The organism is Kluyvera ascorbata (assembly GCF_023195735.1).
GTDB classification, from domain to species: domain Bacteria; phylum Pseudomonadota; class Gammaproteobacteria; order Enterobacterales; family Enterobacteriaceae; genus Kluyvera; species Kluyvera ascorbata.
In genome coordinates, this window is sequence record NZ_CP096201.1 from 2,529,694 (window position 1) to 2,584,804 (window position 55,111).

Sequence of the window (55,111 nt, forward strand, 5' to 3'; positions counted from 1 at the left end):
GTGGAACTATGACCTTGACGGTAACCTGCAGGGCGTGCCGTTCCGACGGGGCGTAAAGCAGGACGGCAAAGTGAACGGCGGCATGCCGAAAGACTTTAACCCGTCTGAACATGGGCTAAAAAAACTCAACGTCGCCCGCCATAACGGCGTGGTGTTTGCCTCGTTCTCATTCGACGTTGAACAGTTGGAGCACTATCTCGGCCCGGACATTCTGGCCTATTTCGAGCGCGTATTCAGCGGCCGTCAGCTAAAGCTGCTGGGCTATAACCGCCAGCGCATTCCCGGCAACTGGAAACTGATGCAGGAAAACATTAAGGATCCGTACCACGCGGGGCTGCTGCACACCTGGTTTGTCACCTTTGGCCTGTGGCGCGCGGATAACCGCTCGCAGCTGATAATGGATGATAAATACCGTCATGCGGCGATGATAAGCCGCAAAGGAAACGGCGGGAAAAGTGCGGTAACGCAAGGGGTGAGTAGCTTTAAAGAGCAGATGCAGCTGAACGACTCCAGCTTCCTCGACGTAGTTGAGGAACCGTGGTGGAACGGCCCAACGGTGGTGATGATGACGCTGTTCCCAAGCCTGGTGATTCAGCAGAACGTGAACTCGATGTCGGTGCGTCATATCCAGCCCCGCGGGGCGAATGAATTCGATTTTGTCTGGACACATTTCGGTTTCGCCGATGACTCCGAGGAGATGACCCAGCGCCGCCTGAAGCAGGCGAATCTATTCGGCCCGGCGGGGTTTGTCTCCGCCGACGATGGCGAAGTGGTTGAATTTTCCCAGCAAGGGTTACGCCAGAACCCGTCCCAACGCACCATCGCGGAAATGGGCGGCACCGGCTATGAAAATACCGATCACATGGTCTCGGAAACCTTAATCCGAGGGATGTACCACTACTGGCGCGGCGTGCTGGAGATTTAAAACATGATGATTAACAGTGAAATCTGGCAGCAACTGGTCACGCTGCAAACGGAATATAGCGATATCGTAGACCGCGCCGAATGGGATAAATGGACCGAACTCTTCACCGATGATTGTGTGTATAAGGTGATCCCACGCGAAAACTACGACCGCAAACTGCCGCTCTCCACCATCAATCTGGAAAGCAAAGGGATGTTGAAAGATAGAGTCTACGGCGTGGCCGAGACGCTGTTCCACGACCCGTACTATCAGCGTCACGTGGTGGGGCTTCCGCATATTACGGCAATGACCGAGGAAGGGATTTTCGCCCGCACCAACTATGCCATCTTTCGAACCAAAGCGGATGGACACAGTGAAGTGTTCAACGTGGGTTACTACCTGGATAAGGTCGTACAAACGGCAGAAGGGCTGCGTTTTGCCAGCCGGCTGTGCATTTTCGACAGCGAACTGGTGCCAAACTCCTTAATCTATCCAATCTGAGGTGAGTAGATGTCTGATAACTGGATTTTAGCCGCTGAACTCGCCGACTTGCCGGAAGATGATGTCATCGGCATTGACGTGAACGGTCATGATATTGCGCTGTACCGCACTGAAGATGGGGTGTTTGCCAGCGCCAATCTTTGCTCTCACGGCAATGCACGTTTGAGCGATGGCTTTCTGGAGGACGGTGAAATTGAGTGCCCGTTGCATCAGGGGCGCTTTTGCATCAAAACCGGCAAAGCGATGTGCAGCCCGTTAACCGAAGGAATCGCCACCTATCCGGTGCAAATTGAGGGAGAACAGGTCTACCTGAAGTTTGCCTGATAGCAATGCGGCCGGGCTGAAACCAGGCCGCATGAATAGGGGCTTACGCTGTCAGTTGTTCTACCACGTCCGCCACGCTCGTCACGTGATGGATACCCCCAATGCCGGTTCCCAGGGCGATATAGCCTTCATCGGTATTACCTTCCAGCATCCCCAGACGCAGGCCGCGCAGCCCGCCCATAACATGGGCAATCTCTTCCTTGCTGGCACCGGCTTTATCCATTTCAACCAGCGTTGACGTCAGCTTGCCTGGCAGTGAACGATAGTAGTCAGGCAGGGTGCGGAACAGGTTCAGATCCAGGCCGTTTGCCTCGACAATTTTGTCCTTAATGGTTTGGGGAACGCGACTTTCTTCGGTACTGATAAAGACGGAACCCGCAAACACGCCCTCTGCGCCCAGTGCATGTGCCGCTCGCGCCGTGCGCTTATCAACAATCCCTCCGGCGGCCAGCACCGGGACATGTTCGACAGCGTCAGCAATCAGCGGCACGATAGAAAAGGTGCCGAGCGCCGTCGCCGGCAGCGTACCGCCTTCATCAAAGCCCGTTGCCACGATAATATCCGCCCCGGCACGCTCAGCTTCGCGGGTGTTTTCGGGGGTAGGATTTATATCGCGGTAGATAATCGTAATACCCGCTGCTTTTAGTTCATCGAACAGCGCGGGGATAATCGCCCCCTGGCCATAGCCGGTATACACCACCACTTTTACCGCTTCTTCTTTGATGACCTGTAGAATACCCGGCGTCCAGATATCGTTCTCCGGGCTTGGGATCAGGTTCACGCCAAAGGGTTTGTCGGTCAATCTTTTGGTTTTACGGATCTCTTCACGCATTTTCTCCGCCGTGGCTTCCGGGGTAGAGACCGCCGTTTCCGCCGTTAAACCGGCGTTTGGCCCCAACACTCCCAAACCACCGGCGTTGCTGACGGCCGCAACCAGGCGGGCATCGGTGAGCCATGACAGCGGTCCCTGAATGACAGGTTTTTCAATGCCAAGAATCTGACTGATACGGTTATTTTTCATGATGTTATCTCCTAATCGCAGCGCAAAATGGCTGGTATGCGTGCAGTGTAGGCGTCTTTATTATTAAGAAAAATAGTGAAAAAAGTGCATCACTATTATTAAATAAATAACAATAAGAACTTACTCCACAAAGGCATGCCGTATGCAGATAAATCTATTTGAAAATATTAAGATTTTTATTGAGATTATTGATTCGGGTAGCTTCAGTAAGGCGGCTGAAAATTTGCAGCTGCACCGACCGGCGGTCACCAAAGCCTTACAGCAGTTGGAAAAAGAGAGCGGGGTGAGGCTATTGCAGCGCACCACGCGGCGTATTTATCTGACGCCGGAAGGGGAAGAGTTTTACCGACGCAGCAAGCCGCTATTGGCGCAGGCTGACGATCTGCTGGCATCGTTTGCACCGGAAAAACCGTTGCATGGTCAGCTACGCGTCGATATGCCCATCGCCTTTGCGCGTCTGGTGGTGGTGCCGAAATTACCCCAGTTTTACGCCAGGCATCCGGATCTCGAGATAATCCTCAGCAGCTCAGACATGCGTCGGGATATGCTGCGCGATGGGCTGGACTGCGTGCTGCGCATGGGTGACCTGGACGATGGCGATTATGTCGCTCGACCGTTGGGGAATATTAAAATGACGACCTGCGCCAGCCCGGAGTATCTGGCCCGATACGGTACGCCGGAAACACTGGATGATCTTAAGGCGCATCACCAGGGGGTAAACTGGATCAATAGTAGCAGCCGACAGATCATGCCATGGCGTTTTGAAACGGCAACGGGGACTGCGGAAATCGCACTGCCGGGGAAACTTATCCTCGATAATTCCGAAGTGTATATTTCAGCTGGTCTCGCAGGGCTCGGCTTATTACAGGGTATGAATTTCTTTTTACAGCCCTATATCGACAGGGGTCAGTTGGTGGAAGTGCTGCCCAATCACCCTTGCCCGCGGCGTCAGCTTTCGCTGATGTATCCGCATAGACATCTATCGCATAAGGTTCGCGTGTTTGCTGAATGGATGGATAGCCTGCTGGATGATTTACGTTAACTTCGCAGCCATACTTCGTTATCCAACGAAGCATTGCCATTTCATCTCTTTATAGTGGTCTCACTTATCTGGAGGAGACCGCGATGATTGCCGTACTGTTTGAAGCCAATGCCGTTGCTGAAAAGCAGGCCCGATATCTTGAACTTGCCGCCCAACTTCGTTCTGAGCTCGACAACGTTGAAGGGTTTATTGCCATCGAGCGCTTCCAAAGTTTAACGACGGAAGGGAAAATCTTATCGCTCTCGTGGTGGGAAAATGAAGACGCCGTGTTGGCGTGGAAAAGAAATACCCAGCACCAGGCCGCACAGAGAGAAGGGCAAGAAACAATATTTGCCAACTACCGTATTCGGGTAGCCCAGGTGCTTCGTGAATATTCATCCGACTCAAGGCTGGCCGCTCATGTTTGATATCCACGTTATACTGCGTAATAGTCCCGGAGAACTGGCGCGTTTAGGTTCCACGCTAGGGGAAAATGGCGTAGGGCTTGAAGGCGGCGGCGTTTTTAGCGTCGGTGACGAATCCCATGCGCATTTTCTGGTCAATAACGGCGAGCGGGCCAGGGAAGTGCTAGAGGCCTCGGGAATACCGGTCAGCAAGGTAAGCAAACCGCTTATCCGGCGGTTAAAGCAGGAGCGCCCCGGAGAACTGGGCAATATTGCTTTTGCGCTGTCCGAGCACGGGATTAACATACTTGTACAATACAGCGATCATGACAATCGATTGATTTTACTCACCGATAATAACGAACTGGCCGCTCAAGCCACCGGACAATGGGATGAATAAACCGCTTAACATCGCCCCGGCAAACGCTGATGGCAAGACGCTTGAAAGCACCATGTCGGAAGTGGCTGCCGCCATTGCTGACCCGTCGCGGATCAGCATGCTGTGCGCTTTGATGGATGGTCGAGCATGGACGGCAACTGAGTTAAGTGCCGTCGCGGATATATCCCCATCAACCGGTAGCGCCCATCTGGCAAAATTAGTGCAGGGGCAGTTAATTAGCTGTTTATCTCAGGGGCGCCACCGTTATTACCGTCTGGCCGGAAACGAGGTGGCGACGCTGCTGGAAATGCTGATGGGCGTGTCCATGCGAGCACAGCCGACAAGGCCAATTACGACCCCAGTCCATTTGCGAAAAGCGCGAACCTGCTACGATCACCTGGCCGGTGACGTTGCCGTCCGGCTCTATACATTCATGCAGGAAAAGGGCTGGTTTACGGAGGAAGGCACAGAACTTTCAGCGGTCGGATTAGCCGGTTTTCGACAAATTGGCGCCACGCTTACCGCACAAACCCGGCGCAAAACGGTCTGCGCCTGTCTGGACTGGAGCGAACGACGGCCGCATCTTGGTGGCAACGCTGGCGCCGCGTTATTAGCTGCATTTGAACATCATGGCTGGATTGAACGAATTGCTGGCTACCGGGAAGTGCGTTTTACCGATGCGGGAAGAAGGGCGCTGGCAAAAAACTTTGCCATCACCCTTAGCTGACATCTTCCGAGCGTTATGATTTACGTTGCGCCACTATAAAGAGGCGAGGGAACGCCAGCAATATCTGGCCATCTTGCTGTACCGGATAGTGTTCCTGCAGCCGTTGGTGGTAACGAGCTAAAAATTGCTGCTTTTGCGATTCATCCAGATCCTGCAGCCACGGCCGCAGCCCGGTGGCGCTGACCCAATCGATAATCGCCTGGTGCGAATTCATTTTGTGATAATAGGTTGTACGCCAGATATCAACCTCGCTTCCCGCCTGACTCAAAATATCATAGTAGCGATGAACGCTCGGCAGCGGATCGCGACCGCGATTAGGGTAGCCTTGTTCTTTTGCCACTTCACGCATCAAAACGTGCGAGGGTTCTTCCCAGTTATACGGCATCTGAACTGCCAGAAAACCATTATGTTTCAGTAGACTGATAAGTCTGGGGAACAGTTCATCGTGATCCGAAAGCCACTGCAGCGAGGCATTGGCATAAATCAGATCTGGCGGTATTTCTGGCTGAAGAGATCGTATATCCGCTTCAATAAAATGGCATTCGGGTAATGCATTTCGGGCTTCACTAAGCATTGCGGGGGAATTGTCGATGCCGGTAATGGCGGCATTTGGCCAGCGTTGATAAAGTAATGCCGTGCTGTTGCCGGGCCCGCAGCCAAGATCGAGAGCTGAAACAACATCGTTGAGCGGAATACGCGCCAATAGTTCAGCGGCTGGTCGTGAGCGTTCTGCCCCGAACTGCATGTACAGCGTTGGGTTCCAGTCGGACATATCAATTATCCTTAGGCGTTGTTAGGCAAGTGGTTGATGGGATATGTTATTTCAATGTTAATAAGGAATATTCCATGAAAATACGCTTCCCGTCCAGATTAGTTTCTGGCGATTTAATTGCGATAACCGCGCCATCGTCAGGCGTTCCTGCGCATCGCCATGCTCGACTTGATCTTGCCATTAATGCCTTAAAATCCAAAGGGTTTAGGGTTGTTGAAGGCCAGTGTTTGCGCTCGCAACATAAGAATAAGAGTGCGGATAAAGCGCTGCGGGCAAGTGAGCTAATGCAGTTTCTGTGCGACCCGGAGGTTAAAGCCGTAATGCCTCCCTGGGGTGGCGATCTGGCCATCGAGCTATTGGAGCTCATTGATTTCGAGAAATTAAAAGCGGTTGAGCCAAAGTGGTTTTCAGGTTTTTCAGACCTGACTACGCTGCATTTCCCGCTGACCATCTTAAGCGGCTGGGCAACCGCCCATGGCCCAAACCTTATGGAACTCGGCGCCAGAGTACTGGATGAAACCACAGGTCGCATCTGGACGGTGCTGGAGAGCGAACGTGGTAGCACGGTAACTCAATATTCGTCAGCACAGTATCAGGTTGAAGAGAACCAGTGGGGAGCAGAAACTGACACCGGTTTCAATCTGACTCAAAAAACAGTGTGGAAACGCCTTGATGGCAAAAGCGAGCGGCTCACGTTTACTGGACGATTAATTGGCGGATGTCTGGACATCATCGGCAGGATAGCCGGAACCCAATTCGGCAGCATTGAACCGTTTAAACAGCAGAGCACTGGCGATGGCGTCATTCTTTATTTTGAGAATGTAGAAATGGGCCCGTGTGAATTAACGCGGGCATTATACAGTTTACGTTTACAGGGCTGGTTCAGCGGCATCAATGGCATCATGATTGGCCGAAGTGCTGGGCCGAACGCTGACAGTGACAATCAACAGAATTATCTCGACGCGCTGCAATCCGCATTGGGGGATATCAACATACCGGTTTTATACGACGTAGACATCGGACACATACCGCCGCAAATGACGTTGGTGAATGGTGCAATGGCAACGGTGACGTTTAGTGATAGTGGCGGTTCGGTCGTGCAAGAGCTGTGGTGGTAAAAAACGGCGTGATTGTGATAATGGCGATAAAACGGACGGATTATTGAGGTGCACAATCACAGCCGCAAAACGTTGGATTTGGCCTGATTCTATGTTAGTGCGCATAATGTATATTATGTTAAATTACTTCCGTGAGTCTATTACTTCATGGTTCACTCGTGCGGCTACAGAATTCAGCATGTAGTGAATTTTGAGATACCTCCCTTTTGTTGCGCTAGGCCGTGCTACGATAAGAATTGTTTGCTAAGGCATCTACTCTGATTGGGATTGAACGCAAATAAGGAAGTAACATGCTGAACCCTGGGTTCGTTACCCGTAAAGCACTTGCTCAATGGCAGGATATACCCGTTTTCTTGCCACAGTTTCAGTTCCATGAAAAACACCAGACGGTCATCAAAACGCACTCGCCTGAAAAAATTCTGTCGTTAATTGCGACATTCGATATTCAGCAGGACGCCGTCATCCGGCTATTGATGTCGGTAAGACAACTACCGCAAAAATTCCGGCGCAATAAACAACACCAGACGGTTAGCAGCTTTGGCCTGGACAGTTTTACGCTTCTGGAAAAGTCAGCATCCGAGCTCTGCTACGGGCTGCGTGGGCAATTCTGGCGCGCTGATTTTGGGCTGGAGAATGTGCCGGATACTGATGCTTATCTGGCTCCAGTGATGCCGGGCAGCGCAAAGCTCTTACTGCGCTACCGAGTAAAAAAAGTGGAAGAAGGACATTATGAGCTGCAAACTGAGACGTTCATTTACTGTCCGGATCAAGCCACTCAGCTGAAAATGGCGGCTTACTGGCTTGCGATTCGGGCAGGGAGCGGATGGATTCGAAAAAGGACGCTGATGGCTGTTAAGTCCGCAATTTGACAACAAAAATAGGCGTCCCCCCTTCTCTCTGCACCATTTCCGCACATATTTAATAATGCCGAAGGCCCGACGATATCCTCGGGCCCTCAGTTATAACGCGTCTGAACGCTAAATTTGCGCCAGACCACCGTCAACATAGATTTCAGCCGCATTAATAAAGCGTGAATCATCGGATGCAAGGAACGCGACGGTTTTACCCACTTCTTCAGGTTCACCCAAACGGCCCAACGGCACGCCAGCGGCGAGAGCATCAAACAGTCCCTGCCGGTGTTCTTCATCAACCAACCCGCCAAGACCTGGCGTACGGATTGGGCCTGGGCTCACGACGTTAATGCGGATATCTCTTTCTTTCAGATCAAGAGCCCATGAGCGAACCAGACTGCGTAGCGCGGCTTTGCTGGCGCTATAAACGCTGAAGTTCGCCGTGCCTTTCACTGCGGCCGTGGAGCCGGTCAGGATCACCGAGGCGCCTGGGGTTAACAAAGGTAGCGCCTTCTGAACCGTAAACAGAACACCACGCACGTTGGTGCCGAAAATTCGATCGAAATGCTCCTCCGTGATAGCCCCAAGTGGCATCATGTCACCACCGCCGGCGTTGGCAAACAGCACGTCGAGACGACCCACGTCACTCGCAATCGTTGAAAACACGGTATCGAGGTCACTCAACACGGAAGCATCCGCGCGAATCCCTTTCGCCGCAGGGCCGATTAACGCCACGGCAGCATCCAGCTCTTCCTGTCGGCGTCCGGTGATATACACCTTCGCCCCCTGTTCAACCAACACGTGTGCTGTTGCAAGGCCAATACCTGAAGTACCGCCGGTTACTAACGCAATTTTTTCCGAAAGTTTCTTATTCATGATGCATTTCCTTAACTAAAGTATGAATATGCTAATTGAGTCATCGACTTACAGAGATAATCAGTCGTCTCAGTACGGTTGGTACTGTAGCGTTGTTAACCTATGCAGAAAAATACAGCAAAATGAAAAACACTCTTCACCTGTGTGAATAATGGCGCTTTATCGTCGGGATAATGTGAATAATGGATCGATTTTCAGCCCTCAAAGTCTTTACGCGCGTTGTCGAAACGAACAGTTTTACCCGCGCCGCAGACTCACTGGACATGCCAAATGCCACCATCAGCAAAACGATTCAACAGCTTGAGGCGCATCTGGGGACACGCCTGCTACAGCGCACCACGCGACGCATTACCGTCACGCCGGAGGGGCTGGAATATTATGATAAAGCGCTGCGTATTCTGACGGAGTTGGATGAGATTGATGCGTCGTTTAAAACCTCCAGCGCTAAGCCCAAAGGTCACCTACGGATAGCGATTGGCGGCTCAACCGCACGTGACGTTCTGGTGCCGTTGCTAGCAGATTTCATGACCATCTACCCGGATATTCGTATCGATCTCCAGGTCGCGGATAAACCTTCGGATCTTATTAGTGGCAATATTGACTGTGCTATCCGAGGCGGCCCGATGGAGGACTCCTCGCTTATCGCACGAAAAATCGGTGAAGCGACGATCATTACCTGCGCCACGCCAGGTTACCTGAAACGCTACGGCGTCCCCGCCTACCCTGATGAGCTCAGAAATGGGCACCGTCTTATCAGCTATTTGTCCCCCGCCAGCGGAAGAGCATTTCCATTCCGCTTTGAACACAACGGGGAAAAAATGGAGATAAAAGCGGAACATCATCTCGGCATTAATGAGAGCAATGCGCATATTGCCGCGGTAGAAGCCGGGTTGGGAATAGTGCAGACCTTTACCTACTCGCTAAAAAAAGCGCTGGCTGCCGGTGCGCTAGTAGAAATACTCGGTAAATGGCGTCCTGCTCCCTATCCTTTTCACGTGGTCTACGCGCAAAATCGCCATGTGCCTCCCCGGCTTCGAGTTTTCCTGGAATGGCTTGCTGGGTCGTTTCCGGCGGCAGTTAAGGAATAGCGTTAATATCGGGGGATAGTAATGGGTGACTACCAACTATCCCTCAATATACCTATTCTGCCTACACACGCTGACCTTATACGCATGGCCCGGTGGCGCAGCCGTACATCATAAACAGCGGGAATAATGGGAGTAATGGAATTAGTGCAATACTCCCCGCAGTGGTTAGCGACTGGGTTTTATCGTTGATAGACACCACAATTGGCTGATCTAGCCGGTAAGGTGCCGCCAACTCTTCTGCGTAAGAAGAGGACCAGAACCCGTTGGCTTTAAACATCACGCCAAGGTGGTCGTTATCAAGAGTTGTTGCCTTGTACTCATTGCGCAGAATAGTTTGCTGGTTGGCATCCACATTACGCTTATCAATCACCACCATGTATTCAGCCGTGACCTCATGATCCTTAACCGCAAAATTCACCCTCACGCCGGATGCCTGCTGATGGAAGCGCTGATAAAACGTGTTATAGCGTTGATATTCCTGCGGCATCCCCTCACGGAAAAAGCGATAACTGTGTTTTTCAGAGCTGGCAATAATGCCGGAATCAATCGGTTTAATCGCCACGATCGTTTCAGTCGGCGGCAGGTTCGGGGTATTGGCGCAGCCAACCAGTAGTAACGCTACCAGCAATGACGCATATTTCAACATGTCTTCTTTTCCTGTTCGCTATCGTGTTATTCACGACATCATAGAACCTGGACGTAGGTATTCGTAACCCCCAGATACTTGTAGCATTGCCATTCTTATCATCTTTTAGAAATAACAAAAAATGTGACAACGTCACTTAAATAACTAACAGTGACAATGTAACGATATGAATTATAATGAATTTAGTGCTTTTCCGTGCGCTGTGTGAATTCTGACATTTAACCAGTGCCATTGTACGTCAGAATCCGCGTACAACCGCCTTAAAATTGAGCGCAAATTTAACCTGCGTACCTGCGCCATTGCCGGATGCTCAGCTTTCTTGTAACCTTCCCTCGCACATCATTTTGGCCTCAATTTTAACGGACCTCCCATGACAGAACATATTTCTAAAGATCCTTTGCACGGCGTAACCCTGGAAATGCAGGTCAATGCGCTGGTAGCTCGTTATGGGTGGGAGCAACTGAGCAAGCTGATTAACATCAACTGCTTTAAGAATGACCCGAGCGTTAAATCCAGCCTTAAATTTTTGCGACGTACCCCGTGGGCCCGTGCCGAAGTGGAAGCGCTTTATCTGGACTCATTGACCGGTGACGTGGAAATAACGCCGGAAGAACCGGCGTTTAATCCGTGGGGAACGGGGCGAACTAAGGGTTAACGAGAATCAACGGTTTTCCACTGAACTGACGGTGACGAAGTTGATTTAACAGCGCGGGCAGTTTGTCAAAATCAGAGACCACCGTCTCCTCTGCCACTAAACGCTTCGTCGCCAGATCCAACATAATTTTTTCTCCGGCCGCCGTTAGCTGATGCCAGGCATCATCATCTCCGAACCAGTGGAGTGCGCCGAGCGCCACTTCATGCATCGACAACGTGCGACCAAACGGCGCGCATGGCCACTCCGTCAACCGCCCCTGAATCGCGATGATGTGACCATTTGCCTTCAGCGCGGGAGTCAGACGAGCTGCATGATCCTCGTTAACGCTATCAATCACTGCAAAGAACGTTGCCGCTTTTTCCTCTGGCCACGTGGTACCGGAAGGCAATGGCCCGGCGATGCAGGTTTGCGCGCCCAAAGTCTGCAGGCGCTGCCAGTGACGGGGATTGCACATCGCGGTAACCGCAAATCCTCTCGCTGCTGCAAACTGCACAAGATAGTGACCGACGGCACCGCCGGCACCGCTAATCAACAGCGGCGCTCCGTTAATTATCGGCAGCTTTTCAATAGCCAGCCACGCCGTTAGCGCCGGACAAGGAAGGCTTGCCGCCGTTTCAAAACTCAATGAATCAGGCAAGCGCATCAGGGCACGAGCGGCAACGGGCGTATGTTCCGCATAACTACCAGGCTTCAATAGGCTTTGGTGATACGCCACACGCTGGCCCAGCCAGCTTTGATCGACACCCTCGCCCAGCGCGACCACCGTTCCCGCGCCGTCAACGCCGGGGACATGGCCCTTTTCCCAGTCAACCAACCCCGGACTGAATACCTTCCAGTCAACCGGATTAAGTCCGATAACCGCGTTGCGAACCAGAACATCGCCCGCCGCGAGCTGCGGGACGGCGATACGCGTTAATTCAAGCGCTTCAGGTTCGGCGCTGCCCTGCCATGTCCAGGCAAGATGCGTATCAACAGGTTGTGAATATTCAGGCATAGGGCTTCCCTTGCTGTTGTCAGGATGAATAAGCATCAACAATAAAAAACTGGCAGAAATAAGGCAAATGACATATCGGAATGATGCTTATCATTTTGTGTGATATCACTGTAGCTAATTGATTGACTTCACCGTGAATAGTACGAAAATATTTGCCACTCGCGATAACCCGAATAACGGCACCTATGACTCTCAGTTCTTTTAGTTTCTCCCGAATGTCAAAAACGAAAAAAGCCGCCGCGCTGATTGCCGCCGCACTATTTCTGGTCAGCTGCGACTCAAAAACCCCCGTTAAAACGCCTTCTGGCGTGAATACCGGCAAAACCCAGCAGAATAATGAGCCAATGCGCGGCGTCTGGCTCGCAACGGTGTCTCGTCTCGACTGGCCACCGATTAGCTCAATTAACGCCAGCAGCAGTATGCAGCGCGTTATCCAGCAGCAGGCCGCGATGCGCGACAAGCTTGATAAGTTGAAAAGCCTCGGCATTAATACCGTTTTCTTCCAGGTAAAACCGGATGGCACGGCACTGTGGCAGTCGAATATTTTGCCATGGTCTGAAACGCTCACGGGCACCATTGGTCAGTATCCAGGCTACGACCCGCTACAGTTTATGCTGGATGAAGCGCACAAGCGCGGCATGAAGGTTCATGCCTGGTTCAACCCGTACCGCGTCTCCACCAATATCAAGCCTTCAACGGTTACCGCGCTGAACAATACGCTGTCGATGATGCCGCCGAGCGTTTACGTCCTGCATCGCGATTGGATCCGCACCGCGGGAGACCGCTTCGTGCTAGACCCAGGTATTCCGGAAGTTCGTGACTGGATAACCAGTATCGTGGCGGAAGTTGTATCTCGTTACCCGGTTGATGGCGTGCAGTTTGACGACTATTTCTACACCGAAACCCCGGCTTCAGCGCTGAACGATAACGCGACCTATCGCCAGTACGGTCAGGGTTTTGCCTCAAAAGCCGACTGGCGACGCCACAACACCCAGCAGCTGATTTCGCAGGTTTCGCACACCATTAAGCAGCTCAACCCGAACGTTGAATTTGGCGTGAGCCCGGCCGGAGTATGGCGAAATCGTTCGCACGACCCCGCTGGTTCCGACACCCGTGGCGCTGCTGCTTATGATGAATCCTATGCCGATACGCGCCAGTGGGTGCAACAGGGTTTACTCGACTATATTGCGCCGCAGCTCTATTGGCCGTTTGCTCGTGATGCCGCGCGTTATGATGTTCTGGCGAAATGGTGGGCGGACGTCGTCAAACCAACCAATACCCGCCTGTACATCGGTATAGCGCTGTATAAAGTGGGTGAACCGTCGAAAAATGAACCAGACTGGACGGTCCAGGGCGGCGTGCCAGAGCTGAAAAAGCAAATTGATATGAATGAGTCCGCCACCAATATCAATGGCACAATATTGTTCCGTGAGGGTTACCTCGAACAGCCGCAAACGCAGCAGGCTGTGGATTATTTAAAAAGCCGCTGGGGTAATTAAATAGAGAATGGAATCGGCGAACTGTCGTCGATTCCTTTACTATAAATGACAAGAAGTTATAGCGATGTAAAAGGTGTTATTAAACCTCTTGAATTTTCCAGTAAATACCAAAAAATACTTGCGGGGCTTATCGCGCAACCAGTAGTATCGAATAGAAGCTTCCAGAATAGCCTCATACAATAAGAAATCGTTTTTCCATCCTTTTATATTTTCCGCTTAGGTTACCCCCAATAGCTCCTCCATTAACGTCCGCGTTATTCTCGGTATATATGAGTACTATGACTAAAGAAACAGCGATATCTCGTCCTCAATGGACGAAAAAAGATACCATCTGGATGATGGGTGTTTACGGCGCAACGGTGGGTGCAGGCACGCTTTTCCTACCGGTTGAAATCGGTACTCGCGGCCCGCTTATCTTTATTCTGCTACTCCTGCTGGGATTTCCACTATCGCTCGTACCACACGTGCTTATCTGCCGGGTCTTTATGCGCGACCAGCAGAAGGACGATGGGAACGACCATACGCTGCCGCTGTTTGGCTCGTTCTTTGGCCCAAAAGGCCGTCAGGCCATGAAGCTGTTTTTCTGCGTGGCGCACTACCCGGTTACGCTGGTCTATGCCGTGTCATTGGTAAATGCGCTGAGCCACTTTCTGAGCGACCGCCTGCACATTGTCGGCATTAACCGCGCCACGCTCACGTTGATCGTTCTGCTTATTCTCCACCTGGTGTTGAGCAAAGGTCGCGATAAAGTCGTGAGTACCATGAGTGCGCTGGCTCTGCCGTTTGCCACTGCTATCATCGTTATCGCCGCCTCACAGATCCCGGCCTGGAACATAGAAAACATCACCCATGCATGGCAGCAAACGCAGACCTCAACCCCTGGCAGTGCGCTGAAAGATCTGTGGCTAACGCTGCCGCTTATCGCCTTCTCTCTGTGCTCGGCGCCGCTGATTCCCGCGCTGGCCTCCTGGTATCGTGAACCGGGTAACGGTGGCGAAGAACAGTCCGTGCGGGTTATTCGCCGCGCTTATGGCTTAATTTTCTTCAGCATTATTTTCTTCGTGCTGAGCTGTATTTTGAGTACGCCGCGTGAAATCTTTGAGATGGCGAAAGACCAGAATCTGAACGTGTTGTCAGTTATTGGCGGCAATGGCGGCATGAGTGCGCTGCTCTATCTGGCACCGTTTATTGCCATTCTGGGAATGACGAAATCGTTTTTAGGGATTTCAATGCCGGTTGCCGAAACCTTTAACGTGCTGGCGACCGATCTCTTCAACATTAAACGGACCAGCCATATTAAGCGGGTTAAATTAATCACCTCGGTGCTGATGTTTATCGTCACCTCCGTGGTGGTTTATCTGAATCCCGACGTGATTAATATGATTGAAACGCTCTGCGGGCCGTTAATTGCGATCTTCCTGTTTGTGATCCCAACCTGGTTGATTTTCACGCGTCCGGCGCTGAAAGCGATGCGAGGGTTTATCTCAGTGGTGGTGATGGCGAGCGGCGTGTTGACCGTTTCGGCGCTGCTGTATGCGATGTTTTGAGTAAGTTAAGTGAGGGGGGCGATGTAGGTTCCCCTCACCTATTCCCCGACGTAGCGAGGGGATCGGTTGGTACTGATAGTCAGAGAGGCTTTTTTAATCGACTGATATTATCTCGAATCTGTCGCTGAATCTGGCTTAATGTCTCTTCAGTAATCTGGTCTGGATACAACGACCTTGCGGTGTCCGCAAACGCGTCACCTACCGTGCTAAACGCCTCTATTTTTTCGTCAATCTCTGCCAGAGTGAGTTCAGCTTCCTGCTCACCCAACGCCATCATATGCTGACGTTCGATATCCAATGCTTCCCCCATCACGTCCATCTGATGATAGCCACCCGGCCCATCGTTGTAGGTAACGTCAAAAGCGGGAGCCAGCGACCATTGGCCGTTTGCCGCCATCAGATAGGCGAAGTTCTTTGGGTGATCGTCGCGGTTATTAAAGATAACGTTAAACAGCACCCGCTCAAAGGCGCGGGTCTTCTCCCGAACATCATTCGTACACAAATGAGTGGCGCGTAGGAAGTTAACGTAATCCAACGACCCGGCAATCTGATAGTTTGCGCCGGTAAACGCGGCAAGACTTTGCATTGGCACGCGCATCCCGTCCTGGCGGTCAAAGCGCTTACTGGCAAAAGCGGTCTGCCCGTCCGGCAACGCAAAATAGGCGGTGTCTGGCGCGGAAATACCGCATTGACGAAGGCACTCACCGTAGACGGCTTCAATGGCGCACACTTCCGGGTGCTCTTGCTTCGCCGGGAATTTCACCAGCCAGCTTTCAAGTTCGGGTGCGGCGATCGTCGTAAACAGCCCCGTTTGCGGATGACGATACAGCAGCACCTTTGGGCGTGCCCCCTGAGGCGAGCCCCCCATTTGCAGCAGCTTTTGTAGAAACTGACCACCTTCACCGCTCAGTACGGCCTGAACTTCCTGTGCAAGTTGGGCAAGTGGAACATTATCTTTCGTCGCTAACGAATCATCGGCCTGGAGAGGATGGAAAGTCATTGCGCCCATCGCGCCATTACCGATATAGGTCAAACGCTCCAGCGGCCCAATGCGCGCGGCGTTGAGTCCCCGGCGTTTGAAGAGGCGATCCATCAGTAGCATCCCCCAACCGTCGGGCAGTGCGTCGTAAACCGGGCCCGGCAGACCAAGCTGGTGGGCAGGGAAACCCCGACGTAGGCGTGGGCCATTGAGCGGTAACGTCAAGCGGGCTAACTCCAGCCCTTTTCGCACCGCCTCTTCGCTGTATTCAAAGGCAATCATTGGCCGCCCGGTCAGTGCAGTAGAGGAAACCAGTCGCCCCCATAGCCAGCGTTCTCCCCAGCCTTCGTAGTATATCTCTATTCGGTCAGGCATCGTCGTGCTTCCTCTTTATCCGATGGCGCGTGGCGCTTTTTTCATAGCGCAGGATATCGTCCAGGCTCTCAATCTTTGGCTTAAATAACGTTTCCAGTTCGTCGGCGAACCCCAGCACCATGGCCACCCTGACTAGACTATCAAAGTTGATGTTACGCCCTGCTTCCAGGTTAGAGACCGTGTTGACCCCAACACCGGCGCGAGCCGCGAGGTCGGCCTGGGTCATTTGCTGTGAAAGCCTTTCCTTGCGAAGTCGACCGCAAAGCAGCTTTACAATTTCTGCGGGTTTGCTAAGTGATAAATCCATCATAACGTGGCTTATCCATGATTATTTAGGTTAATATCCAATATTATAGAATTAAGAGATAAAAATAGGAAGGCTGCATAAAACACAAAATATTGTATTTAACGCAGAGATATGAAGATAGGAACCAATAAAAAGGAATTAAATAAGAAGTACGTCGCCCGAAGGCGACGTGACAAGCAATTAACGATAGACGTACATGCCACCTTCAGTGCCACGGCTGAACAGCACCTGCCAGAGCTCAATATCACGGGCGCGGAACGCGCCAGCGCAGGCGCACAGATAGTAGTTGAACATCCGACGGAAACGCGGCGTGTAGTTGGACGACAAACCAGACCACGCCTGGTTAAAGCGTTCGTGCCATGCCATCAACGTTTTGTCGTAATCACTACCAAAGTTATGCCAGTCTTCCATCACCAGGCGCGATTCACTGACGCTCGCAATCTGGCGAATCGACGGTAGACAGCCGTTCGGGAAGATGTATTTGTTGATCCACGGGTCTACGCTGAGTCCGGTTTGGTTACTCCCGATGGTATGTAGCAAAAACAGTCCATTAGGTTTAAGGCAGCGGTCAACAACGCTAAAATAGGTCTCGTAGTTTTTTGGCCCGACATGCTCAAACATCCCGACTGACACAATCCGGTCGTAGGTGGTATTGAGGTCGCGATAGTCCTGCAGCAGGATATTCACATCCAGCCCTTCACAGCGCTGCTGCGCCAGTTTTTGCTGTTCGCGCGAAATGGTCACGCCGTCCACGCTAACGGCATAGTTTCGCGCCGCATAGGCTGCCAGCCCTCCCCAGCCGCAGCCGATATCCAGCAAGCGCATACCGGGCTCAAGCTGCAGTTTTTCGCAGATCATTTTGAGCTTGGCATTTTGCGCTTCTTCCAGCGTTTGTGCATGACGCCAGTAACCGCATGAGTACTGCATGTGCGGGTCGAGCATCAACGCAAAAAGATCGTTGCCGATATCGTAGTGTTCTTTGCCGACAATCCATGAACGGCTGCGCGACTGAAGATTAAACAGGCGCGCGCTGATAACACGTAAAATATCCTTCAGGTTACCGGGAACCTGTTTATCCAGTTTTGCTTTCAGGATTTTGCAGAACAGAATATCCAAACGCTCGCAGTCCCACCAACCTTCCATATAGCTCTCGCCTAACCCCAGCGAACCCTGCTGAAATACACGCTTAAAGAAATCAGCGTGGTGAACCTGAATATCCCATGGCCGGGCACCATTGATTTTAATATCGGCCTGACTGAGCAGGTCGTTTCCCATTCGCGACCAATTATCGTTCAATTCATCAATGCTAATTACATCTGAGCAAACCGTGGCCATGTTTCTTATCCATAAACGAGTCAATATGATGTGCAGAAGATTATTATGGATAAGACGATGGTATGTATTATGATGTGAGGACAATATTTATCGAACAGATGCCATAATGATGGACGGTACCCTTCCTTTCTCCCTTCAGCAGGCTAAACAGTGGTTTTCATCGCAAGATGACTCAATGAAAGAGCTGCCGCAGTCGGTCTACTTTCGCTCTTACATGCTACCAGCAAACAATCACGTCGCCAGGCACAGCCATAGCTTCGCGCAATTTCATTTTGCACGTAAAGGCAGTATGCGTATCGATGTGGCGGGGAAATGCTGGGTGATCCCCGCGCATTACGGTATCTGGATCCCGCATAACACCGAACACGCGGTATGGGCGCTGGATGACGTCTATCTGGAGAATCTGGATATCGACCCGGATTTTTTACCGGAATCGATCGACGAATGTAAGGTCGTGGCCATCAGCGATTTTGTTCGCGAGTTCATCCACTACGCGACAACCACTACGCCCGAGTGCTATGACATTGGCGCTAAGGAAGGTCAGCTGGTGAGCGTGTTGCTTGATGTGATTTTGAAGCTGCCAGAAGTTGAACTAATGCTGCCCTGGCCGCACGATGCGGCACTTATCAAGGTGTGCAGAACCATTCAGGAGTCACCGAGTCTTGAACATGCGATGGAAGACTGGGCTCATCATCTTGGCATGTCCGCCCGCACGTTTTCCCGTCATTTTAAGAAAGAGACCGGCATGCCCTTCAGCGCATGGAAACAAAAAATGCGGCTTCTGGAGTCGGTCATTCATCTGAAGAAAAATAAAAACGTCACCGCCGTTGCGCTGGAGGTGGGATATTCCAGCACCGCCGCATTCAGCTATGCGTTTCGTCAGGCATTCGGCGTTCCGCCTTCAAGCTATTAATGGATGGTTTTATTTCTGGGGTTGTACTTATAGATAAAGGCAATCGACCTTCCGGTTATATGCTGTACTTCTTTAATACTATGCCCCTGTGAGAGCAGCTGCTGAATGCGTAATTTATCGCGCTCAACGTCCTGCTTTCGGCTATCACGAGTCACCACCTCACGCGGCGTATTGATTTGCAGTTGAAGATGACACGCGCTTATTTTCTCCCACGCTAAGCGGCACTGATCTTTCGTCGCATCGAAATGCGTCGATATCTCCTGCCAGAGGCGTAAAGCTCGGCGGTAAAAGCCCTTAGATTCATTACATTGTGCAAGCAGGATGAGAGCGTTAACTTCGGCGGTCATAATCGTAAACCCACGAGTGAATGAGTGGAACGCATGTGCGCTATGGCTTAATTTATTTGTATGATAAATACAATTTAACGACCCTGTCTACGGCCCAACAGACCAAATTCCATACTCATTTTTCATGATTCCCATGCCGTGATGGCATAAACGCTCGCCAAAATGGCCCAATCACATCGAATGTTGGCTTTTAGCCAGCGGCGCAGTAGCATCGTAATGCGCATAATGTGTTTATCGAAACCGAACACGAGGATGCCACGATGAACATTACCCAGATCCGCAATGCTACTCAGCTGATTACCTATGCTGGAAAACGTTTTTTGATTGACCCTATGCTGGCACCGAAAGACGCATATCCCGGTTTTCCCGGCACCGCTCGTGCGGAGGTTCGCAACCCTATGGTGGAATTACCGTGTGAAATTGACGCACTGCTCGATGTCGATGCCATCATCGTGACCCACACTCACCCCGACCACTGGGATGAAACCGCTGCAAGCGTCATCCCAAAATCAATGCTCATTTATGTTCAGAACGACCGTGACGAAGCGTTGCTTCGCGCGCAGGGCTTTACCCGGTTGCAGCAACTTTCAGCAACTAGTACCTTCGGCGATATTACGCTGACAAAAACTGACGGCCAGCATGGTTCTGATGAAGCCTACGCGATTCCTGAACTGGCTGAACGTCTGGGCGAAGCCTGCGGGGTAATTTTCCAGCATCCCATGGAGAAAACGCTGTACCTGGTGGGGGATTCTATCTGGATTGAGGATGTAGCGGATAACATGCGTCGGTATCAGCCTGGTGTCGTTATCATGAACACCGGCTGGGCGCATGTGCTGGGGTTTGGCCCAATCATCTTTGGGCTGGAAGACGTATTGAAAGCGCACCATCTTCTGCCGCAAGCGCAGATTGTGGCCACCCATATGGAAGCGGTAAACCACTGCTTAGTCACCCGCCGCGCCCTACGTACCTATGCTGAAGATAATATGATGGCAGATGTCGTTCATGCCCCAGATGATGGTGACACTGTCACTTTATAGCGGAGATTAACCCTATGACCACCACCACGGTTGCGATTGTTGCGAGCGAGGGTTTCAGTACCTTTCACTTCTCTGTGCCGCTGATTTTATTTGGCGACAGCGTGAGCGAGCAGCCTCGTTTCACCCGCTTTATCTGTGCCGAAACGCCGGGCCTGGTGTGGTCAAAAGAAGGAACAGCGGTTCAAGCCGATAGCGATTTTTCGGCCCTGGCCCACTGCGATATCGTGATTGTTCCCTTCTGGCGGCATGTGGATGAAAAACCATCAATAGCCCTTCTGGAGGGACTAACTGCCGCCCACAAAAATGGTGCAACGCTGGTTGGCCTATGCCTTGGAACGTTCGCCCTGGCCTATGCTGGGCTACTCGACAATCGGCGTGCCGTTACCCACTGGGAATATGAAAAAGCGTTCGAGCAGCTGTTTCCGAAGGCGAGACTTGATGTCAACGTCCTCTATACCGATGACGACGGTATCATCACTTCCGCCGGGACTGCCGCCGCGCTGGACTGCTGCCTGTATGTGATTCGTCAGCGTTTTGGCGCTCGTGTGGCCAACCAGATAGCCAGACGAATGGTGACGCCACCCTATCGTGAAGGTGGACAGGCTCAGTACATTGAACAGGTGGTGCCACACCGTACCGGGGATACCCGCATTAACCAACTTCTGGCCTACCTGCAGGATAATCTTCAGCAGGTACATCAGATTGATATGCTGGCCGAGCGCGTGGCGATGAGCCGTCGTACGCTGACTCGCCATTTCCAAAAAGCGACCGGCATGTCGATTGGTGAATGGATAACCACTGAACGTCTGCGTCGCAGCCAGACGCTGCTAGAAAGCAGTGAACTCAGCGTCGAACAGGTTGCGGAACGGTCAGGATTTCAATCTTCCATCACCTTCCGCCAGATATTTCGCGAGAAACTGGGCGTCAGCCCGGTGGAATGGCGCAAAACCTTCCGGGGAATGGCAATCGAGCATTAGCCAGAAATGTTATCCACAGAAACGGTGCACAACCTTGTGGGTAATTAGCCTAAAAGCCGTTGATTATCTGAAGATTCGTCCGCTGCTTAAGGGCGCAGCCGTAGTCTGCGCCCGAACAGGAGTGCGTTATCGGGGGTTAAGTGCTACCAGTTGAAGGCGCGAACCAGCGATAAGTCCCAGGCGGTTGCAAAGAGTGAAATGAACACAATGATGTTCACGGCAGTTTCGATTCTTTTTTCCATTCTGATTCTCCTTATGTCGGTGCAACCATTAAACATGGAAAACCTTAATGATTTATTCTGTTTGTTTAGTTTAAAGCGTAACAGAATAACGTACGAAATCATCGGCGGTGACAAACTCATCATAAAGCTTACGCGCCGGATTATGAATACGCGTATGCCAATAGAAGCGTGACCATCCCTGCTCTTTTCCTTCGTTTAGCACAAATTGTATGAGCGAGCGCGCTACCCCGTTACCGCGGAATGCTGGGTCAACGAACAGGTCTTCCAGATAACAGATAGGCGCCGTAACCCAGGTACCTTCATGCAATACGCAAAGCGCAAAGCCTGCCAGCTGCCCTTCAACCAGCGCCACACGACAAAAAATGGGCGACTGAGGATCTAACATACGCTGCCAGGTGTGTTCGGTAACGTCCGCAGGCACGCTACTGGCGTAAAACCCGCAATAGCCCTGCCATAGCGCCAACCACTGCGCTTTATCTTCTGCCTGTACCGGACGAAATGTGACGGTCATTGATGCCTCTCTTAGTTCAGCTGATAGTATTTATCAGCGATGATCCGGGCGGGTATCTGCGACTCATCATTCATTTGCAGCAAATCTATCTCGATAGCGTTACAGATAGCGTCCAGCGGTAAGTCATTATTTTCCATACCGAAGGGTTCTTCAAGCTCTTCCGCCAGCGTATCGAGCGAGATAAAGGTGTACGAAATCAGCACCGAGATAAACGGCGTCATGTAGTGCAGGTCAACAACCAGCGCGAACGGCAGCATGATGCAGAACAGATAAACGGTGCGATGAAGGATCAGCGAATAGGCAAACGGCACCGGCGTATTGGCAATACGCTCGCAGCCAGCCAGCACGATAGACATATCGTTGAGACGAATATTGAGGCTGTGGAACAGTATATCGGACAGTACCCCGGAGCGGCGGCGTTCGGCCAGCCATTCTCCCATGATAAGCAGAATACGGTTAGCCGGTGACTGGGCGGCCAGCACCTGGGCCAGGTGCGCTTCAGAGAGGTATTTAGCCAGCACAACACGATTAGGCTGGCGACGGAGCGTGAGGCGCAAACAATGGGCAAACGCGATTTGCAAACGGACAAACTCCCCCACGTGCGGGTCGTCATGGAGGGTGTTTTTCACCTCGCGCAGCAGAGACCGGGAGGCAATCATTAGCTGCCCCCACAGCTGGCGCGCTTCGACGTAACGCGAGTAGCAGGCATTGTTACGGAAGCCGAGAAATATCGCGATAGCCACGCCAAGAATACTAAACGGTGCCACGGTAAGCTTGAAGCCCAACGAGGAATACCACGGCAGAATGAGGATCACGACTATCGACAGCAAGAAATTGAGCAGTAAGCGAGAGAAGATTTTGGGCAGTACAGAGCCGTGCCAGACGAAAATGCGTGCCAGCCAATGCTGGTTAGGACGAACGATCATGAGTTTTTCAATCAGGTTAATAAGTTGTGTATTAAACGTGATCTTGGTCATGTATTCAAGCGGTACTGAGGGAGGAATGGCATGCTGACGAGGCCCTTTTCGTGCTGTTTAGCTTTGTTTGCACGGGGTTAAAGCGGGGACATAGAGAAGGGAATAAATGTATGTTGTAACTAATTAATGTTCAACTAGAAGGTATGGTGCAATCCCGGGGTCGGCTTCGCCTCGTCCGGGCTACGTTTATAGGTAGCGGCTGGCCAGCGCAGGCGACTGCCCGCCAAACGCCCGTAAATTCTGTTGTAGCGCCTGATCGATAAGCGACTTATCTTCTACACCCGGCGCGCAAACCATTTCTCCCAGCTCTAGCGAGCGCAGGCTGGCGGTGACGACATCTTCAGCCGTCATACGCGGAATGGCGCTAAGATCCATCCCCTGCCGCTCGTGGAATTCTGTAGCAACAACCCCCGGGCAAAGCACCTGCACCTTCAGGCCTGCAGGCGTCAGTTCTTCATGCAGAGCCAGCGAAAGCGAAATCAGATGCGACAGTGAAGCGACATAAGTGGCACGGCCTGCTGCCTGACCGAGCGGTGCTATGGCACCAAATCCCAACATGCCAGCGACATTGATGATGGTGCCCTCTTCTCGTTCCACCATACCCGGTACCGCGGCGTGCGCCAGAAGTGTCGGAGCAACCACTTTTACCTGCAGTAGCTCTTGTGCTTTTTCCAGCGGCAGCGCGGTAAAGCCCATATAGTGAGAGACACCTGCGTTGTTGATTAACAGCGCCAGAGGTTCATCATGGCAAAGCTCGCGAATGCGGTTAACGCCTTCAGCGCAGCTTAAATCGGCTACCACACCACGAATTTGTCCCGCCGGAAACTCAGCGGCCAGCGCATCCAGGCGTTCCTGGCGGCGACCAACGGCAATCACGTTGTAACCCTTATTTGCCAGCCGGCGAGCGAATGCCTGACCGATACCGGAAGTGGCGCCAGTGACAAGCGCTAAATGTTTTTGCGTAGACATATGATTTTCTCCTGTGGGGTTGATGGGAATGATCATAGTCGTATGTTGTCCGGCAGATAAGACCGCTAAGTCCGCACAGGTTGTTCGATAAAACGGACAATGAGGTGCATAATCGCATAATTCCCGCGGCTATCGAGAAAACCAATATGCCAAAGCGCACAACGGATGAACTGGGCGATTTGAAAGCTTTTGCAGCGGTAGCGCATGCCGGAGGCTTTCGCGAAGCGGCGCGATTACTGCAGCTAAGTCCTTCAGGCTTAAGCGATGCGGTACGACGGCTGGAAACACACCTTGGTGTTCGTCTGCTGCACCGCACTACGCGCAGCGTATCGGTCACCGAGCAAGGCGCTCAGTTGTTGGAGCGTATTACACCTGCTTTTGCCGAGCTCTCTCTGGCGTTAAAAACGGTAACGTCATCCCGGGACAAACCCGCCGGAAATCTGCGGCTGAACGTTCCGATCAATGCGACGCGACTTTTTTTGGCCCCGTTGCTGACGCGTTTTCTGCAACGCTACCCGGACATTAGCGTGGAAGTGGTGGCAGAAAGTGGCGTCATTGACATTCTGGCAGCGGGCTGCGATGCCGGTATTCGCTATGACGAGAGACTGGAGCAGGACATGATTGCCATCCCGATTGGCCCACGCGAGCAGCGGTTTGCCACGGCTGCTGCGCCTGCGCTTCTCGAACAATTTGGGCGTCCTCAGCATCCCCATGATTTACTCAAGCTGCCTTGCCTGCGCGGCCGTTTTGCTAAAGGGAATCTGGAACGCTGGACTTACCAACGTGACGGGGATATGTATCACATAGACCCGCATGGCCCGCTGATCTATAGCGGGGGCAGCGCTGTTGATATGGGCGTCGCGATGGCGGCGGAGGGCGTGGGCGTTATCTATCTTTTTGAGGCATGGCTTCAGCCGTGGTTGGAAAGCGGGCAGCTCGAGCCCATACTTGAACCCTGGTGGCAGACCTTTACGGGGCCGTTTCTTTACTATTCGGGGCGCAAGCTGGTGCCGCCTCCGCTTCGCGCTTTTATCGATTTTGTCAAAACGTCCGATTCCTATCCAGGATGATTCCCGTTTTCCAGGTGGACCCCGTTATAAAAAACCCGGCCGGAGCCGGGTTAGGTTCGTACTTCAGATAAATTAGCAGAGCGGCTGTACGGCTTTGCGCATGCCTTGAGTCAGAATAGCGTCGAGGTCAGCTGCAACCTGTTCGACCAATCCGTCAACCTGTGTAAGATCTTGTTCCCAGTGATCGCTCACGGACAGCACCGATTTCACCAGGTCGGTGGTGCTAATCTGCTGGTCGCGATGCTGAGCCCACACCTGCTGGTAACGGTCAATCCAGTGCGCGTCGTCCTGCACCGGGTATGCTTCACCGTTACGCTCTGCGCGGTAGAAGGCAATCAGCGCTGCCAGCGCAAAGGTCAGACGTGCTGGCAGTTTACCGCTCGCCTTCTGCCCTGCCAGCAGCTGCGGCAGGATACGTGTACGGAATTTGGTCATGCCGTTCAGCGCAATGGAGAGCAACTGGTGTTTGATGTACGGGTTACGGAAACGGCCGGTCACCGCGCTGGCAAAAGACTCCAGCTCGTCTTTTGGCAGATCCAGTACCGGGATAATTTCTTCGTAGATGGCTTTCTCAACGAACGCGCAGATTTCAGCATCGTTCATCGCTTCGCCCACGGTATCAATCCCCGCCTGGAATGCTACCGGAACCAGCGCCGTGTGCGCACCGTTGAGGATAGCCACTTTACGTTCTTTATACGGTTTGATGTCGTCGACAATCAGCACGTTCAGCGCCAGTTTGTCCAGGCGTAGTTCGCTGGCCAGTGATTTAGGCCCCTGAATAACAAACAGGTAGAAGTGTTCAGCGGTATCGAGGAAACCGTCTTTATAGCCGAGTTCTGCTTCCAGTTTAGTCGCTTCATCACGTGGGTAGCCGGTAACAATACGGTCCACCAGCGTTGAGCAGAAAGCGTTGGATTCGTTCAACCAGGTCATGAATGCTGCCGGCAGCGCCCACTCTTGCGCATAACGAACCACCAGCTCATGCAGCGCTTCGCCGTTATAGTCGATCAGTTCGCAAGGAATGATCACCCAGCCTTTATCCGCAGCACCGTTGAAATGGGTGAAGCGTTCGAACAGCAGACGCGTCAGTTTAGCCGGGTAGCTTACCGCTGGCGCATCATCAAATTTGTCACCCGCATGGTAGCTGATGCCCGCTTCGGTAGTGTTGGAGAACACGAAACGCATGTCAGGGTTGTGTGCCAGTTTGAGGAACTCGGCATAGTCAGCATAGGCGCTGATTTCACGGTTTACAGAACGAATCAGGCGCGCGTCGCTGACGGCTTCACCCTTCTCATTCAGGCCACGGATGATGGTCGTGTACAGACCATCCTGGGTGCTCAGAGATGGCGGGAAATCGCTCGCGATAGGACGAACGATCACCACACCAGAATTCAGGTCGGTATGTTCGTTCAGCAGGTCAATCTGCCAGTCAACGAAGGCGCGCAGGAAGTTGCCTTCGCCGAACTGGATAATGCGTTCAGGGTATTGGGCACCGGGGAAATCATGGCGGTTCAGTGTTTTCACAATGGGTTCCTTTCTGGATTAGTCATACAACCTGCTCAATTGGTCTAATAACTTATCAGATTTTCCGCTTATGAAACCCTGTTTTGATCAAAAGTGAGAGAATAAATAGTGAATCTATAAAAATTTGTAAAATATTGAGGTTGCCGTGAGTTCGCCATCAGGCATATAGGCATAGCGCGGGACTTCGCCAACTTTCTGCCAGCCACAGCGCGTATAGAATGTCTCAGCGCCGCTACCCGTGGCGGTATCCAGCACCAGCACGCTTTTCTGCGCATCCGCGGCAATCTCCTCCAGACGCTGCATCAGAGCGCGGGCAATGCCGCTACGGCGCGCGCTTTCATGCACCAGCAGCTTAGCCACATCAGCGCGATGTGGCTGGTTCTCAGGCTGGTCGACAACTAATTGCACCGTGCCAACAATATTCTGCTCGGCGTTCTTTGCCACCAGCACCACGCGCTCTTCACGCCCCACGCTTGCCGCCATGCGCTGCCAAAAAGCCAGCGCTGTTTCAGGCTTGAAAGGCTGCATAAAACTGACTGAAGCGCCGCCGTTGACGCAGTTACTGAGAACCTCAGACAGAGGCGCCAGATTGGCAAGTATGTCGGCCTCAGAAAAGGTGTGTAGAGTGAAAGTCGCGGTCATGTTGTTCTCCTTGTTGATATGCGCTTTACTATCACGCTAACAATTTGATAACACAACGCCCTTTGTCATTGGATATTCTTATGCCTTTAATGGGCAAATATTTGATTTTTTCCCCGACGCTTCGCTTCATACAGCGCGCTATCCGCCGCCTGTAGCCAATCAGAAACTTCATGCATATCAGGAAGCGCATCGGCAATACCGATACTCAGGGTCAGCGTCTGGTGATGATCCGGACGCTCCGTCACCACCGCAGTCGCATCCATAATTCGTTGCGCAATGCCGCGCCCCTCTTCCAGTGACGTATCGGGCAGCAAGATAACAAATTCGTCTCCCCCCAGCCTTGCGGGCGTATCGGTCCCCCGCGTCGCCATCTGCAGGATCTGTGAGACGGTTTTCAGCATCACGTCGCCGACCTTGTGCCCGTGACGATCGTTAATCTCTTTGAAGTTATCAAGATCGATAAACATCAGCAGCGAATGGCCGCAGTGTTGCTTGAGACGAATCAGTTCCCAGGCAATACGCTGCTCAAGAAGACGACGGTTCGCGATATCAAGGAGAGGATCGAGCATCGCAATACGTTCAAGCTCCTGGCTTTTCAGCCGTAGTTTCACCGCAATGCTATCGGTCATAAAGCTCAGGGCGAGCAAATAGAGCGAGATAAGCGGTAGCGTCGCCAGCATCGTCTGCTGCGACACGAAACCGTTAAACGGCATTCCCGTAAGCACCCAGGTACCGGCAAAGACGCTGAGCATCGTCGCCGCCGCTTTACGCATCAGCGGGATCCCTCCGGCAGAAAGTCTATCCGCCAAAAGGATCGTGGCAATTGTCACCGAAGGTAACGGATTGACCGCCATCATGGCTATCCAGAATCCCCCGGCTCCGGCATCAAAGAGCAGATTCTCAAATTCAGCATCGCGGGGAATGGGCGCTTTGACAGCACGTAGATAGGCCACCGTTGGCCAGATGAAGGCATTGCACGCCAGCAGCAGTTCAAAATAGACCGGCTGATGACGTTCAATCAGTACAGAAACAATAGGCAAGAAGCACAAAAAGGTGCCAAGCATCCGCATCAGATACATTCGTCTGACAAACCGGGTACCCGTCACCCCATTATTCGTAATTTGCTTGCCAAATGCATTCATAACACAATTTATTCCGATACGTCGCCCGGCATATCATATTCAACGAGTGATGTCACTTCAACCTATCAGAATAGATAGCTTTTCAGAATAAACCTATAAATGTTAGCGATCGGGACGATTCATCTGCAGCACTAGCCAATGATGGATCACGCTGACCACATAATGCTGTTGCGCTGCGCTAAGCGGCTGCCCTTGAGGAATTCGGTGCCATTTCTCGAGACAACCGCGACAACAGGTTGCCGTCGCATGCTGCGCAATGAACACGGGATGCCCGCGCATCGGCGTTTGCTTACCATCATTTTTGGGCCAGGCGGGAGCAAGCCTGCCCGCGACAAAATCCGCCGCATGCTGGTCGATAGTCTCCGCCCCTTTGTCATAACAGTACTGCCGTTCTTTTACGCCCAGATGAAAACGGCTGCGAAACGGTGAACGTTGCAGTCGTTCAAACAGGCTTTCTAACGCGTCCATCAGTAAACCGAACGTCCTATTTGTTGCGTGAGTTTTTCCAGCACGGCGACCCCTGCCAGCGAGTTACCCGTTTCATCAAGCTCCGGGCTCCAGACGGCAATCGCCATCTCGTGCGGCACAATTGCCACCACGCCGCCGCCAACGCCAGATTTCGCCGGTAGCCCCACGCGCCAGGCAAATTCCCCGGCGTTCTGATACATCCCGCTGGTTGCCATTAACGCATTTACCTGGCGAGCCTGCATCGGAGAGATAACCGGCGTGTCGAGATGGAGCGCCTTCCCCTGGTTAGCCAGAAACAAGAAGGTGTGCGCCAGTTCTACGCAGTTCATTTCCAGTGCGCAGTAGTGGAAATAGTTTTGCAGCACCGTGGTGACATCATGATGGAAATTACCAAAGGATTTCATCAGCCAGGCAATCGCCGCATTACGCGCCGAGTGTTCAAACTCGGAACGCGCCACCTGCGCATCGTAGGCAATGCTGGATACACCGCTAAGCTTGCGCACAATTTCAAGCATCCGCTGACGCGGAGCGCTAAGCCGCCCCTGCAGCATATCGCAGACCACCAGCGCCCCGGCGTTAATAAACGGGTTGCGCGGGATGCCCTGCTCAATTTCGAGCTGCAAAAGGGAGTTGAAGGGTTGCCCGGAAGGATCTTTGCCGACGCGGGACCAGATCTCCTCAGCCGGATAGTGATTCATCGCCACCACCAGACTCAGGACTTTCGAGATCGACTGGATAGAAAAACGTTCATTGGCATCGCCCGCGCTAAAATGCTGCCCGTCGACGGTGCTGATAGCAATCCCCAGTTTATTGCCGCTGACGCAGGCCAGAGCCGGAATATAATCCGCCACCTTCCCCTGCCCAATCAGCGGCCTGACATCATCAAGAATAGATGTCAGCATGGCATTATTGATAACCGTAGCCACTTACACTCCTTGCCCACAGGCTATTTTCGGCCTGGGAGTATAGCAGAGCCTAAGGGCTACGTCGTTTCGCTTAGTGTCTATCTTTCCAGACCGTCTGCACATTACAGAATTCGCGCAGACCAAAGTGCGAGAGTTCACGGCCAAAACCGCTTTTCTTCACGCCGCCGAAGGCAACGCGCGCATCGCTAGCGCTATAGCCATTGATAAACACGCCACCGCACTCCAGCTCATCGGCAAAACGTTGAGCCACTGCCGTATCGCCGGTAAAGATAGTTGCAGACAGACCAAATTCACTGTCATTAGCCAGCGCCAGCGCATGACTGGCATCACGGGCGACGGTAATCGCCGCCACCGGGCCAAACATCTCCTGGCGGAAAGCGGTCATGGTCGGCGCCACGTTTGCCAGTACGGTGGCCGGATAGTAGTTACCTTCACTACTCAGCAGTTCACCGCCAAGCAGCAGAGATGCACCCTCACTAACGGTCGCCATCACCTGGTTATGCAGCTCGTCGCGCAAATCAAAACGCGCCATCGGCCCCAGATAGTTCTCTTCATCGGTCGGTTCACCCATTTTGAGCGCCGCCGCTGCCGCAACAAACTTCTCGGTAAACAGCTCAGCAATGCCCGCTTCAACAATAAAGCGTTTCGCCGCCGCGCAGACCTGCCCGGTATTCTGGTAACGCCCAATCACCGCCGCCTGCACCGCCATATCGATATCGGCATCGTTCAGGACGATAAACGGATCGGAACCGCCCAGCTCTAGTACGCATTTTTTCAGCGCCGCGCCCGCCTGAGCGCCAATCGCTTTCCCGGCACGCACGCTACCGGTCACGGTAACCGCCGCAATACGCGGATCGTTGATAATCTGCGTCACGCCATCGTTAGTCGCGTTAACCCAGTTAAATACACCAGCCGGAACACCCGCTTGCGTTACGATATCGCCAATCAGTGCCGCGCAGCCCATCACGTTAGGCGCATGCTTAAGAAGATAGCTATTACCCGCGAGCATAATAGGCACTGCCCCGCGCAGCACCTGCCACAGCGGGAAGTTCCACGGCATTACCGCCAAAACGGGGCCAAGCGGACGGTATTCAATCACCGCCTGGTTGTTCTCAACCTGGGTAGACTCGGTCGCCAGCATCGCTGGGCCATGTTCAGCATACCAGTCGCACAGATGGGCCGATTTCGCCACTTCGCCACGCGCCTGTTTAATCGGTTTACCCATTTCACGGGTAATACATTGCGCCATCTCTTCGCCACGTTCACGCAGAACACGGCCAATCGCGCGCAGCGCATCGGCGCGCTGCTCAATTGCCGTCTTGCGCCATTGACGAAATGCCGTATCAGCAAGGGTAATAGCCATATCCACTTCCGGGCCGGTGGCCCACGGCAGCGACGCGATGGTTTCGCCATTGGCCGGGTTAATAGAGATGGCGTGAGTTGCAGGTGAAGTCATCTTTTTTCTCTCTCAATCAATTGCGCAGTGGTGACAGTTTCGCCTATCCTGCCGTTTATGAAAAATGAATAATATTAACCGAACCATTCACGATATGAGAATGCCATGGATTTAACCCAGCTTGAGATGTTTAACGCCGTTGCCGAGACGGGCAGCATTACCCAGGCGGCGCAGCGCGTGCATCGCGTGCCCTCTAACCTGACAACCCGCATTCGCCAGTTGGAAGCGGATCTCGGCGTTGAGCTGTTCATCCGGGAGAATCAACGGCTACGTCTGTCGCCCGCCGGGCATAGTTTTCTGCGCTATAGCCAGCAGATCCTCTCGCTGGTCGATGAAGCGCGCATGGTGGTTGCCGGAGACGAGCCGCAGGGGTTGTTTTCCCTCGGTGCGCTGGAGAGTACCGCCGCCGTACGCATTCCCGAAACGCTGGCACGCTATAACCAGCGCTATCCGCGTATCCAGTTTGATTTAGCGACCGGCCCGTCAGGCACAATGACCGACGGCGTGCTGGAAGGCACGCTCAGCGCCGCGTTCGTCGATGGACCGGTGATGCATCCGGGCTTAGACGGTATGCCGGTCTACCCGGAGGAAATGATGATTGTCGCCGCCCACGGGCATCCGCCAATTAGCCGCGCCAGTGAGGTCAACGGAGCCAGTATCTATGCGTTTCGCGCCAACTGTTCTTACCGTCGGCATTTCGAAAGCTGGTTCCATGCCGATCAGGCGACACCCGGACGCATTCATGAGATGGAGTCCTATCACGGTATGCTGGCCTGCGTGATTGCCGGGGCCGGGCTGGCGTTAATCCCGCGCAGCATGCTGGAAAGCATGCCGGGACATCATCAGGTCGAGGCATGGCCGTTGGCGGAGAAATGGCGCTGGCTAACGACCTGGCTGGTGTGGCGACGCGGGGCGATGAGCCGACAACTGGAAGCCTTTATTGCCCTTCTGGATGAACCAGCGGTTTCATCATAAAGACGCTGAGCGGATCGGGCTGATACGGCGCAAAAGCGTCGCACAGTTGATAGCCACAGCGCTGGTACAGGCAAATAGCCGCATGTTGATGGACTCCCGTTTCCAGCTGCAATATGCGGCAACCGCGCTGCAATGCGGCGGTTTCCAGTTCTGCCAGTAGTGTTTCCCCCAGACGCTGACCACGGTGCGTCGGGTTAATAAAGACCCGCTTCATCTCGCCCTGTCCTTCTTCTCCCAGCACAATCGCCCCGCATCCCACCGCCTCTTCACCTTTGCGGATAAGCATCACGATAAGCTGCTCGGACGGCAGCTGTGAGAGATCCAGCAGGTGATTGCTCTCCTCTGGATAGAGCGCCTCCTGATAGCGGTCAAGTTCAGCAATCAGGGCATTAACATCCGGGTTAGCAGCGTGTGTTATGGCGGTCGAGTACATAGCGGGTTCCTGTTCTATTGTTGTTTATTCACTCTATCATTCGACCTCGTGTAGTCTCATACCATTAACTTATAATCGTCGCCGGCTATTGCGCTAACCACTTGTTAACGAGTAGTTTTATCCCCTGTTGTTTGCCCATGCAATGGAATAACCATGAACACGAAAGCGCGTAAAGTCATGATAATTGGTGCCGGCAATGTCGGTGCATCGGCAGCCTATGCGCTGCTGAATCAGAATATTTGCGAAGAATTAATCCTGGTCGATCTGAATAAGACCCGTGCCGAAGCCCATGCCCAGGACCTCAGCGATGCCGCGGCCTATATGCCGGGAATGATGACTATTTCCTGTCGCGACGTCAGCGACTGTGCGGATGTCGATATTGCGGTTATTACCGTTTCCGGCGGCGCGCTCAAGCCCGGTCAGACGAGGCTTGATGAACTGAAAAGCACCGCCAATATCGTTCACAGTATTGTTCCGCAGATGATGGCTGGCGGCTTTAACGGTATTTTCCTGATTGCCACCAACCCTTGTGACATCATCACCTGGCAGGTCTGGCAGCTCTCCGGCCTGCCGCGTAACCAGGTTATCGGTACCGGCGTATGGCTCGATACCACACGTCTACGTCGTAAGCTGGCTCAGGATCTGGAGATTGGCGCGCAGAGTATTGACGCATTTATTCTCGGCGAACACGGCGATAGTCAGTTCCCGGTCTGGTCACATTCGTCGGTGTACGGCTCCCCCATTGAAAATGTTTATCGGCATCGCACGGGGAAAGCGCTCGACCGTCAGGCCATGGCGGATAACGTACGCAAGCTGGGTTTCGAAATTTACGCGGGTAAAGGCTGCACGGAGTACGGTATTGCGGGAACGATTGCTGAAATTTGCCGCAACATCTTTACCGGTAGCCACCGCGCGCTGGCCATTTCCTGCATTCTGGATGGAGAGTATGGCGTTGATGGCGTGGCAATCGGTGTACCTGCGGTGCTCGCACAAAGCGGCGTACAGCAGATAATCGAGCTTCAGTTGGCCGACGATGAGCGGGAGAAATTTGCCCGTTCGGTAGAGATTATTAAGACCAATATTACGCTGCTGCCAGCTTGAAACCACAGGCACAATAGTGTTGCACAGTCCGAATCTACCCTCGGACTGTGCGTTTGTGCGTGATTTTCTGGCACTGGACTTATTTCTCCCAGCGCGTATTCCACTCCCATAATCGGTTGAAATTGACGTCGTTAAGCTCTCGTGAAGCGCTGGAATTCGCTTTATACGGCCTTGCGGTGGTCGCCGCTGCCCCCCAAGGCGACAGCGCGTCGTAACCGCTATCGATGGTGCTATCAACAATCAACACCTGACCGTTCGCCGTTTTACCCGGCAGATAACCCGTTTTTCCAGCACCCTGATCCCACGCGCGGCCGAGTTTCGCTTTGAACGCACCTTTATAGCCATCATCGGTGGTAAAACGGCTGTTCGTCACCAGAAAACCGTACGGATTATCCGGCAGCGTATTAGGAGCGAGCACATACGCTTCCGGCGAGCGACGGCTGGAGACGGTGTGAAAATGCACGCGGTCAAAGACGACGTTAGCGCGACCAAACACGTAATCCACATCGCCCTCTACGTAACTGTCCTGCATCAGTACGCGGTTGATCCTACCAGTCAGCGCCTCGTTGTGGCGATCGCTGACGTTGAGATACAGCGTATCCTGACGTCCCAACAGCCGGACGTGTTGTAGCTGGATACGGTCGCCGTCGGTGCGCAACGCTACACCCTGATGGGTACCCCCATCCACCGTATCCAGCAAACTGTTAGCGATTGTCAGGTTATAGAGCTGTAAATCATGGCTTTGCGCCCAGAAAACGGCGGCACAGTTGGTGCCAATCAGCGCGCTGGTTCTTCCGGCGCACAGTGCGTACTGGTAGTAAGCCGGTGAACCCGGCGGGTAGCGGTCTGCCCTGACGGTTTTGCGATAGGTTGCAGGGCTAAACTGAGAGTCCAGCGCGAATTCGATTCTCACGTCCTGCGGCTGTTTGCCAGTACCAAAAAGGGTTATTGGCGGCGCATTGTCGGGGATATAAACCGTTCCGGTGTAAACGCCAGGATCGATGCGGATATAAAGGCGTTCGCTTCCCTGATGCTGGGCAATGGCAGCATCAATCGCTTGCTGAATATCATTATAGGGAGCCCCGGAGGTCGCGACGCGCCACGGAGTATTGTTGTCGGGAACGATGGGTTGGGGTTGCCAGGCTCCCTGCAAATCATGAACCTGCCCACCGTGGGCGAAATAGTTCTCTGCGGTATAGGCGACGGCTTCCTGCGCCGTCAACAGCGGCTTGCTTGCCGTACCCGTTGACGAAGCAGCGACGCAGCCCTGCAGCACCAGCGGCATACAGAGCAACGTCGACATTCCAGGGTAACGTAATCTTGTCATCGGTTCTCCATTAACAGCGTTAAATAGAAAAGAGGACCGATAATAATGGAACTACGTTTTATTTTTCAGGCCAGGGATCACGAATTCCCCGCATCAATTTCATCAAACACCTGCTGAGCCAGATGCATCGTCGCATTTGCCGCCGGTAAACCGCAGTACAGCGCCGAGTGCATAATCAGCTCTTTCAGTTCGTCGCGGGTCACGCCGTTATTAAATGACGCCCGCAGATGCATTTTGAGTTCGGCTTCGCGGTTGAGTGCAATCAGCATGGCGATGGTTATCATGCTGCGCGTATGGTGACTCAGACCCGGACGCGTCCAGGTTTCACCCCAGGCGTAGCGCGTGATAAAGTCCTGAAACTCCTCGTTCAGCGGGGAAAGTTTCGCCACAGTGCGATCAACATGAGCGTCGCCTAGTACCTTTCGGCGAACCGCCATACCCTGCTGATAGCGTTCTTTATCCGCCATGATTCCTCCGTAAAAAAGCCACCAGCGCGGCATTAAATTCGTCGCTGGCTTCGATATTTGATAAATGTGAGGCCGGGAGACAGACCTGGAACGCGTCATCAATCTGTTGATGCAGGAAATCGGCATCGTCCACGGTAGTAACCGGATCATTTTCCCCGGCGATAATCAGCATCGGCACATGAATAGCCGCCACCTCGGCACGCAGGTCTGCGGCGGCAAGCGCATCGCAGCATTCGGCGTAGCCTTCTGCTTCCGACTCGGCCAACTGATGACATAGTTGCTCAACCACCGCGGGATGATGCTCACGGAAGGCATGAGTAAACCAGCGATCCGCAGAGCCGGCGGCAACCACGCCCATGCCTTCACTGCGCACGGTACGCGCTCGCGATAACCAGCCCGCCTGCTCGCCAATTTTAGCCGCGGTGTTCGCCACAACAACCGCCTCAAAACGTTCCGGCGCGAAGCGTGCCAGCCACAGTCCGGTCAGGCCACCCATTGAAATACCGCAGAAACTGGCGCGTTCGATATTCAGATGATCGAGCAGCGTAATCACGTCCTCACCCAGCTGTGACAACGTCACCTTTCCGCGTTTCGTTGTTTGTCCATGACCGTGCGTATCATAGCGCAGCACGCGAAAGTGTTCGGTCAGCGCGGGCATTTGCGCATCCCACATCGTGAGCGTAGTGCCCAGTGAGTTTGATAACACCAGTACCGGTGCCTTTTCCGGTCCGTCGAGGCGATAATGGATATTCATGTCCCTAACTCCTGAAAGCGCGCCAATACCTGGCGCACAAAGTGGTCCGCGCTACCGACAGCGTTTGCCGGATCCAGCAGCTGCGTAAGTTGCTCTGAAGAAAGATGCTGGCTCACCAGCGAATCCTTTTCCAGTAGCGGTCGTAACGGACAATCAAGCGCGATTGCCCGATGGCAAATTTTTTCAATCAGATGGTGGGCATCCGCTTTACCGATATGGGCCGCTAGTGCCTGAGTGACGGATTCAGCCATGATCAGGCCATGAGTGATATCGAGATTATCACGCATCTTTTGCGCATTAACCTGCATCCCTGAAAGCAAATATTCGCTGTTTTCGAGCACGCCCCCCGCCAGCATCACCAGCTGCGGAAGCGTTTCCCATTCGGCCTGCCAGCCACCCAGCGCGCGTTCGTGCTGTTGAATCTGGCTCGCATACAGCGTCGCCATCAGCCCCGGCGTACGAGCGACCGCCGCAAGGATCGCAGCACAGCTAACCGGATTACGTTTATGCGGCATCGCGGACGAACCGCCGCGCCCTTCCGCAATAGGTTCACTCACTTCAGCGACTTCCGTTTGCATCATTAACGCAAAGTCATTGGCGAACTTACCAAGGGTCGCGCAAAGACCGGCATACCAGCTTGCCAGCTCAATAATACGGTCTCGCTGGCTATGCCATGGGGTATCGGGAAGCGCCAGGTTCAGTTCATCGGCCAGCGCTTGCGCAACCAGCGGCCCTTTAACCTTTAACGAGGCGAGCGTACCCGCCGCACCGCCAAATTGCAGAGTCAGGACGCGAGGACGCATTTGCTGGAGCCGTTCGTGCCAGCGCAGTAACGCATCCAGAGTGCCCGCAAGTTTCAAACCGTAGGTGATCGGCAGCGCATGCTGCATCCAGGTTCGGCCCGCCATCAGCGTATGCTGATAACGCGCTACCTGTTTGGCCAGCACGTGCATAAGACGCTGAAGCCGGGACTCCGTCTGCTGTAACGCTTGCTGAAGTTGAAGCATCAAGCCGGTATCAATGGCATCCTGGCTGGTTGCCCCCCAGTGGACATAGCGGGCCGCCTCCGGGGCGCTCGCTTTCACCACCTGAGTTAACTGCTTCACCAGGGGAATCGCCAGATTGCCAGCATTCGCCGCCGCCGCGGCGAGCGCCGGAAAATCGAGCCGTTGAGCCCGACAGGCCGCAACGATAGGCTCCACCGCCTCGTGGGGAATGACTCCACAGCGAGCCTGCGCTTTGGCTAGCGCGGCTTCAAAATCCAGCATCCCCTGAACGAGCTGCTCATCGCTGAACACAGCCGTGAGTGCATCCGTGCGCAATAGCGGGGTTAACAAACTCATTCCTGCTCCTTATACGCGTTCAATAATCAGCGCGATTCCCTGGCCTACGCCAATACACATGGTGCACAGCGCATAGCGCCCACCGGTACGGCGCAGCTGGTAGGCCGCGGTCATCGCCAGGCGTCCACCTGACGCGCCGAGCGGATGGCCCAGCGCAATCGCCCCACCGTTTGGATTAACATGTGCCGCATCATCCGGCAATCCTAAATCGCGCAGTACCGCCAGCGCCTGTGCGGCAAACGCTTCATTCAACTCGATAACATCCATTTGCGCCAGCGTTAAGCCGGTTTGCGCCAGCACTTTCCGAACGGCAGGTGCCGGGCCAAAGCCCATAATTCGCGGCGCAACCCCGGCGGTGGCAATGCCAACAACACGAGCCAGCGGCTGCAAGTCATTTTGCGTCATTGCCTGTTCGCTGGCTAATAATAACGCACAGGCACCATCATTTACGCCAGAAGCGTTGCCCGCCGTGACGGTGGCGTCCGGGCGCACAACACCTTTTAATTTTGCCAGCGACTCCAAAGCGGTGCTGCGCGGATGTTCATCCTGGGTAAAGAGCAGCGGCTCTCCTTTACGCTGCGGGATCTGCACCGAAATGAGTTCATCATTAAACGCCCCATTCGCCTGCGCCAGCGCGGTTCTCTGCTGGCTTCTCAGCGCGAAAGCGTCCTGGTCGGCACGCGCAATAGCAAAATCGGTTGCCACGTTTTCCGCCGTCTCCGGCATCGAGTCCACGCCATAGCGCGCTTTCATCTGCGCGTTAATAAAGCGCCAGCCGATCGTGGTGTCTTCCATCTTCATGGCGCGGCTAAATGCGCTTTCCGCTTTGCCCATCACAAACGGCGCACGGGACATACTTTCCACGCCGCCAGCAATCATCAGCTGCGTTTCACCGCTTTTAATCGCACGGGCTGCCACACCAATCGCATCAAGGCTCGAACCGCAAAGGCGGTTGATGGTGGTTCCCGGTACCGTCTCCGGCAGCCCGGCCAGCAGCAGCGCCATGCGGGCGACGTTGCGGTTATCTTCCCCCGCCTGGTTGGCACAGCCAAAAATCACATCATCAATCAGCGCCGGATTGAGCCCTGGATTGCGTTCCAGCAGCGCTTTCAGCGGCAGCGCGGCCAAATCGTCAGCGCGAACGCCTGAAAGAGTACCACCAAAACGACCGAACGGAGTGCGTACCGCGTCGCAGATAAATGCCTGATTCATCATTGTTCCTTAAGCGATTTCCGCTACGGCGTGATAAGAAAGCGTGACCGGTGTGATGCGCTGCAGTTCTTCAAAGGAGAGTCCGTTGAATATCTCGCGTACCACCGGGCCGCTTGCGGTGATGTCGATAACGGCCAGGTCGGTATAGATCCGGCTAACACAGCCCACACCGGTCAGCGGATAGGTACAGTGTTCAACCAGCTTGCACTCCCCGTCACGCGTGAGATGGTCCATCATGACGAAAACCTGACGCGCGCCGACGGCTAAGTCCATCGCCCCGCCAACGGCCGGAATCGCATCTGGAGCGCCGGTGCTCCAGTTGGCGAGGTCGCCCTGCGCTGAGACCTGGTAGGCTCCCAACACGCAGATATCCAGGTGCCCACCGCGCATCATCGCGAAGGAGTCGCCGTGGTGGAAATAGCAGCCGCCCTGCAATAAGGTGACGTATTCTTTACCTGCGTTAATCAATTCCGGGTCTTCCTCGCCGGGAGCCGGTTTTGGCCCCATACCCAGCAGGCCGTTTTCGCTGTGCAGGAACACTTCTTTGTCCGTCGGCAGGTAGTTGGCGATACGCGTCGGCAGGCCGATACCTAAGTTGACGTAGGCCCCTTCGGGAATATCCTGCGCCACGCGCTTTGCCATATCATCACGAGAGAGTTTTTGCATCATGGGCCCCTTAAGCGCGCATTGCCTGGTGGTTGAGGTTTTCCAGCGAGAAGATACGTTGAACGAAAATGCCTGGCGTCACCACGTTCTCCGGGTCGAGCTCCCCCAGCGCCACCAGATTGGTGACTTCGGCAATCGTCGTTTTTGCCGCGGTGGCCATGATCGGTCCAAAGTTACGCGCCGCCTTACGGTACACGAGGTTGCCCCAGCGATCGCCCTGGTGGGCTTTAATCAGTGCAAAGTCCGCTTTAATCGGGTACTCCAGTACATAGTGGCGACCGTCAATTTCCCGCGTCTCTTTACCTTCCGCCAGCGGCGTGCCGTAACCTGTAGGGGTAAAGATAGCCCCAAGCCCTGCCCCTGCGGCCTGGATGCGCGCGGCCAGGTTACCCTGCGGCACCAGCTCGAGCTCCACTTTGCCGCGGCGATAGAGGTCATCAAAAATCTGCGAATCGACCTGACGTGGGAATGAACAAATCATTTTGCGTACACGGCCCGCTTTCAGCAGCGCCGCGAGGCCAATTTCACCGTTACCCGCGTTGTTATTGATGATGGTCAGGTCGCGCGCGCCCTGCTCAATCAGCGCATCAATCAGTTGGGTTGGCTGTCCGGCTGGCCCGAAACCACCAATCATTATCGTCGCCCCATCGTTGATACCCGCGACGGCATCGGTCAGCGTCGGCACACTTTTATCGATCATCAGGTTGCTCCTTGATGTGCGACTATCGCACTTATATTCGTTGTTCGCACAAAATGTGACCCGCTTAACGATGCCGGTCAAGGGCGATAATCGAAATATGGTGCGATAATCGAACATCGTGTATGTTTAGCTGAAGAATGTGATCGATGGCATAAACGGAGAGAAAAATGGAGAAACATCCAGACGATATTTTGACGGGCGATAGCGATCCGTTTAAAGGTGACCCGAATTTTATGGCGTCGCTGGCGCGAGGGCTGGAGGTGATCCAGGCCTTTACGCCACAGCGTCGGGTGCTGTCGATTTCACAAATCAGTCAGAAAACGGGTATTCCGCGCGCCGCGGTGCGACGCTGCCTGTATACGCTCGGCAAGCTCGGGTTTGTTTACGCAGAAGATGGGAAGAACTTCCAGCTACGGCCACGGATTTTATCCCTTGGGCACGCCTGGCTGGCATCAACGCCGCTAGCGCGTTCGGCGCAGCCGGTGCTGAAACACCTGAGCGATATGCTTAATGAGTCCTGCTCTATTGCCACCCTCGACGGCGACGATATTCTCTATATCGCTCGAGCATCCAGCTCACGCATAATGACCATCGATCTCGATATCGGCAGCCGTTTGCCCGCCTGGTCCACTTCGATGGGGCGCGTGTTGCTAAGCCACCAGCCGGAAGAGAAGCTGAATGACATGCTGGCGCGTATTACAATGATTCGCTATACCCCTCAGACCATCTCCTCCGTTGCCAAACTGCGAACCGAGCTGAAAACGATTCGTCAACAGGGATATGCGCTAAACGATCAGGAGCTGGAAATGGGGCTGCGTTCGCTGGCGGTGCCGCTGTTTAACCCACAGGGGCACGTGGAAGCGGCATTAAACGTTGGCGTTCATGCGGGACAAGTTTCCGCCGCCGATCTGTTAGAACGGGTGTTGCCGGAACTGCAAAAAGCGGCGGCAGAGCTGAGTTTGTTGCTGCGTTAGTGCCGGATGGCGCTTCGCTCATCCGGCCTACAGCGAGTTTATCTAGCGGCTCCGTTTGGCGTGCCGTTCCCAGTTTTCTTGCTTCGCGGAGTCCGATTTTCTCAGCGCAACGTAGCACGCACCGCTGCCGCCATGGTGCGGTAGCGCGCAGCAGAATGCCTGTACTTCGTCGAATTCGGTCAGCCAGCGGGCCAGATAGCTGCGAATGATATTGGCGTGAGAACCGTCCTCTTTGCCTTTGCCATGAATAATCAGCACGTTGCGTAAATTCTCTTTCTGCGCCTGGCGGATAAAGGCAAACAGGTTCTGGCGACAAGATTCAACCGGCTGGTGCAGCAGGTTCAGGCTGGCCTGCTGGTTATATTTCCCCAGCCGAAGCTTATCCAGCACACCGTTCTGTAACCCTTCACGCTTAAATTCAAGCGGTGTCGCAAGCGGGACGATATCGAGAAAGCCGGTGGTGAGAAAGTTATCCAACTGCAGCGTGTCTAACTCCTGACGAGTGCGGGCGTTACGAACGGGCTGCCAGTGTACATCGTGGCACTGCTTAAGCGGCTGGACATCCTCCATGGCGTCAAGAAACAGCGATTTGTCATCAAGATTCATGAGAGCTCCCCTTCGTTACGTCTGGTGCATACTATAGCCGCGTCGCCGGGTTGGCTCAATGCGTTGTCATCCAGTTGCGTAATTCCTCACCGTCCAAATATCTTCATTCGCAACTTATTATTTATTTGTATAAATTAATTCATGCTTAAATGTCGTAAATTGAGAATTAATATTGAACGGGCATTTCGAATGCGTGAAATAAATCACCAAGAATTATCTGGAAAATTAACGCGAACCCGTTATAAATAGTAATACCCGCTGTTCGGAGCAAAAGTGGGAACAAGTATGGACACAATTGTGTGGTTGCTGCGGGGTCTGGCGATGTCGACAGGCCCCGATTTTTATTCTACTGACCGCTCTCGCCTTTTCATTACCCCGCTATTCAATAGCTTACTTATAGTCGGCTATACATTATTTTATATTTCTTGCCATCGGAAAAATTTAATTTTTATATCCTCTTAATTCGCACAATCCGAATTGGTTATATAAAACCCTATATTTTACAAGGTTACACATTTGGGGTATAGGGCATCGTTGTATTCACATGGTATGGTGGAGTATAGGAATAATTCATTTAAATGAGAGCGTACGTATGCTGACTTTGCTCGAAGACAAAATTGCTACCCCCGTGGGGCCGCTGTGGATCCTGTGCGATGAAAATTTCCACCTGCGGGCGATTGAATGGGAAGAACACAGCGACCGTATGGAACAACTGCTGGACATTCATTACCGTCATGAAGGTTATGCGCGCGTCGCTTCCCGCAATCCGGGCGGGCTGAGTCAAAAGCTCGCTGATTACTTTGAAGGCGATCTGACCGTAATTGAAACGCTGCCAACGGCGACAGGCGGAACCGACTTTCAGCGAGAAGTGTGGAAGACCCTGCGTACCATCCCTTGCGGACAGGTTATGCATTACGGGCAGCTTGCCGAACAGCTGGGTCGCCCCGGCGCCGCGCGGGCCGTAGGTGCGGCAAACGGCTCGAATCCTGTCAGCATTGTCGTTCCCTGCCATCGGGTGATTGGGCGCAACGGCACCATGACGGGCTATGCCGGTGGCGTACAGCGAAAAGAGTGGCTTTTACGCCATGAAGGTTACCTGCTGCTTTGATTTTCTGTGCCTTATCGTCGCCTTAAGACATCTGCTTTCACAATCACTCCTGAAAATAAATGAGGTATATCAATTGGATATATCTCAATAGGAACTATCCCTTTTTAATATTGGGTGAATCCCTTCGCCGAGACTTACCTGCTCCATAAAAAGATGTTAAAATTGACTAATATCAATTACGGCTTGAGCAGACCTATGATCCCGGAAAAGAGAATTATACGACGCATTCAGTCTGGCGGTTGCGCTATCCATTGTCAGGATTGCAGCATCAGCCAGCTTTGCATCCCGTTCACTCTTAATGAGCATGAGCTTGATCAGCTGGATAATATTATCGAGCGCAAAAAGCCCATTCAGAAAGGGCAAACCCTCTTCAAGGCCGGTGATGAACTGAAGTCTCTGTACGCTATTCGCTCCGGTACCATCAAGAGCTATACCATCACCGAACAGGGCGATGAGCAGATTACGGGCTTCCATCTGGCCGGTGATTTAGTGGGCTTTGATGCCATCGGGACAGGCCACCACCCAAGCTTTGCTCAGGCGCTGGAAACCTCAATGGTTTGTGAGATCCCGTTCGAAACGCTGGACGATTTGTCCGGTAAGATGCCAAACCTGCGTCAGCAGATGATGCGTCTGATGAGCGGTGAGATCAAAGGCGATCAGGACATGATCCTGCTGTTGTCGAAGAAAAACGCGGAAGAACGCCTGGCGGCCTTTATCTATAACCTGTCTCGCCGTTTCGCGCAGCGTGGTTTCTCTCCTCGTGAGTTCCGCCTGACGATGACCCGTGGCGATATCGGTAACTACCTCGGTCTGACGGTAGAAACCATCAGCCGTCTGCTGGGTCGTTTCCAGAAAAGCGGCATGCTGGCAGTAAAAGGCAAATACATTACGATTGAAAACAGCGATGCGCTGGCAATCCTCGCGGGACATACTCGCAACGTTGCCTGATAGATTCTGAGCACTTGCTGAAAAACCCCGAATTTTCGGGGTTTTTTATTGCCGTTATGTTTCCACCACTCGCTTCAGTCATCGTGATTTTCTGATGGCTGGAGATAGTCTGAAAATCGGCAACATTCCCTCCCCCAATGCCTGACCATCTCGCAGAATGCCGCAGAAATAGCGTTAATTCCATTCCAGCTATAAGTAAATCCTTGGGGCTAAATTCCAATACGGCAGTAATGTTAATTTATCCTGTTTGTTGATCTAGCGAAGGTTATCCCCTGTTTCATTCTCCATATATGAGTTATCTTTTACTTACAAACTGTGGTTACAGCTGTAAGGAGACCTGTATGGCCAAGTATCAAAATATGCTCGTTGCTATCGACCCGAACCAGGACGATCAGCCGGCGCTGCGACGCGCTGTTTATCTACATCAACGAATTGGCGGGCGCATTAAAGCCTTTTTGCCTATCTATGACTTCTCTTATGAAATGACCACCCTTTTGTCTCCTGACGAGCGCACCGCAATGCGCCAGGGCGTAATTAGCCAGCGAACCGCATGGATCCGCGAGCAGGCTAAATTCTACCTGGAGGCTGGCGTACCGCTGGAAATTAAAGTGGTGTGGCACAATCGCCCCTTCGAAGCGATTATTCAGGAGGTTATCAGCGGTGGCCACGACCTGATGCTGAAAATGGCCCACCAGCATGACAAGCTGGAATCCGTCATCTTTACCCCGACCGACTGGCACCTGCTGCGCAAATGCCCTTGCCCGGTGTGGATGGTGAAAGATCAGCCGTGGCCAGAAGGCGGTAAAGCGCTGGTGGCCGTCAACCTCGCCAGCGAAGAGGAATACCACAACGCGCTGAACGAGAAGCTGGTCAAAGAGACGATGGAGCTGGCAGACCAGGTTAACCATACCGAGGTTCACCTGATTGGCGCCTACCCTGTAACCCCTATCAATATCGCGATTGAACTGCCTGATTTTGATCCAAGCGTGTATAACGACGCGATTCGCGGTCAGCATCTTCTGGCGATGAAATCGCTGCGCCAGAAATTTGGTATCGACGAAAAATTCACCCACGTTGAGAAAGGGCTGCCTGAAGAGGTTATCCCGGATCTGGCCGCGCATCTGGATGCCGGTATCGTGGTGCTGGGCACCGTCGGCCGTACTGGTATTTCAGCGGCATTCCTGGGTAATACGGCGGAACAGGTCATTGACCACCTGCGTTGCGATCTGCTGGCCATTAAGCCAAATGATTACCAGACGCCGGTCGAGATGGATGACGAAGAGGACGATTAACGGTCCTGGTGATGGTAATAAAAAAACCGGCTCATGCCGGTTTTTTTATGTCTGGTATCACACACCTATCAGTGGAGCCCTAGTCGCCAGGCAAAATCGATTTCTTCTTTGAGCTCAATGGCGGAAAGTGACATCAGGTCGGCAAATTCCAGCTCAAGCTGTTTAACGCGTTTCAGGTACTGTGCGGGGGTTAAAGGCGTGGTTTCACGGCGGAGATATTCGATGGCCAGTTGTGCAGGCGATAACAAGGTATCCATAACTTCCTCTTAGGTGTGGACGACTTGAAGTAGTATAACACCTTTGAGTGTGCAATTTTTGACCAAAAGCAATCAAGAGACAAATAAAAAAAGCCGCCGGTCCACGAGACCCGACGGCTTCATTTTCAAACGAACAATCAGAGCGCTTTCAGAATCGCGTCTACGCTTGCTTTAGCATCACCAAAGAGCATAGAGGTGTTCTCTTTAAAGAACAGCGGGTTCTGCACGCCAGCATAGCCCGTGTTCATTGAGCGTTTGAAGACGATAACGTTCTGCGCCTTCCACACTTCCAGAACCGGCATCCCGGCGATTGGGCTCTTCGGATCGTCCTGTGCAGCCGGGTTAACGGTGTCGTTCGCACCGATAACCAGCACCGTGTCGGTATCGGAGAAGTCGTCGTTAATCTCGTCCATCTCCAGCACAATATCGTAAGGCACCTTCGCTTCCGCCAGCAGCACGTTCATATGGCCTGGCAGACGCCCGGCAACCGGGTGAATACCGAAACGAACCTTAATACCGCGTGCACGTAGCTTGTCGGTGATTTCAGCCACCGGATACTGCGCCTGTGCCACCGCCATGCCGTAGCCCGGGGTGATAATCACCGTGTGAGAGTTTTTCAGCATTTCCGCCGTCTCTTCCGCGGTGATTTCACGGTGCTCGCCCACTTCTTCGTCGCTACCGGTAGAGGAACCATCGGTACCAAAACCACCGGCAATGACGCTGAAGAACGAACGGTTCATTGCTTTACACATGATGTACGACAGGATGGCACCAGAAGAACCCACCAGCGCACCGGTCACGATCAGCAGGTCGTTGCTGAGCATAAAGCCCGCCGCGGCCGCGGCCCAACCGGAGTAGGAGTTCAGCATCGAAACCACCACCGGCATATCCGCACCGCCGATGGAAGCCACCAGATGCCAGCCAAAAGCCAGCGCGATAACGGTCATCACCAGCAGGCACAGCACCTGAGTCCCGACGCTATCGGTACGAACGAACGCCACCAGCAGCAGGAAAGAGACTACCAGCGCGGCGAGGTTCAGCTTGTGACGGTTTGGCAGCATCAGCGGCTTAGACGACATTTTGCCGCACAGCTTACCGAACGCCACGATAGAACCGGTAAAGGTCACCGCACCGATGAAAATACCGAGGAACACTTCGGTCAGGTGAATATTGACCAGAATCTGCTCCATGCCGGTTTCGTGCTGCAGGTAGCTGTTAAAGCCCACCAGCACCGCTGCCAGACCCACGAAGCTGTGCAGAATCGCCACCAGCTCCGGCATTTCGGTCATTTCAACTTTCTTCGCCAGGCGAATACCAATCGCGCCGCCGATGATCATCGCCAGCAGGATCCACGCCACGTTGCTGGTATCCGGCCCGAAGATGGTCGCAATCAGTGCGATAGCCATCCCGGCAATACCGTAGTAGTTGCCCTGTTGGGACGTTTCGTGTTTGGACAGCCCTGCAAGGCTAAAAATAAACAGGATCGCGGCAACAATGTATGCAGCTGTAACTAATCCTCCAGACATGTGTTACCCCTTATCCTTTGCGGAACATTTTCAGCATGCGCTGAGTGACGGTGAAACCACCAAAAATATTAATGCTGGCGATCAATACCGCGATAAAACTCAGGAAGCTGACCCAGCCACCATGGCCAATCTGCAGAAGCGCCCCGACCACGATAATGCCCGAGATGGCATTTGTGACCGACATCAGCGGCGTGTGCAATGCATGAGAAACGTTCCACACCACGTAGTAACCCACTACGCAGGACAGCGCGAACACCGTAAAGTGACCGAGGAACTCTTTTGGCGCGACGTTCGCCAGCCAACCGAATAGAATAATCACCAGCGCCATCAGCGCATACTTGCGCCATGGTGAAGCCGGTTTAGCCGCTTCTTTTGGCTCTTCAGCCACTTTCTTCGCCGCCTGAGGCTGCGCAGAAACCTGAATTGGCGGTGCCGGCCAGGTGACTTCGCCTTCGCGGATCACGGTCACGCCGCGTACCACGACGTCGTCAAAGTCGATGGTGACGTTGCCGTCTTTCTCTTTGCACAGCAGCTTCAGCAGGTTTACCAGATTGGTACCGTACAGCTGGGAGGATTGCGTCGGCAGACGACCGGCAAGGTCGGTATACCCAATCACCTTCACGCCGTTTGGCGTGGTGACGATTTGATTCGCCACGGTGTATTCGCAGTTACCGCCGTTTTGTGCCGCCAGGTCAACGATGACGCTACCCGGCGTCATGGAGTCAACCATTTCACGGGTGATCAGTTTCGGGGCCGGTTTACCCGGGATCAGCGCCGTGGTCACAATAATGTCGACCTCTTTTGCCTGCGCGGCAAACAGCGCCATTTCCGCGGCGATAAACGCCTCGGACATCACTTTAGCGTAGCCATCACCGCTACCCGCTTCTTCTTTGAAATCCAGCTCAAGGAACTCGGCGCCCATACTCTGCACCTGTTCTTTAACTTCTGGACGCGTATCAAAGGCACGGACAATCGCACCGAGGCTGTTAGCCGCGCCGATCGCTGCAAGACCTGCGACGCCAGCACCAATCACCATCACTTTTGCCGGTGGGACTTTGCCCGCCGCGGTGATCTGGCCGGTAAAGAAGCGACCAAATTCATGGGCCGCTTCAACAATCGCGCGGTAGCCGGCGATGTTTGCCATCGAGCTTAAGGCATCGAGCGACTGCGCGCGGGAAATGCGCGGCACAGAGTCCATTGCCATAACGTTAATGCCACGGGCGGCCAGCTTCGCCATCAGCTCAGCGTTTTGCGCAGGCCAGATAAAGCTAATCAGCGTGGTGCCCGGATTCAGCAGCGCGATTTCTTCATCCAGTGGTGCATTCACTTTGAGGATAACCTCTGACTGCCAGACCGCGTCGCCTGTGACGATTTCTGCCCCAGCCTGAACAAATGCCTCATCATCAAAACTTGCCAGTTTTCCTGCACCACTTTCAATTGCCACGCTGAAACCGAGCTTAAGCAGCTGTTCCACCGTCTTCGGTGTTGCTGCGACTCGCGTTTCCTGGGCCCACCTCTCTTTTGGTACACCAATACGCATAACTATTCCCTTACATCGGTTTTTATTTGATGGTTTGCTATTTTGTCAGTGTGTTGCGGATGACCCGTAAGCGAACAAACAGGCGAGCAACCTGAATAAATAAAACAGTAACAAACTGTCTATAACCTACTGAAAATCACGATTGTGATCTAGCTCCGGAAAACACTATTTTTGCATTAAATGCCAAACACCGAGTGATGACGGTTACAAACAGCGATATTTACCCCGATTTGTTTAGCGAGCCTCATAATTCGCTTCATCGACGAGTGAAAACATGATTTTTTGCGGGCAGGATATGCTAATTAACATTCCATTAACTTAAAAAAGTCATATGGTTGACCGGTTTTTCTGGTCAAGCGCCCGTTTTTTCAACATATCAGGAAAAGTTATCCAAAACCGTCATCGGGTTCGCATCTGAAGTGAAAAATGACGCAGACAGTAGCGTCATTTCAATGCCATAATCAGGCGTTTCCCGTTTACAACATTTCCGATTTTGGTTTGCGCAAGGCGAAGGATTATTTTTATGAAGCTTAAGAACACCCTCCTCGTGTCCGCCATGCTGTCTGCCGCGGCCTTGTCCGCTCATGCAGCTACCGAGCTGACCCCGGAGCAAGCGTCCGCACTGAAGCCATACGACCGCATTGTCGTAACAGGTCGTTTTAACGCCATTGGCGATGCCGTCAATGCTGTGTCCCGTAAAGCGGACAAAGAAGGCGCAGCCTCCTTCTATGTTGTCGATACCTCAGATTTCGCTAGCAGCGGGAACTGGCGCGTAACGGCCGACTTATATAAAGCCGATGCAGGCAAAGCGGATACGCCTAAAAACCGCGTCATCAACGGTATCGTTGAACTGCCAAAAGATCAGGCCGTTGCCCTGGTTCCTTATGACACCGTTACCGTGCAAGGCTTCTACCGCAGCCAGCCAGAAGTGAACGATGCCATCACCAAAGCCGCAAAAGCCAAAGGCGCTGCTTCCTTCTTTATCGTTCGTCAGGTTGATGCCAATGACGGCGGCAACCAGCGCGTAACGGCATACATTTATAAAGCTGACGCTGAAAAACGCGTTCTGCAAAGCCCGGATGCTATTCCTGCTGACTCCGACGCTGGCCGTAAAGCCCTGGCCGCAGGCGGTGAAGCCGCTAAACAGGTTGAAATCCCAGGCGTTGCCACCACTGCCGCCGTAGGTTCAGGCACCGGTGTTGGCCGGTTCTTCGAAACCCAGTCCTCTAAAGGTGGACGTTACAGCGTCACGCTGCCAGACGGCACTAAAGTTGAAGAGCTGAACAAAATCGCTGCTGCACAGATGGTGCCGTTCGACAGCGTTAAGTTCACCGGCAACTACGGCAACATGACCGAAGTGTCCTATCAGGTAGCCAAACGCGCCGCCAAGAAAGGCGCGAAGTACTACCACATTACACGTCAGTGGCAAGAGCGTGGCGGCAACGTCACCATCAGCGCCGACCTGTACAAGTAATCACAAAAAAGCCGGTGATGATTCACCGGCTTTTTCATCATCACGCTCACTCTCTGACTTTCACCCCTTTTTTACACCAGCACCGCCGCCGGGACATTCCTTTTTGATTCTCCAGAATCCAATATCCTGACTTTTTAAGTCATACATTGTTGCATGTATGCACTGCTCTCCGTAAAATCGCCGCCTCAGCGCAATCCTCCATTTTTATGCGATTTCGCCAAATAAATATTCTTGTTCTTCTTCTTCCACAACAGGATTCACATGGAAAAGAAATTAGGGCTTAGTGCTCTGACGGCACTGGTTCTGAGCTCTATGCTCGGTGCAGGCGTTTTTAGTCTGCCGCAAAACATGGCGGAAGTTGCCAGCCCTGCCGCGCTGCTGATTGGTTGGGCGATTACCGGCGTCGGTATTCTGTTCCTGGCTATCGCGATGCTGGTGCTGACCCGTATTCGCCCGGACCTCGACGGCGGCATTTTTACCTATGCACGCGAAGGTTTCGGTGAGTTGATTGGTTTTTGCTCCGCATGGGGTTATTGGCTTTGCGCGGTGATTGCTAACGTCTCTTATCTGGTGATTGTCTTCTCAGCGCTAAGCTTCTTTACCGATACGCCCGAACTGCGTCTCTTCGGCGACGGCAATACCTGGCAGTCCATTGTTGGCGCATCGGTTCTGCTGTGGGTGGTCCATTTTCTGGTACTTCGCGGCGTGCAAACTGCTGCTGGCATTAACCTGGTCGCAACGCTCGCGAAGCTGGTGCCGCTGGGGCTGTTTATCGTACTTGCCGCCATTGCCTTCAACAGCAACACCTTCACCCTGGATTTCCACGGCATTGACTTAGGCGTACCTGTCTGGGAGCAGGTGAAAAACACCATGCTGATTACCCTGTGGGTATTTATCGGCGTGGAGGGCGCGGTGGTCGTATCCGCTCGCGCCCGCAATAAAAAGGATGTAGGCCGTGCAACGCTGCTGGCTGTGGTTTCCGCGCTGGGCGTGTATTTGCTGGTGACGCTGCTGTCGATGGGCGTGGTGCCTCGCCCGGAGCTCGCGGAGATGCGTAACCCATCGATGGCTGGCCTGATGGTGCGTATGATGGGCTCATGGGGTGAAGTGGTGATTGCCGCCGGGCTGATTGTCTCGGTCTGCGGCGCTTATCTGAGCTGGACGATTATGGCGGCAGAAGTGCCGCTGCTGGCCGCCACGCATAAAGCCTTCCCGCGTATTTTTGCCCGCCAGAACGCGAACAATGCGCCATCCGCTTCGCTATGGCTGACAAACCTCAGCGTTCAGGCAAGTCTGGTACTGATCTGGCTGACCGGCTCAGACTACAATACGCTGCTAACCATCGCCTCCGAAATGATCCTTGTGCCCTATTTCCTGGTGGGCGCATTTCTGTTAAAAATTGCGAATCGTCCGTTACATAAGGTTATCGGTGTCGGCGCCTGCATTTATGGCTTATGGTTATTGTATGCTTCTGGCCCCATGCACCTGCTGCTGTCGGTCGTGCTCTACGCACCGGGGCTGTTGGTCTTTATTTACGCGCGCCGCACTCATGTCGACAACGTCATGCTGAAGCGTCGTGAACTGGCTTTAATTGGTTTGCTTCTGGTTGCCGCCGTACCGGCAACATGGATGCTGGTGGGGTGATACGCGTGACCCCATCGTCTGCAAAATAAGGAGAGTACGATGGGTTCAAACATGCTATCACGCCCGATTCTGATAACCGGTGGAGGCCGCCGCATTGGCCTCGCCCTTGCCCACCATTTTCTCACCCAGCAGCAGCCGGTTATTTTAAGCTACCGGACTCACTATCCCGCCATCGATGTCATGCAACGAGCTGGCGCGGTCTGTATTCAGGCAGACTTTTCTACTGATGAAGGCATTTATACTTTTGCGGATGCGGTAAGAAGCCACTGCTCCGGCCTGCGCGCGGTTATTCATAACGCCAGCGGGTGGCTGGCAGAAACGCCAGGCGCATCGCTGAGCCATGTGCTGAACGCGATGATGCAGATTCACGTCCATGCTCCCTACCTGCTTAACCATGCGCTGGAAGATATGCTGCGCGGCCACGGTCATGCTGAAGGCGACATTATTCACTTCACCGACTACGTGGTTGAGCGCGGTAGCGATAAGCACATCGCCTACGCCGCCAGTAAAGCGGCGCTGGATAATATGACCCGCTCGTTTGCTCGCAAACTGGCGCCGGAGGTCAAAGTCAATGCCATTGCCCCAGCGCTGGTGCTGTTTAATGAGGGTGATGATGCGGAATATCGCCAGAAAGCGCTCAACAAGTCGCTGATGAAGATTGCCGCCGGGGAGAAAGAAATTATCGATCTCGTCGAGTATATCCTCGGCAGCTGCTACGTCACCGGGCGCACCTTCGCCGTCGATGGCGGTCGTCCATTGGTTTAGCGTTTAGTGGAAGCGTCCCCACAGGAAGATAAGCAGCCAGGCGCTCACGCCCCAGCAGGCCACCGCGCCTGCTAACGCCAGCGGCAAGCGCATCATGCCGGTGAAATACCACAGCGAAAGCAGATAGAGAAAATAGGGAATAATCGACCACATGCCGAAAACGATAGTGGCACGCAGCGCCTCGGTACCGCGCTCGCTGGCGACAATGTAGTGCGCAATCAGCGCAAAGGTCGGGAACAGCGGGATCAACCCGGCGATCGCGTAGTTTTTAGTTTTCGCAAGTACGCCAATCAACACCACCACCAGCGCTCCCAGCAGCGCTTTAATTAACAACCCCATTTTTTGTTCACCAATAAACAACATGTTGTCCGAGCATAACGGAAGTCTGCTTATTAATGAATGGTTAATGCAGCGCGGAAATTAAGAAAGGAATGATGGCGGGCAACAGGCGCTCAGTGTATCGTAGCCTTTTTTCCGTCAGTGCGTAGAGTAATGAATAAGATCGTTTATGTTGAGGATGATCCGGATGTTGGGGCGTTGATCGCCGCTTATCTCGGAAAGCATGATATGGAAGTGGTGGTCGAGCCGCGCGGTGATAACGCAGAGGCGACGATTACCCGGGAAAACCCTGACCTGGTGCTGCTGGACATCATGTTGCCAGGCAAAGATGGCATGACGCTATGCCGCGACCTGCGCGGTCAGTGGGCCGGCCCAATTGTGCTGCTCACTTCGCTCGATAGCGACATGAACCATATTCTGTCGCTGGAAATGGGCGCTAATGATTACATACTCAAAACGACGCCCCCGGCGGTGCTGTTGGCACGTCTGCGCCTGCATCTGCGCCAGCGCCCTGCCTCAGCAAGCAGTACGACACCGGCGCAACCCGCGCTGACGCCACATAAAGCCATTCGCTTCGGCACGCTTTCCATTGACCCAGTCAATCGCCAGGTACTGCTAAGCGGTGAGAACATTGCGCTCTCGACGGCGGATTTCGATCTTCTTTGGGAGCTGGCGACCCACGCGGGGCAAATTATGGACCGCGACGCGCTGTTGAAAAATCTGCGCGGCGTCACCTACGACGGTATGGATCGCAGCGTTGATGTGGCTATCTCGCGCCTGCGTAAGAAGCTGCTCGACAGCGCAACCGAACCTTACCGCATTAAAACCGTGCGTAATAAAGGCTATCTTTTCGCGCCGCACGCCTGGGAGTGATGAAACGCCAGACAGCATAAAATGCTGGGTGAAAAATTATAACCCCCGAGAGACGCGATACAACCACCTTCAAAAACAGCGTGTTTATGCTACCAATAGAACAATAAACACGCTTCCAGCCCTACTTTATAAAATCAGCTGCTCTACAACATCAATTCGGTTGCGTTAGCCCCGCGAGCAAACCCCGCTTCCAGCAATCCGAGCGTCACGTTGAAGATACTCTCTGCGCTCAGTCCGGCGTTATCCAGCGGGAAACTCAGGACAGCATCGCGCACCACCGTCATGTTGAAGCCCAAATCGCATCCCGAGCGAACCGTTGAGTTCACGCAGAAACCGGCCACGGCACCGATCACCGTCAACTCGGTTATCTGTGCCCGCTGCAGCCAGCCTTGAAGATCGGTAGAACTAAACGCCGAAGACGTCCGTTTAACCCATACCGTTTCTTCGCCCTGCTCTTCAAAACCGACTACGGGAGGATAATGTGGAGAATTTTTATGTAGGTCAGACCCCGGTTCTATCGTTTCGTGACGAACGTGAATCACCGGCTTTCCGGCCGACCGAAAAGCGGCAATAACAGATTTCATGTTTTCAATGCTGTCAGTGGGAAAATACGTTATCCCACGCGCGATTCTATCGCTGACAAACCGTTGCATATCAATAACCAGTAACGCCTGCATAATGCCCCCGAATGGAGATAAAAAAATAACCTACGAGATCCCCGTACTGAAAACAAGCCGCCAATGATGGTGTGGACCGCGGATAATCGCAGAGGGTATCAAACGCATAAAGTCACAATTTTTGTGTGACATTACAGAGTTTTATTCTTTATAATTCGCCGCGTCGCTATTATCCATCCGGGATAATAGGTTAATTAATTGAAAACAACTCTTTCCGGCATTTCAGGTGCTGAATGGGGCAAGAGGCTTAAAGATGTTCACTACGCTCGCGTATATTGCGCTTTTTTTGATCTGCTCATGGGGCATTTTCGAAATAGATAAACGCAGTCAATCGCTCTCCCGCTCTGTCTTCGTCGCCATTTTCATGGGTGCGATCCTTGGGCTCTCTCTTCACTTTATCTCTTCTGGCAGCAAAGCCACTATTATTGACTGGTACAGCGTCATTGGTAACGGGTATGTGAATTTATTAAAATTGGTCGCCATCCCGCTGATCTTTATTTCCATTCTGTCTGCCATTAATAAGCTCGAAAATAACGCGGGGATCGGCAAACTGTCCCTGACGATTGTCGCGTGTATGCTTGTGCTG

General features: G+C 53.2%; 60 protein-coding genes (2 of these 60 running past the window's edge). 28 read left to right on the forward strand and 32 right to left on the reverse strand.

What is annotated here, in order from left to right; genetic code table 11:
• The 3 genes in view from MY052_RS11925 to MY052_RS11935 are tightly spaced (at most 9 nt apart) and all read left to right on the forward strand, a layout consistent with a single transcriptional unit that may run on beyond the window.
• Positions 1-925, forward strand: the 3' portion of a protein-coding gene (locus MY052_RS11925) for an aromatic ring-hydroxylating dioxygenase subunit alpha (RefSeq protein WP_202218041.1). Its footprint begins 332 nt before the window's first position; only the last 925 of its 1,257 coding nucleotides appear in the window; the start codon falls outside the window, past its left edge; its stop codon occupies positions 923-925.
• Between the two features lie 3 nt (positions 926-928).
• On the forward strand, positions 929-1,405 hold the full coding sequence (locus MY052_RS11930) for an aromatic-ring-hydroxylating dioxygenase subunit beta (protein WP_227675167.1): 477 nt from the start codon (positions 929-931) through the stop codon (positions 1,403-1,405).
• Between the two features lie 9 nt (positions 1,406-1,414).
• On the forward strand, positions 1,415-1,729 hold the full coding sequence (locus tag MY052_RS11935) for a non-heme iron oxygenase ferredoxin subunit (RefSeq protein ID WP_035896118.1): 315 nt from the start codon (positions 1,415-1,417) through the stop codon (positions 1,727-1,729).
• A 43-nt stretch (positions 1,730-1,772) separates the two neighbouring features.
• Here MY052_RS11935 and MY052_RS11940 read toward each other — a convergent pair whose 3' ends face one another.
• On the reverse strand, positions 1,773-2,750 hold the full coding sequence (locus MY052_RS11940; protein ID WP_202218042.1) for an NAD(P)H-dependent flavin oxidoreductase: 978 nt from the start codon (positions 2,748-2,750) through the stop codon (positions 1,773-1,775).
• Positions 2,751-2,898: 148 nt separating this feature from the next.
• Between MY052_RS11940 and MY052_RS11945 the strand changes: the two genes are divergently transcribed.
• The 4 genes from MY052_RS11945 (at position 2,899) to MY052_RS11960 (ending at position 5,281) form a co-directional block, all read left to right on the forward strand.
• Positions 2,899-3,792 (forward strand): LysR family transcriptional regulator, encoded by an 894-nt coding sequence (locus MY052_RS11945; protein WP_248538934.1) that lies wholly within the window; start codon positions 2,899-2,901, stop codon positions 3,790-3,792.
• Between the two features lie 83 nt (positions 3,793-3,875).
• Positions 3,876-4,199, forward strand: a complete 324-nt coding sequence (locus tag MY052_RS11950; protein WP_248537032.1) for an antibiotic biosynthesis monooxygenase family protein — start codon at positions 3,876-3,878, stop codon at positions 4,197-4,199.
• Complete coding sequence (locus tag MY052_RS11955; RefSeq protein WP_115074182.1) at positions 4,192-4,575, forward strand: amino acid-binding protein; 384 nt, start codon at positions 4,192-4,194, stop codon at positions 4,573-4,575. The genes MY052_RS11950 and MY052_RS11955 overlap by 8 nt, the downstream gene beginning before the upstream one ends.
• Positions 4,568-5,281 (forward strand): ArsR/SmtB family transcription factor, encoded by a 714-nt coding sequence (locus tag MY052_RS11960; protein ID WP_035896124.1) that lies wholly within the window; start codon positions 4,568-4,570, stop codon positions 5,279-5,281. Before MY052_RS11955 ends, MY052_RS11960 begins: the two co-directional genes overlap by 8 nt.
• A gap of 13 nt (positions 5,282-5,294) precedes the next feature.
• Here MY052_RS11960 and tam read toward each other — a convergent pair whose 3' ends face one another.
• Positions 5,295-6,053, reverse strand: coding sequence for a trans-aconitate 2-methyltransferase (tam, locus tag MY052_RS11965; protein WP_248537033.1), 759 nt, complete (start codon positions 6,051-6,053; stop codon positions 5,295-5,297).
• Positions 6,054-6,127: 74 nt separating this feature from the next.
• Here tam and MY052_RS11970 point away from each other — a divergent pair, with 74 nt between their 5' ends.
• On the forward strand, positions 6,128-7,171 hold the full coding sequence (locus MY052_RS11970; protein ID WP_202218047.1) for a S66 family peptidase: 1,044 nt from the start codon (positions 6,128-6,130) through the stop codon (positions 7,169-7,171).
• Positions 7,172-7,461: 290 nt separating this feature from the next.
• Entirely contained in the window at positions 7,462-8,040 is a 579-nt protein-coding gene (locus MY052_RS11975; protein WP_248537034.1) for a hypothetical protein, read from the forward strand.
• A 108-nt stretch (positions 8,041-8,148) separates the two neighbouring features.
• Here the strand turns inward: MY052_RS11975 and MY052_RS11980 are convergent, their stop codons facing one another.
• A complete protein-coding gene (locus tag MY052_RS11980) occupies positions 8,149-8,898 on the reverse strand; it encodes an SDR family NAD(P)-dependent oxidoreductase (protein WP_248537035.1) in 750 nt (249 codons plus the stop codon).
• A 182-nt stretch (positions 8,899-9,080) separates the two neighbouring features.
• Here MY052_RS11980 and MY052_RS11985 point away from each other — a divergent pair, with 182 nt between their 5' ends.
• The gene (locus MY052_RS11985; protein WP_248537036.1) at positions 9,081-9,986 is read left to right on the forward strand and encodes a LysR family transcriptional regulator; all 906 of its coding nucleotides are present in this window, start codon (positions 9,081-9,083) and stop codon (positions 9,984-9,986) included.
• Positions 9,987-10,062: 76 nt separating this feature from the next.
• On the opposite strand, the gene MY052_RS11990 is transcribed toward MY052_RS11985, so the two are convergent.
• Complete coding sequence (locus MY052_RS11990; protein WP_248537037.1) at positions 10,063-10,632, reverse strand: hypothetical protein; 570 nt, start codon at positions 10,630-10,632, stop codon at positions 10,063-10,065.
• A gap of 370 nt (positions 10,633-11,002) precedes the next feature.
• On the opposite strand from MY052_RS11990, the gene MY052_RS11995 reads away from it, so the two are divergent.
• Positions 11,003-11,287 (forward strand): VF530 family protein, encoded by a 285-nt coding sequence (locus MY052_RS11995; RefSeq protein WP_035895117.1) that lies wholly within the window; start codon positions 11,003-11,005, stop codon positions 11,285-11,287.
• Here the strand turns inward: MY052_RS11995 and MY052_RS12000 are convergent.
• Positions 11,277-12,281, reverse strand: a complete 1,005-nt coding sequence (locus MY052_RS12000; protein ID WP_248537038.1) for a zinc-binding dehydrogenase — start codon at positions 12,279-12,281, stop codon at positions 11,277-11,279. The two genes, MY052_RS11995 and MY052_RS12000, sit on opposite strands and share 11 nt — an antisense overlap.
• A gap of 215 nt (positions 12,282-12,496) precedes the next feature.
• Here MY052_RS12000 and MY052_RS12005 point away from each other — a divergent pair, with 215 nt between their 5' ends.
• Both MY052_RS12005 and MY052_RS12010 read left to right on the forward strand, forming a co-directional pair.
• Positions 12,497-13,780 (forward strand): glycoside hydrolase family 10-like protein, encoded by a 1,284-nt coding sequence (locus tag MY052_RS12005; RefSeq protein WP_248537039.1) that lies wholly within the window; start codon positions 12,497-12,499, stop codon positions 13,778-13,780.
• A 278-nt stretch (positions 13,781-14,058) separates the two neighbouring features.
• Positions 14,059-15,327: an amino acid permease gene (locus MY052_RS12010; protein WP_420828618.1), complete on the forward strand. Its 1,269-nt coding sequence runs from the start codon at positions 14,059-14,061 to the stop codon at positions 15,325-15,327.
• Between the two features lie 79 nt (positions 15,328-15,406).
• On the opposite strand, the gene MY052_RS12015 is transcribed toward MY052_RS12010, so the two are convergent.
• The 3 genes from MY052_RS12015 to cfa form a co-directional block, all read right to left on the reverse strand.
• Positions 15,407-16,681 (reverse strand): type II toxin-antitoxin system HipA family toxin, encoded by a 1,275-nt coding sequence (locus MY052_RS12015; RefSeq protein WP_248537040.1) that lies wholly within the window; start codon positions 16,679-16,681, stop codon positions 15,407-15,409.
• Positions 16,674-16,988, reverse strand: coding sequence for a helix-turn-helix domain-containing protein (locus MY052_RS12020; protein ID WP_248538936.1), 315 nt, complete (start codon positions 16,986-16,988; stop codon positions 16,674-16,676). The genes MY052_RS12015 and MY052_RS12020 overlap by 8 nt, the downstream gene beginning before the upstream one ends.
• A gap of 180 nt (positions 16,989-17,168) precedes the next feature.
• Complete coding sequence (gene cfa / locus MY052_RS12025) at positions 17,169-18,323, reverse strand: cyclopropane fatty acyl phospholipid synthase (protein WP_248537041.1); 1,155 nt, start codon at positions 18,321-18,323, stop codon at positions 17,169-17,171.
• A gap of 106 nt (positions 18,324-18,429) precedes the next feature.
• Between cfa and MY052_RS12030 the strand changes: the two genes are divergently transcribed.
• Positions 18,430-19,236: a helix-turn-helix transcriptional regulator gene (locus MY052_RS12030; protein WP_051910772.1), complete on the forward strand. Its 807-nt coding sequence runs from the start codon at positions 18,430-18,432 to the stop codon at positions 19,234-19,236.
• On the opposite strand, the gene MY052_RS12035 is transcribed toward MY052_RS12030, so the two are convergent.
• Positions 19,233-19,583: a hypothetical protein gene (locus MY052_RS12035; protein ID WP_035895111.1), complete on the reverse strand. Its 351-nt coding sequence runs from the start codon at positions 19,581-19,583 to the stop codon at positions 19,233-19,235. The genes MY052_RS12030 and MY052_RS12035 overlap by 4 nt on opposite strands.
• Before the next feature lie 260 nt (positions 19,584-19,843).
• Between MY052_RS12035 and MY052_RS12040 the strand changes: the two genes are divergently transcribed.
• Together MY052_RS12040 and MY052_RS12045 are read left to right on the forward strand one after the other, a co-directional pair.
• Positions 19,844-20,620 (forward strand): MBL fold metallo-hydrolase, encoded by a 777-nt coding sequence (locus MY052_RS12040; protein WP_248537042.1) that lies wholly within the window; start codon positions 19,844-19,846, stop codon positions 20,618-20,620.
• Positions 20,621-20,634: 14 nt separating this feature from the next.
• A complete protein-coding gene (locus MY052_RS12045) occupies positions 20,635-21,597 on the forward strand; it encodes a GlxA family transcriptional regulator (RefSeq protein WP_248537043.1) in 963 nt (320 codons plus the stop codon).
• A gap of 312 nt (positions 21,598-21,909) precedes the next feature.
• On the opposite strand, the gene MY052_RS12050 is transcribed toward MY052_RS12045, so the two are convergent.
• From MY052_RS12050 to MY052_RS12060, 3 genes are all read right to left on the reverse strand, one after another.
• The gene (locus MY052_RS12050) at positions 21,910-22,350 is read right to left on the reverse strand and encodes a GNAT family N-acetyltransferase (RefSeq protein WP_035895107.1); all 441 of its coding nucleotides are present in this window, start codon (positions 22,348-22,350) and stop codon (positions 21,910-21,912) included.
• 11 nt (positions 22,351-22,361) lie between these two features.
• A complete protein-coding gene (locus tag MY052_RS12055) occupies positions 22,362-23,276 on the reverse strand; it encodes a bestrophin family protein (protein ID WP_248538937.1) in 915 nt (304 codons plus the stop codon).
• A gap of 237 nt (positions 23,277-23,513) precedes the next feature.
• On the reverse strand, positions 23,514-24,296 hold the full coding sequence (locus MY052_RS12060; protein ID WP_248537044.1) for an SDR family NAD(P)-dependent oxidoreductase: 783 nt from the start codon (positions 24,294-24,296) through the stop codon (positions 23,514-23,516).
• A 104-nt stretch (positions 24,297-24,400) separates the two neighbouring features.
• On the opposite strand from MY052_RS12060, the gene MY052_RS12065 reads away from it, so the two are divergent.
• Complete coding sequence (locus tag MY052_RS12065; RefSeq protein ID WP_338033416.1) at positions 24,401-25,366, forward strand: LysR family transcriptional regulator; 966 nt, start codon at positions 24,401-24,403, stop codon at positions 25,364-25,366.
• Between the two features lie 72 nt (positions 25,367-25,438).
• On the opposite strand, the gene MY052_RS12070 is transcribed toward MY052_RS12065, so the two are convergent.
• The 6 genes from MY052_RS12070 to sad form a co-directional block, all read right to left on the reverse strand.
• A complete protein-coding gene (locus tag MY052_RS12070; protein ID WP_248537045.1) occupies positions 25,439-26,890 on the reverse strand; it encodes a tagaturonate reductase in 1,452 nt (483 codons plus the stop codon).
• Between the two features lie 114 nt (positions 26,891-27,004).
• Positions 27,005-27,532 (reverse strand): GNAT family N-acetyltransferase, encoded by a 528-nt coding sequence (locus tag MY052_RS12075; RefSeq protein ID WP_248537046.1) that lies wholly within the window; start codon positions 27,530-27,532, stop codon positions 27,005-27,007.
• A gap of 86 nt (positions 27,533-27,618) precedes the next feature.
• Positions 27,619-28,611 (reverse strand): sensor domain-containing diguanylate cyclase, encoded by a 993-nt coding sequence (locus tag MY052_RS12080; protein ID WP_035895102.1) that lies wholly within the window; start codon positions 28,609-28,611, stop codon positions 27,619-27,621.
• 165 nt (positions 28,612-28,776) lie between these two features.
• Positions 28,777-29,142 (reverse strand): DUF4186 domain-containing protein, encoded by a 366-nt coding sequence (locus tag MY052_RS12085; protein ID WP_035895101.1) that lies wholly within the window; start codon positions 29,140-29,142, stop codon positions 28,777-28,779.
• Positions 29,142-30,044: a glutaminase B gene (gene glsB / locus MY052_RS12090; protein WP_420828643.1), complete on the reverse strand. Its 903-nt coding sequence runs from the start codon at positions 30,042-30,044 to the stop codon at positions 29,142-29,144. The genes MY052_RS12085 and glsB overlap by 1 nt, the downstream gene beginning before the upstream one ends.
• Positions 30,045-30,138: 94 nt before the next feature.
• A complete protein-coding gene (sad, locus tag MY052_RS12095) occupies positions 30,139-31,524 on the reverse strand; it encodes a succinate-semialdehyde dehydrogenase (protein WP_248537047.1) in 1,386 nt (461 codons plus the stop codon).
• A gap of 105 nt (positions 31,525-31,629) precedes the next feature.
• Between sad and ptrR the strand changes: the two genes are divergently transcribed.
• Entirely contained in the window at positions 31,630-32,499 is an 870-nt protein-coding gene (gene ptrR, locus MY052_RS12100) for a putrescine utilization regulator PtrR (protein ID WP_123650383.1), read from the forward strand.
• Here ptrR and MY052_RS12105 read toward each other — a convergent pair.
• A complete protein-coding gene (locus MY052_RS12105) occupies positions 32,462-32,932 on the reverse strand; it encodes a GNAT family N-acetyltransferase (RefSeq protein ID WP_035897706.1) in 471 nt (156 codons plus the stop codon). The genes ptrR and MY052_RS12105 overlap by 38 nt on opposite strands.
• A 153-nt stretch (positions 32,933-33,085) precedes the next feature.
• Here MY052_RS12105 and MY052_RS12110 point away from each other — a divergent pair, with 153 nt between their 5' ends.
• Positions 33,086-34,033 (forward strand): L-lactate dehydrogenase, encoded by a 948-nt coding sequence (locus MY052_RS12110; protein ID WP_035897708.1) that lies wholly within the window; start codon positions 33,086-33,088, stop codon positions 34,031-34,033.
• 79 nt (positions 34,034-34,112) lie between these two features.
• Here MY052_RS12110 and MY052_RS12115 read toward each other — a convergent pair whose 3' ends face one another.
• From MY052_RS12115 to MY052_RS12145, 7 genes are all read right to left on the reverse strand, one after another.
• Positions 34,113-35,360, reverse strand: a complete 1,248-nt coding sequence (locus MY052_RS12115) for a putative acyl-CoA thioester hydrolase (RefSeq protein ID WP_248537048.1) — start codon at positions 35,358-35,360, stop codon at positions 34,113-34,115.
• Positions 35,361-35,437: 77 nt separating this feature from the next.
• Positions 35,438-35,827, reverse strand: coding sequence for a 4-carboxymuconolactone decarboxylase (pcaC, locus tag MY052_RS12120; RefSeq protein WP_248537049.1), 390 nt, complete (start codon positions 35,825-35,827; stop codon positions 35,438-35,440).
• A complete protein-coding gene (pcaD, locus tag MY052_RS12125; protein ID WP_035897713.1) occupies positions 35,817-36,581 on the reverse strand; it encodes a 3-oxoadipate enol-lactonase in 765 nt (254 codons plus the stop codon). The genes pcaC and pcaD overlap by 11 nt, the downstream gene beginning before the upstream one ends.
• Positions 36,578-37,924 (reverse strand): 3-carboxy-cis,cis-muconate cycloisomerase, encoded by a 1,347-nt coding sequence (locus MY052_RS12130; RefSeq protein ID WP_248537050.1) that lies wholly within the window; start codon positions 37,922-37,924, stop codon positions 36,578-36,580. The genes pcaD and MY052_RS12130 overlap by 4 nt, the downstream gene beginning before the upstream one ends.
• A gap of 9 nt (positions 37,925-37,933) precedes the next feature.
• The gene (gene pcaF, locus MY052_RS12135; protein WP_248537051.1) at positions 37,934-39,136 is read right to left on the reverse strand and encodes a 3-oxoadipyl-CoA thiolase; all 1,203 of its coding nucleotides are present in this window, start codon (positions 39,134-39,136) and stop codon (positions 37,934-37,936) included.
• Between the two features lie 9 nt (positions 39,137-39,145).
• Positions 39,146-39,802 (reverse strand): 3-oxoacid CoA-transferase subunit B, encoded by a 657-nt coding sequence (locus tag MY052_RS12140; protein WP_035895478.1) that lies wholly within the window; start codon positions 39,800-39,802, stop codon positions 39,146-39,148.
• Positions 39,803-39,812: 10 nt separating this feature from the next.
• The gene (locus MY052_RS12145; RefSeq protein ID WP_202215753.1) at positions 39,813-40,502 is read right to left on the reverse strand and encodes a 3-oxoacid CoA-transferase subunit A; all 690 of its coding nucleotides are present in this window, start codon (positions 40,500-40,502) and stop codon (positions 39,813-39,815) included.
• A gap of 167 nt (positions 40,503-40,669) precedes the next feature.
• Between MY052_RS12145 and MY052_RS12150 the strand changes: the two genes are divergently transcribed.
• On the forward strand, positions 40,670-41,476 hold the full coding sequence (locus MY052_RS12150; RefSeq protein WP_035895474.1) for an IclR family transcriptional regulator domain-containing protein: 807 nt from the start codon (positions 40,670-40,672) through the stop codon (positions 41,474-41,476).
• 42 nt (positions 41,477-41,518) lie between these two features.
• Here the strand turns inward: MY052_RS12150 and smrA are convergent, their stop codons facing one another.
• Positions 41,519-42,082 carry a DNA endonuclease SmrA gene (gene smrA, locus MY052_RS12155; RefSeq protein ID WP_202215754.1) on the reverse strand — a complete coding sequence of 188 codons (564 nt, stop codon included), beginning with the start codon at positions 42,080-42,082 and terminating at the stop codon, positions 41,519-41,521.
• Positions 42,083-42,674: 592 nt separating this feature from the next.
• Between smrA and ogt the strand changes: the two genes are divergently transcribed.
• From ogt to uspE, 3 genes are all read left to right on the forward strand, one after another.
• Positions 42,675-43,190 carry a methylated-DNA--[protein]-cysteine S-methyltransferase gene (gene ogt, locus MY052_RS12160; RefSeq protein WP_248537052.1) on the forward strand — a complete coding sequence of 172 codons (516 nt, stop codon included), beginning with the start codon at positions 42,675-42,677 and terminating at the stop codon, positions 43,188-43,190.
• A 195-nt stretch (positions 43,191-43,385) separates the two neighbouring features.
• Positions 43,386-44,138 carry a fumarate/nitrate reduction transcriptional regulator Fnr gene (fnr, locus tag MY052_RS12165; protein ID WP_061708991.1) on the forward strand — a complete coding sequence of 251 codons (753 nt, stop codon included), beginning with the start codon at positions 43,386-43,388 and terminating at the stop codon, positions 44,136-44,138.
• A gap of 341 nt (positions 44,139-44,479) precedes the next feature.
• Positions 44,480-45,430, forward strand: coding sequence for a universal stress protein UspE (uspE, locus tag MY052_RS12170; protein ID WP_035895468.1), 951 nt, complete (start codon positions 44,480-44,482; stop codon positions 45,428-45,430).
• Positions 45,431-45,498: 68 nt separating this feature from the next.
• On the opposite strand, the gene MY052_RS12175 is transcribed toward uspE, so the two are convergent.
• The 3 genes from MY052_RS12175 to pntA form a co-directional block, all read right to left on the reverse strand.
• Positions 45,499-45,687: a YdiH family protein gene (locus MY052_RS12175; RefSeq protein ID WP_035895467.1), complete on the reverse strand. Its 189-nt coding sequence runs from the start codon at positions 45,685-45,687 to the stop codon at positions 45,499-45,501.
• A gap of 137 nt (positions 45,688-45,824) precedes the next feature.
• Positions 45,825-47,213, reverse strand: a complete 1,389-nt coding sequence (pntB, locus tag MY052_RS12180) for a Re/Si-specific NAD(P)(+) transhydrogenase subunit beta (RefSeq protein WP_248537053.1) — start codon at positions 47,211-47,213, stop codon at positions 45,825-45,827.
• Positions 47,214-47,223: 10 nt separating this feature from the next.
• Positions 47,224-48,753: a Re/Si-specific NAD(P)(+) transhydrogenase subunit alpha gene (gene pntA, locus MY052_RS12185; protein ID WP_202215755.1), complete on the reverse strand. Its 1,530-nt coding sequence runs from the start codon at positions 48,751-48,753 to the stop codon at positions 47,224-47,226.
• Positions 48,754-49,276: 523 nt separating this feature from the next.
• Between pntA and ydgH the strand changes: the two genes are divergently transcribed.
• The 3 genes from ydgH to folM all read left to right on the forward strand — a co-directional run bounded on the left by ydgH (position 49,277) and on the right by folM (position 52,636).
• Positions 49,277-50,227, forward strand: coding sequence for a DUF1471 family protein YdgH (gene ydgH / locus MY052_RS12190; protein ID WP_202215756.1), 951 nt, complete (start codon positions 49,277-49,279; stop codon positions 50,225-50,227).
• Between the two features lie 261 nt (positions 50,228-50,488).
• Positions 50,489-51,871 (forward strand): amino acid permease, encoded by a 1,383-nt coding sequence (locus MY052_RS12195; protein ID WP_123650395.1) that lies wholly within the window; start codon positions 50,489-50,491, stop codon positions 51,869-51,871.
• A 39-nt stretch (positions 51,872-51,910) separates the two neighbouring features.
• On the forward strand, positions 51,911-52,636 hold the full coding sequence (gene folM / locus MY052_RS12200) for a dihydromonapterin reductase (protein ID WP_202215758.1): 726 nt from the start codon (positions 51,911-51,913) through the stop codon (positions 52,634-52,636).
• Between the two features lie 3 nt (positions 52,637-52,639).
• Here folM and MY052_RS12205 read toward each other — a convergent pair whose 3' ends face one another.
• Positions 52,640-52,975 (reverse strand): GlpM family protein, encoded by a 336-nt coding sequence (locus MY052_RS12205; protein ID WP_035895486.1) that lies wholly within the window; start codon positions 52,973-52,975, stop codon positions 52,640-52,642.
• Positions 52,976-53,128: 153 nt separating this feature from the next.
• Here MY052_RS12205 and rstA point away from each other — a divergent pair, with 153 nt between their 5' ends.
• Positions 53,129-53,848, forward strand: a complete 720-nt coding sequence (gene rstA / locus MY052_RS12210; protein ID WP_123650396.1) for a two-component system response regulator RstA — start codon at positions 53,129-53,131, stop codon at positions 53,846-53,848.
• 143 nt (positions 53,849-53,991) lie between these two features.
• Here rstA and MY052_RS12215 read toward each other — a convergent pair whose 3' ends face one another.
• Positions 53,992-54,525 (reverse strand): isochorismatase family protein, encoded by a 534-nt coding sequence (locus tag MY052_RS12215; RefSeq protein WP_248537054.1) that lies wholly within the window; start codon positions 54,523-54,525, stop codon positions 53,992-53,994.
• A 253-nt stretch (positions 54,526-54,778) separates the two neighbouring features.
• Between MY052_RS12215 and MY052_RS12220 the strand changes: the two genes are divergently transcribed.
• Positions 54,779-55,111: the start of a cation:dicarboxylate symporter family transporter gene (locus tag MY052_RS12220; RefSeq protein ID WP_248537055.1), read on the forward strand. Its footprint extends 1,011 nt past the window's final position; 333 of the gene's 1,344 nt are visible here — the first part of the coding sequence; it begins with the start codon at positions 54,779-54,781; its stop codon lies beyond the right edge, outside the window.

What these genes read in the sequence shown, in the direction of transcription:
- MY052_RS11930 (WP_227675167.1), top strand. Translation starts at nt 929, where the DNA reads ATGATGATTAACAGTGAAATCTGGCAGCAACTGGTCACGCTGCAAACG.
- MY052_RS11935 (WP_035896118.1), top strand. Translation starts at nt 1,415, where the DNA reads ATGTCTGATAACTGGATTTTAGCCGCTGAACTCGCCGACTTGCCGGAA.
- MY052_RS11940 (WP_202218042.1), bottom strand. Translation starts at nt 2,750, where the DNA reads ATGAAAAATAACCGTATCAGTCAGATTCTTGGCATTGAAAAACCTGTC.
- MY052_RS11950 (WP_248537032.1), top strand. Translation starts at nt 3,876, where the DNA reads ATGATTGCCGTACTGTTTGAAGCCAATGCCGTTGCTGAAAAGCAGGCC.
- MY052_RS11955 (WP_115074182.1), top strand. Translation starts at nt 4,192, where the DNA reads ATGTTTGATATCCACGTTATACTGCGTAATAGTCCCGGAGAACTGGCG.
- MY052_RS11960 (WP_035896124.1), top strand. Translation starts at nt 4,568, where the DNA reads ATGAATAAACCGCTTAACATCGCCCCGGCAAACGCTGATGGCAAGACG.
- tam (WP_248537033.1), bottom strand. Translation starts at nt 6,053, where the DNA reads ATGTCCGACTGGAACCCAACGCTGTACATGCAGTTCGGGGCAGAACGC.
- MY052_RS11970 (WP_202218047.1), top strand. Translation starts at nt 6,128, where the DNA reads ATGAAAATACGCTTCCCGTCCAGATTAGTTTCTGGCGATTTAATTGCG.
- MY052_RS11975 (WP_248537034.1), top strand. Translation starts at nt 7,462, where the DNA reads ATGCTGAACCCTGGGTTCGTTACCCGTAAAGCACTTGCTCAATGGCAG.
- MY052_RS11980 (WP_248537035.1), bottom strand. Translation starts at nt 8,898, where the DNA reads ATGAATAAGAAACTTTCGGAAAAAATTGCGTTAGTAACCGGCGGTACT.
- MY052_RS11985 (WP_248537036.1), top strand. Translation starts at nt 9,081, where the DNA reads ATGGATCGATTTTCAGCCCTCAAAGTCTTTACGCGCGTTGTCGAAACG.
- MY052_RS11990 (WP_248537037.1), bottom strand. Translation starts at nt 10,632, where the DNA reads ATGTTGAAATATGCGTCATTGCTGGTAGCGTTACTACTGGTTGGCTGC.
- MY052_RS11995 (WP_035895117.1), top strand. Translation starts at nt 11,003, where the DNA reads ATGACAGAACATATTTCTAAAGATCCTTTGCACGGCGTAACCCTGGAA.
- MY052_RS12000 (WP_248537038.1), bottom strand. Translation starts at nt 12,281, where the DNA reads ATGCCTGAATATTCACAACCTGTTGATACGCATCTTGCCTGGACATGG.
- MY052_RS12005 (WP_248537039.1), top strand. Translation starts at nt 12,497, where the DNA reads ATGTCAAAAACGAAAAAAGCCGCCGCGCTGATTGCCGCCGCACTATTT.
- MY052_RS12010 (WP_420828618.1), top strand. Translation starts at nt 14,059, where the DNA reads ATGACTAAAGAAACAGCGATATCTCGTCCTCAATGGACGAAAAAAGAT.
- MY052_RS12015 (WP_248537040.1), bottom strand. Translation starts at nt 16,681, where the DNA reads ATGCCTGACCGAATAGAGATATACTACGAAGGCTGGGGAGAACGCTGG.
- MY052_RS12020 (WP_248538936.1), bottom strand. Translation starts at nt 16,988, where the DNA reads ATGGATTTATCACTTAGCAAACCCGCAGAAATTGTAAAGCTGCTTTGC.
- cfa (WP_248537041.1), bottom strand. Translation starts at nt 18,323, where the DNA reads ATGGCCACGGTTTGCTCAGATGTAATTAGCATTGATGAATTGAACGAT.
- MY052_RS12030 (WP_051910772.1), top strand. Translation starts at nt 18,430, where the DNA reads ATGATGGACGGTACCCTTCCTTTCTCCCTTCAGCAGGCTAAACAGTGG.
- MY052_RS12035 (WP_035895111.1), bottom strand. Translation starts at nt 19,583, where the DNA reads ATGACCGCCGAAGTTAACGCTCTCATCCTGCTTGCACAATGTAATGAA.
- MY052_RS12040 (WP_248537042.1), top strand. Translation starts at nt 19,844, where the DNA reads ATGAACATTACCCAGATCCGCAATGCTACTCAGCTGATTACCTATGCT.
- MY052_RS12045 (WP_248537043.1), top strand. Translation starts at nt 20,635, where the DNA reads ATGACCACCACCACGGTTGCGATTGTTGCGAGCGAGGGTTTCAGTACC.
- MY052_RS12050 (WP_035895107.1), bottom strand. Translation starts at nt 22,350, where the DNA reads ATGACCGTCACATTTCGTCCGGTACAGGCAGAAGATAAAGCGCAGTGG.
- MY052_RS12055 (WP_248538937.1), bottom strand. Translation starts at nt 23,276, where the DNA reads ATGATCGTTCGTCCTAACCAGCATTGGCTGGCACGCATTTTCGTCTGG.
- MY052_RS12060 (WP_248537044.1), bottom strand. Translation starts at nt 24,296, where the DNA reads ATGTCTACGCAAAAACATTTAGCGCTTGTCACTGGCGCCACTTCCGGT.
- MY052_RS12075 (WP_248537046.1), bottom strand. Translation starts at nt 27,532, where the DNA reads ATGACCGCGACTTTCACTCTACACACCTTTTCTGAGGCCGACATACTT.
- MY052_RS12080 (WP_035895102.1), bottom strand. Translation starts at nt 28,611, where the DNA reads ATGTATCTGATGCGGATGCTTGGCACCTTTTTGTGCTTCTTGCCTATT.
- MY052_RS12085 (WP_035895101.1), bottom strand. Translation starts at nt 29,142, where the DNA reads ATGGACGCGTTAGAAAGCCTGTTTGAACGACTGCAACGTTCACCGTTT.
- glsB (WP_420828643.1), bottom strand. Translation starts at nt 30,044, where the DNA reads ATGCTGACATCTATTCTTGATGATGTCAGGCCGCTGATTGGGCAGGGG.
- sad (WP_248537047.1), bottom strand. Translation starts at nt 31,524, where the DNA reads ATGACTTCACCTGCAACTCACGCCATCTCTATTAACCCGGCCAATGGC.
- ptrR (WP_123650383.1), top strand. Translation starts at nt 31,630, where the DNA reads ATGGATTTAACCCAGCTTGAGATGTTTAACGCCGTTGCCGAGACGGGC.
- MY052_RS12105 (WP_035897706.1), bottom strand. Translation starts at nt 32,932, where the DNA reads ATGTACTCGACCGCCATAACACACGCTGCTAACCCGGATGTTAATGCC.
- MY052_RS12110 (WP_035897708.1), top strand. Translation starts at nt 33,086, where the DNA reads ATGAACACGAAAGCGCGTAAAGTCATGATAATTGGTGCCGGCAATGTC.
- MY052_RS12115 (WP_248537048.1), bottom strand. Translation starts at nt 35,360, where the DNA reads ATGACAAGATTACGTTACCCTGGAATGTCGACGTTGCTCTGTATGCCG.
- pcaC (WP_248537049.1), bottom strand. Translation starts at nt 35,827, where the DNA reads ATGGCGGATAAAGAACGCTATCAGCAGGGTATGGCGGTTCGCCGAAAG.
- pcaD (WP_035897713.1), bottom strand. Translation starts at nt 36,581, where the DNA reads ATGAATATCCATTATCGCCTCGACGGACCGGAAAAGGCACCGGTACTG.
- MY052_RS12130 (WP_248537050.1), bottom strand. Translation starts at nt 37,924, where the DNA reads ATGAGTTTGTTAACCCCGCTATTGCGCACGGATGCACTCACGGCTGTG.
- pcaF (WP_248537051.1), bottom strand. Translation starts at nt 39,136, where the DNA reads ATGAATCAGGCATTTATCTGCGACGCGGTACGCACTCCGTTCGGTCGT.
- MY052_RS12140 (WP_035895478.1), bottom strand. Translation starts at nt 39,802, where the DNA reads ATGCAAAAACTCTCTCGTGATGATATGGCAAAGCGCGTGGCGCAGGAT.
- MY052_RS12145 (WP_202215753.1), bottom strand. Translation starts at nt 40,502, where the DNA reads ATGATCGATAAAAGTGTGCCGACGCTGACCGATGCCGTCGCGGGTATC.
- MY052_RS12150 (WP_035895474.1), top strand. Translation starts at nt 40,670, where the DNA reads ATGGAGAAACATCCAGACGATATTTTGACGGGCGATAGCGATCCGTTT.
- smrA (WP_202215754.1), bottom strand. Translation starts at nt 42,082, where the DNA reads ATGAATCTTGATGACAAATCGCTGTTTCTTGACGCCATGGAGGATGTC.
- ogt (WP_248537052.1), top strand. Translation starts at nt 42,675, where the DNA reads ATGCTGACTTTGCTCGAAGACAAAATTGCTACCCCCGTGGGGCCGCTG.
- fnr (WP_061708991.1), top strand. Translation starts at nt 43,386, where the DNA reads ATGATCCCGGAAAAGAGAATTATACGACGCATTCAGTCTGGCGGTTGC.
- uspE (WP_035895468.1), top strand. Translation starts at nt 44,480, where the DNA reads ATGGCCAAGTATCAAAATATGCTCGTTGCTATCGACCCGAACCAGGAC.
- MY052_RS12175 (WP_035895467.1), bottom strand. Translation starts at nt 45,687, where the DNA reads ATGGATACCTTGTTATCGCCTGCACAACTGGCCATCGAATATCTCCGC.
- pntB (WP_248537053.1), bottom strand. Translation starts at nt 47,213, where the DNA reads ATGTCTGGAGGATTAGTTACAGCTGCATACATTGTTGCCGCGATCCTG.
- pntA (WP_202215755.1), bottom strand. Translation starts at nt 48,753, where the DNA reads ATGCGTATTGGTGTACCAAAAGAGAGGTGGGCCCAGGAAACGCGAGTC.
- ydgH (WP_202215756.1), top strand. Translation starts at nt 49,277, where the DNA reads ATGAAGCTTAAGAACACCCTCCTCGTGTCCGCCATGCTGTCTGCCGCG.
- MY052_RS12195 (WP_123650395.1), top strand. Translation starts at nt 50,489, where the DNA reads ATGGAAAAGAAATTAGGGCTTAGTGCTCTGACGGCACTGGTTCTGAGC.
- folM (WP_202215758.1), top strand. Translation starts at nt 51,911, where the DNA reads ATGGGTTCAAACATGCTATCACGCCCGATTCTGATAACCGGTGGAGGC.
- MY052_RS12205 (WP_035895486.1), bottom strand. Translation starts at nt 52,975, where the DNA reads ATGGGGTTGTTAATTAAAGCGCTGCTGGGAGCGCTGGTGGTGGTGTTG.
- rstA (WP_123650396.1), top strand. Translation starts at nt 53,129, where the DNA reads ATGAATAAGATCGTTTATGTTGAGGATGATCCGGATGTTGGGGCGTTG.
- MY052_RS12215 (WP_248537054.1), bottom strand. Translation starts at nt 54,525, where the DNA reads ATGCAGGCGTTACTGGTTATTGATATGCAACGGTTTGTCAGCGATAGA.